The organism is Micromonospora sp. RTP1Z1 (assembly GCF_033804685.1).
In the GTDB taxonomy this organism is placed as follows: domain Bacteria; phylum Actinomycetota; class Actinomycetes; order Mycobacteriales; family Micromonosporaceae; genus Micromonospora.
This window is the reverse complement of sequence record NZ_JAPFQV010000058.1, coordinates 1-43,387: the sequence shown is the minus strand read 5'-3', so window position 1 is coordinate 43,387 and position 43,387 is coordinate 1. Positions and strand designations below refer to the sequence as shown.

The 43,387-nt window shown below is 73.0% G+C and carries 51 protein-coding genes and 1 riboswitch; of the genes, 31 read left to right on the top strand and 20 right to left on the bottom strand.

Annotation, left to right across the window (positions count from 1 at the left end; genetic code table 11):
- The first annotated feature begins 187 nt into the window (after nucleotides 1-187).
- Genes SLP03_RS24590 through SLP03_RS24580 form a run of 3 tightly spaced genes read left to right on the top strand, consistent with a single transcriptional unit; the run spans nucleotide 188 to nucleotide 3,290 of the window.
- Nucleotides 188-1,480: a sugar ABC transporter substrate-binding protein gene (locus SLP03_RS24590; RefSeq protein WP_319462992.1), complete on the top strand. Its 1,293-nt coding sequence runs from the start codon at nucleotides 188-190 to the stop codon at nucleotides 1,478-1,480.
- A complete protein-coding gene (locus SLP03_RS24585; protein ID WP_319462991.1) occupies nucleotides 1,477-2,463 on the top strand; it encodes a sugar ABC transporter permease in 987 nt (328 codons plus the stop codon). Before SLP03_RS24590 ends, SLP03_RS24585 begins: the two co-directional genes overlap by 4 nt.
- Nucleotides 2,460-3,290, top strand: coding sequence for a carbohydrate ABC transporter permease (locus tag SLP03_RS24580; RefSeq protein ID WP_319462990.1), 831 nt, complete (start codon nucleotides 2,460-2,462; stop codon nucleotides 3,288-3,290). The genes SLP03_RS24585 and SLP03_RS24580 overlap by 4 nt, the downstream gene beginning before the upstream one ends.
- 22 nt (nucleotides 3,291-3,312) lie before the next feature.
- Here SLP03_RS24580 and SLP03_RS24575 read toward each other — a convergent pair whose 3' ends face one another.
- Entirely contained in the window at nucleotides 3,313-3,627 is a 315-nt protein-coding gene (locus SLP03_RS24575) for a transcriptional regulator (RefSeq protein WP_319462989.1), read from the bottom strand.
- A complete protein-coding gene (locus tag SLP03_RS24570) occupies nucleotides 3,624-4,103 on the bottom strand; it encodes a hypothetical protein (RefSeq protein WP_319462988.1) in 480 nt (159 codons plus the stop codon). Before SLP03_RS24570 ends, SLP03_RS24575 begins: the two co-directional genes overlap by 4 nt.
- A gap of 121 nt (nucleotides 4,104-4,224) precedes the next feature.
- Between SLP03_RS24570 and SLP03_RS24565 the strand changes: the two genes are divergently transcribed.
- Entirely contained in the window at nucleotides 4,225-4,869 is a 645-nt protein-coding gene (locus tag SLP03_RS24565; protein ID WP_413644742.1) for an MOSC domain-containing protein, read from the top strand.
- Between the two features lie 16 nt (nucleotides 4,870-4,885).
- Here SLP03_RS24565 and SLP03_RS24560 read toward each other — a convergent pair whose 3' ends face one another.
- A complete protein-coding gene (locus SLP03_RS24560) occupies nucleotides 4,886-5,752 on the bottom strand; it encodes a hypothetical protein (RefSeq protein WP_319462987.1) in 867 nt (288 codons plus the stop codon).
- A gap of 117 nt (nucleotides 5,753-5,869) precedes the next feature.
- A complete protein-coding gene (locus SLP03_RS24555; RefSeq protein WP_319462986.1) occupies nucleotides 5,870-6,679 on the bottom strand; it encodes an enoyl-CoA hydratase-related protein in 810 nt (269 codons plus the stop codon).
- A gap of 19 nt (nucleotides 6,680-6,698) precedes the next feature.
- Here SLP03_RS24555 and hemW point away from each other — a divergent pair, with 19 nt between their 5' ends.
- Entirely contained in the window at nucleotides 6,699-7,922 is a 1,224-nt protein-coding gene (gene hemW / locus SLP03_RS24550) for a radical SAM family heme chaperone HemW (protein ID WP_319462985.1), read from the top strand.
- 43 nt (nucleotides 7,923-7,965) lie between these two features.
- On the opposite strand, the gene SLP03_RS24545 is transcribed toward hemW, so the two are convergent.
- Entirely contained in the window at nucleotides 7,966-8,544 is a 579-nt protein-coding gene (locus tag SLP03_RS24545; protein ID WP_319462984.1) for a DUF4870 domain-containing protein, read from the bottom strand.
- A 230-nt stretch (nucleotides 8,545-8,774) separates the two neighbouring features.
- On the opposite strand from SLP03_RS24545, the gene hrcA reads away from it, so the two are divergent.
- The 3 genes from hrcA to SLP03_RS24530 all read left to right on the top strand — a co-directional run bounded on the left by hrcA (nucleotide 8,775) and on the right by SLP03_RS24530 (nucleotide 11,752).
- The gene (gene hrcA, locus SLP03_RS24540) at nucleotides 8,775-9,797 is read left to right on the top strand and encodes a heat-inducible transcriptional repressor HrcA (protein WP_319462983.1); all 1,023 of its coding nucleotides are present in this window, start codon (nucleotides 8,775-8,777) and stop codon (nucleotides 9,795-9,797) included.
- A gap of 73 nt (nucleotides 9,798-9,870) precedes the next feature.
- Nucleotides 9,871-11,016: a molecular chaperone DnaJ gene (gene dnaJ, locus SLP03_RS24535; RefSeq protein WP_319462996.1), complete on the top strand. Its 1,146-nt coding sequence runs from the start codon at nucleotides 9,871-9,873 to the stop codon at nucleotides 11,014-11,016.
- 1 nt (nucleotide 11,017) lies between these two features.
- Nucleotides 11,018-11,752, top strand: a complete 735-nt coding sequence (locus SLP03_RS24530; RefSeq protein ID WP_319462982.1) for a 16S rRNA (uracil(1498)-N(3))-methyltransferase — start codon at nucleotides 11,018-11,020, stop codon at nucleotides 11,750-11,752.
- Between the two features lie 33 nt (nucleotides 11,753-11,785).
- Here the strand turns inward: SLP03_RS24530 and SLP03_RS24525 are convergent, their stop codons facing one another.
- Complete coding sequence (locus tag SLP03_RS24525; protein ID WP_319462981.1) at nucleotides 11,786-12,547, bottom strand: SDR family oxidoreductase; 762 nt, start codon at nucleotides 12,545-12,547, stop codon at nucleotides 11,786-11,788.
- Between the two features lie 68 nt (nucleotides 12,548-12,615).
- Between SLP03_RS24525 and SLP03_RS24520 the strand changes: the two genes are divergently transcribed.
- The 8 genes from SLP03_RS24520 to SLP03_RS24485 all read left to right on the top strand — a co-directional run bounded on the left by SLP03_RS24520 (nucleotide 12,616) and on the right by SLP03_RS24485 (nucleotide 20,151).
- Entirely contained in the window at nucleotides 12,616-12,966 is a 351-nt protein-coding gene (locus SLP03_RS24520; protein ID WP_319462980.1) for a histidine triad nucleotide-binding protein, read from the top strand.
- Between the two features lie 35 nt (nucleotides 12,967-13,001).
- Nucleotides 13,002-14,378 carry a serine hydrolase domain-containing protein gene (locus tag SLP03_RS24515; protein ID WP_319462979.1) on the top strand — a complete coding sequence of 459 codons (1,377 nt, stop codon included), beginning with the start codon at nucleotides 13,002-13,004 and terminating at the stop codon, nucleotides 14,376-14,378.
- 135 nt (nucleotides 14,379-14,513) lie between these two features.
- Nucleotides 14,514-15,569 (top strand): PhoH family protein, encoded by a 1,056-nt coding sequence (locus tag SLP03_RS24510; RefSeq protein ID WP_319462978.1) that lies wholly within the window; start codon nucleotides 14,514-14,516, stop codon nucleotides 15,567-15,569.
- 18 nt (nucleotides 15,570-15,587) lie between these two features.
- Nucleotides 15,588-16,061, top strand: coding sequence for an rRNA maturation RNase YbeY (ybeY, locus tag SLP03_RS24505; protein ID WP_319462977.1), 474 nt, complete (start codon nucleotides 15,588-15,590; stop codon nucleotides 16,059-16,061).
- A complete protein-coding gene (locus SLP03_RS24500) occupies nucleotides 16,037-17,446 on the top strand; it encodes a hemolysin family protein (protein WP_319462995.1) in 1,410 nt (469 codons plus the stop codon). Before ybeY ends, SLP03_RS24500 begins: the two co-directional genes overlap by 25 nt.
- Complete coding sequence (locus SLP03_RS24495) at nucleotides 17,439-17,825, top strand: cytidine deaminase (protein WP_319462976.1); 387 nt, start codon at nucleotides 17,439-17,441, stop codon at nucleotides 17,823-17,825. Before SLP03_RS24500 ends, SLP03_RS24495 begins: the two co-directional genes overlap by 8 nt.
- Nucleotides 17,822-18,730 (top strand): GTPase Era, encoded by a 909-nt coding sequence (era, locus tag SLP03_RS24490; RefSeq protein ID WP_319462975.1) that lies wholly within the window; start codon nucleotides 17,822-17,824, stop codon nucleotides 18,728-18,730. The genes SLP03_RS24495 and era overlap by 4 nt, the downstream gene beginning before the upstream one ends.
- Before the next feature lie 182 nt (nucleotides 18,731-18,912).
- Nucleotides 18,913-20,151, top strand: a complete 1,239-nt coding sequence (locus SLP03_RS24485) for an acyltransferase (protein WP_319462974.1) — start codon at nucleotides 18,913-18,915, stop codon at nucleotides 20,149-20,151.
- Here SLP03_RS24485 and SLP03_RS24480 read toward each other — a convergent pair.
- Nucleotides 20,138-20,935, bottom strand: a complete 798-nt coding sequence (locus SLP03_RS24480) for a DUF4097 family beta strand repeat-containing protein (protein WP_319462973.1) — start codon at nucleotides 20,933-20,935, stop codon at nucleotides 20,138-20,140. The genes SLP03_RS24485 and SLP03_RS24480 overlap by 14 nt on opposite strands.
- 101 nt (nucleotides 20,936-21,036) lie before the next feature.
- On the opposite strand from SLP03_RS24480, the gene recO reads away from it, so the two are divergent.
- From recO to SLP03_RS24455, 5 genes are all read left to right on the top strand, one after another.
- Nucleotides 21,037-21,879 carry a DNA repair protein RecO gene (gene recO, locus SLP03_RS24475; protein ID WP_319462972.1) on the top strand — a complete coding sequence of 281 codons (843 nt, stop codon included), beginning with the start codon at nucleotides 21,037-21,039 and terminating at the stop codon, nucleotides 21,877-21,879.
- A gap of 8 nt (nucleotides 21,880-21,887) precedes the next feature.
- Nucleotides 21,888-22,688 (top strand): isoprenyl transferase, encoded by an 801-nt coding sequence (locus SLP03_RS24470; RefSeq protein ID WP_319462994.1) that lies wholly within the window; start codon nucleotides 21,888-21,890, stop codon nucleotides 22,686-22,688.
- 68 nt (nucleotides 22,689-22,756) lie between these two features.
- On the top strand, nucleotides 22,757-22,942 hold the full coding sequence (locus SLP03_RS24465; protein WP_319462971.1) for a hypothetical protein: 186 nt from the start codon (nucleotides 22,757-22,759) through the stop codon (nucleotides 22,940-22,942).
- A 138-nt stretch (nucleotides 22,943-23,080) separates the two neighbouring features.
- Nucleotides 23,081-23,302, top strand: a complete 222-nt coding sequence (locus tag SLP03_RS24460) for a thioredoxin reductase (RefSeq protein ID WP_319462970.1) — start codon at nucleotides 23,081-23,083, stop codon at nucleotides 23,300-23,302.
- Nucleotides 23,299-24,066: a pirin family protein gene (locus SLP03_RS24455; RefSeq protein ID WP_319462969.1), complete on the top strand. Its 768-nt coding sequence runs from the start codon at nucleotides 23,299-23,301 to the stop codon at nucleotides 24,064-24,066. The genes SLP03_RS24460 and SLP03_RS24455 overlap by 4 nt, the downstream gene beginning before the upstream one ends.
- A gap of 3 nt (nucleotides 24,067-24,069) precedes the next feature.
- On the opposite strand, the gene gndA is transcribed toward SLP03_RS24455, so the two are convergent.
- On the bottom strand, nucleotides 24,070-25,512 hold the full coding sequence (gene gndA / locus SLP03_RS24450) for an NADP-dependent phosphogluconate dehydrogenase (RefSeq protein ID WP_319462968.1): 1,443 nt from the start codon (nucleotides 25,510-25,512) through the stop codon (nucleotides 24,070-24,072).
- Between the two features lie 108 nt (nucleotides 25,513-25,620).
- Complete coding sequence (locus SLP03_RS24445; RefSeq protein ID WP_319462967.1) at nucleotides 25,621-25,917, bottom strand: MTH1187 family thiamine-binding protein; 297 nt, start codon at nucleotides 25,915-25,917, stop codon at nucleotides 25,621-25,623.
- Nucleotides 25,918-26,157: 240 nt separating this feature from the next.
- On the opposite strand from SLP03_RS24445, the gene SLP03_RS24440 reads away from it, so the two are divergent.
- The gene (locus SLP03_RS24440; protein ID WP_319462966.1) at nucleotides 26,158-26,406 is read left to right on the top strand and encodes a hypothetical protein; all 249 of its coding nucleotides are present in this window, start codon (nucleotides 26,158-26,160) and stop codon (nucleotides 26,404-26,406) included.
- 174 nt (nucleotides 26,407-26,580) lie between these two features.
- Here SLP03_RS24440 and SLP03_RS24435 read toward each other — a convergent pair whose 3' ends face one another.
- The 3 genes from SLP03_RS24435 to SLP03_RS24425 form a co-directional block, all read right to left on the bottom strand.
- Entirely contained in the window at nucleotides 26,581-27,381 is an 801-nt protein-coding gene (locus SLP03_RS24435) for an energy-coupling factor transporter transmembrane component T (protein WP_319462965.1), read from the bottom strand.
- 49 nt (nucleotides 27,382-27,430) lie between these two features.
- Complete coding sequence (locus SLP03_RS24430; RefSeq protein WP_319462964.1) at nucleotides 27,431-28,846, bottom strand: ABC transporter ATP-binding protein; 1,416 nt, start codon at nucleotides 28,844-28,846, stop codon at nucleotides 27,431-27,433.
- A 115-nt stretch (nucleotides 28,847-28,961) separates the two neighbouring features.
- Nucleotides 28,962-29,552 carry an ECF transporter S component gene (locus SLP03_RS24425; protein ID WP_319462963.1) on the bottom strand — a complete coding sequence of 197 codons (591 nt, stop codon included), beginning with the start codon at nucleotides 29,550-29,552 and terminating at the stop codon, nucleotides 28,962-28,964.
- A 73-nt stretch (nucleotides 29,553-29,625) separates the two neighbouring features.
- Nucleotides 29,626-29,731: riboswitch (TPP riboswitch) on the bottom strand.
- A gap of 86 nt (nucleotides 29,732-29,817) precedes the next feature.
- On the opposite strand from SLP03_RS24425, the gene SLP03_RS24420 reads away from it, so the two are divergent.
- From SLP03_RS24420 to SLP03_RS24400, 5 genes are all read left to right on the top strand, one after another.
- Nucleotides 29,818-30,642, top strand: a complete 825-nt coding sequence (locus tag SLP03_RS24420) for an alpha/beta hydrolase (protein WP_319462962.1) — start codon at nucleotides 29,818-29,820, stop codon at nucleotides 30,640-30,642.
- A complete protein-coding gene (locus SLP03_RS24415; RefSeq protein ID WP_319462961.1) occupies nucleotides 30,639-31,451 on the top strand; it encodes an AAC(3) family N-acetyltransferase in 813 nt (270 codons plus the stop codon). The genes SLP03_RS24420 and SLP03_RS24415 overlap by 4 nt, the downstream gene beginning before the upstream one ends.
- Nucleotides 31,448-32,197, top strand: a complete 750-nt coding sequence (locus tag SLP03_RS24410; RefSeq protein WP_319462960.1) for an SIS domain-containing protein — start codon at nucleotides 31,448-31,450, stop codon at nucleotides 32,195-32,197. The genes SLP03_RS24415 and SLP03_RS24410 overlap by 4 nt, the downstream gene beginning before the upstream one ends.
- Before the next feature lie 137 nt (nucleotides 32,198-32,334).
- Entirely contained in the window at nucleotides 32,335-32,838 is a 504-nt protein-coding gene (locus tag SLP03_RS24405; protein WP_319462959.1) for a DUF6328 family protein, read from the top strand.
- A 218-nt stretch (nucleotides 32,839-33,056) separates the two neighbouring features.
- Nucleotides 33,057-35,042 carry an acyl-CoA dehydrogenase family protein gene (locus SLP03_RS24400; protein WP_413644743.1) on the top strand — a complete coding sequence of 662 codons (1,986 nt, stop codon included), beginning with the start codon at nucleotides 33,057-33,059 and terminating at the stop codon, nucleotides 35,040-35,042.
- 44 nt (nucleotides 35,043-35,086) lie between these two features.
- Here the strand turns inward: SLP03_RS24400 and SLP03_RS24395 are convergent, their stop codons facing one another.
- Genes SLP03_RS24395 through SLP03_RS24360 form a run of 8 tightly spaced genes read right to left on the bottom strand, consistent with a single transcriptional unit; the run spans nucleotide 35,087 to nucleotide 39,525 of the window.
- A complete protein-coding gene (locus tag SLP03_RS24395) occupies nucleotides 35,087-35,254 on the bottom strand; it encodes a hypothetical protein (RefSeq protein ID WP_319462958.1) in 168 nt (55 codons plus the stop codon).
- A gap of 9 nt (nucleotides 35,255-35,263) precedes the next feature.
- On the bottom strand, nucleotides 35,264-35,869 hold the full coding sequence (locus SLP03_RS24390; protein ID WP_319462957.1) for a hypothetical protein: 606 nt from the start codon (nucleotides 35,867-35,869) through the stop codon (nucleotides 35,264-35,266).
- 47 nt (nucleotides 35,870-35,916) lie between these two features.
- Nucleotides 35,917-36,309 (bottom strand): Fur family transcriptional regulator, encoded by a 393-nt coding sequence (locus tag SLP03_RS24385; RefSeq protein WP_319462956.1) that lies wholly within the window; start codon nucleotides 36,307-36,309, stop codon nucleotides 35,917-35,919.
- Nucleotides 36,309-36,608, bottom strand: a complete 300-nt coding sequence (locus SLP03_RS24380) for an ArsR/SmtB family transcription factor (RefSeq protein WP_109803252.1) — start codon at nucleotides 36,606-36,608, stop codon at nucleotides 36,309-36,311. The genes SLP03_RS24385 and SLP03_RS24380 overlap by 1 nt, the downstream gene beginning before the upstream one ends.
- 43 nt (nucleotides 36,609-36,651) lie before the next feature.
- A complete protein-coding gene (locus tag SLP03_RS24375) occupies nucleotides 36,652-37,518 on the bottom strand; it encodes a metal ABC transporter permease (RefSeq protein WP_319462955.1) in 867 nt (288 codons plus the stop codon).
- A 1-nt stretch (nucleotide 37,519) separates the two neighbouring features.
- A complete protein-coding gene (locus SLP03_RS24370) occupies nucleotides 37,520-38,281 on the bottom strand; it encodes a metal ABC transporter ATP-binding protein (protein WP_319462954.1) in 762 nt (253 codons plus the stop codon).
- Nucleotides 38,278-39,213: a metal ABC transporter substrate-binding protein gene (locus SLP03_RS24365; protein WP_319462953.1), complete on the bottom strand. Its 936-nt coding sequence runs from the start codon at nucleotides 39,211-39,213 to the stop codon at nucleotides 38,278-38,280. The genes SLP03_RS24370 and SLP03_RS24365 overlap by 4 nt, the downstream gene beginning before the upstream one ends.
- A 54-nt stretch (nucleotides 39,214-39,267) precedes the next feature.
- Complete coding sequence (locus SLP03_RS24360) at nucleotides 39,268-39,525, bottom strand: DUF6703 family protein (RefSeq protein ID WP_319462952.1); 258 nt, start codon at nucleotides 39,523-39,525, stop codon at nucleotides 39,268-39,270.
- A gap of 27 nt (nucleotides 39,526-39,552) precedes the next feature.
- Here SLP03_RS24360 and SLP03_RS24355 point away from each other — a divergent pair, with 27 nt between their 5' ends.
- From SLP03_RS24355 to dusB, 4 genes are all read left to right on the top strand, one after another.
- A complete protein-coding gene (locus SLP03_RS24355; RefSeq protein ID WP_319462951.1) occupies nucleotides 39,553-39,894 on the top strand; it encodes an antibiotic biosynthesis monooxygenase family protein in 342 nt (113 codons plus the stop codon).
- 24 nt (nucleotides 39,895-39,918) lie between these two features.
- On the top strand, nucleotides 39,919-40,479 hold the full coding sequence (locus SLP03_RS24350; RefSeq protein ID WP_319462950.1) for a hypothetical protein: 561 nt from the start codon (nucleotides 39,919-39,921) through the stop codon (nucleotides 40,477-40,479).
- Nucleotides 40,480-40,592: 113 nt separating this feature from the next.
- Nucleotides 40,593-41,972, top strand: coding sequence for a glycine--tRNA ligase (locus tag SLP03_RS24345; RefSeq protein WP_319462949.1), 1,380 nt, complete (start codon nucleotides 40,593-40,595; stop codon nucleotides 41,970-41,972).
- 62 nt (nucleotides 41,973-42,034) lie between these two features.
- The gene (gene dusB, locus SLP03_RS24340) at nucleotides 42,035-43,207 is read left to right on the top strand and encodes a tRNA dihydrouridine synthase DusB (protein WP_319462948.1); all 1,173 of its coding nucleotides are present in this window, start codon (nucleotides 42,035-42,037) and stop codon (nucleotides 43,205-43,207) included.
- The last annotated feature ends 180 nt before the right edge of the window (nucleotides 43,208-43,387 follow it).

Here is a 43,387-nt window from a genome sequence, read left to right as displayed (position 1 = left end):
ACCTTCCGGTCGGGCGCCCGCTCGCGTACGTGGGTACCGCCCGCACGCCGGCCTTGCCGTCGACCCCGCCACCTGCGATACGGTCGCCTCGCCCGACCTTCGTGGCCACCCCCTGTCGTAAAGGATTTTTTCCTACTAAGGTGCGGCGGAGAAGGTAAGTGCCAAGCGGCGCGAGGGAGATATGGGCGTGAACAAATGGAAGAGGCTGGCACCGGTCACCGCCATCGTGGCCTCGGCCGCGATGGTGCTCGCGGGTTGCGGTGGCTCGGGTGACGACGACAAGGCCGCGGACAACAGCAAGCTGACGGTCTGGATGATGGGTGAGGGCGGCGACGCCCAGACCACGTTCCTCGACGGCGTCGAGGCCGAGTTCAAGAAGAAGCATCCCGAGACCGACGTGGTCGTCCAGTACATTCCCTGGCTCGAGGCGCCGAAGAAGTTCCAGGCGGCGCTCGCCGGTGGCGAGGGACCGGACGTCACCGAACTCGGCAACACCGAGACCCAGGGCTGGGCCGCGCAGGAGGCCCTCGCCGACGTCTCCGACAAGTTCGGCGGCTGGTCCGAGGGCAAGGACATCCTTCCCGGCCTGGTCAAGAACGCCCAGCTCGACGGCAAGCAGTACGGCGTGCCGTGGTACGCCGGCGTGCGGGCCATCTACTACCGCACCGACTGGTTCGCCGAGGCCGGCGTGAAGCCGCCGACCACCTGGGACGAGCTGATCGCCGCCGCGAAGACCATCCAGGCCAAGAAGCCGGGCACCTACGGCATCGCCCTGCCGGGCAACTCCGAGCTGCCGTTCTACTCCTTCCTCTGGGCCGCCGGCGGCGAGATCGCCACCAAGCAGGGCGACACCTGGAAGTCCGGCTACAACACGCCGGAGGCGCAGAAGGCGGTCAAGTTCTGGACCGACCTGGTGACCGTGCACAAGGTCGCCCCGCCGGCCGCCGCCGGCTGGAACGAGGTCGACGCGCGGACCCAGTTCGCCACCGGCAAGGCGGCGATGGCCTTCGCCGGCAGCTGGCAGGGCGGCGCGATGAAGAAGGACAACCCGGAGATCGAGAAGGTGTGGGGCACGTTCCCCATCCCCGGCCCGGACGGCAAGCCGGCCCCGGCCTTCGCGGGCGGCTCCGACATCGCCCTGTGGAAGGACAGCAAGCGGCAGGCCCTGGCCTGGGACTACCTGACCGTGCTGCTGAGCAAGCAGAAGGACCAGGAGTTCGCCAGCAGCCTCAACTTCTTCCCGGTCTACCAGGACCTGGTCGGCGGCGGTAACTACGCCAACGACAAGGTGATGGCCGCGTTCGCCACCACCATGCAGAACACCAAGCTGACCCCGCTCACCCCGAAGTGGGTCGAGGTCAGCCGGACCAAGACGGTGACCCAGGCGATGAACAGCTCGGTCATCAAGGGTCAGAAGACGGTCGAGAAGGCCACCGCCGACGCGGCCACCGAGATGGAAGGCATTTTGAACAGCAAGTGAGCTTACTGACCAAGAGCACCGGGACGGCCGCCGCGCGGGAGACCCCCGCGCGGCGGCGGCCCCGCGTCGACCGCCTGCCGTACCTGCTCCTGCTGCCCTGCCTGGTGATCATCGGGGTGCTGCTGCTCTGGCCGCTGGGCCAGGTGGTGGGCATGTCGTTCTACAAGCTGGACAGCGTCCGGCAGTTGCGCGGCGACCGCGAGTGGCCGTGGGTGGGGTTCGCCAACTACGCCCAGATCCTCGGCGACCCGTTCTTCCGTACGGTGCTGCGCAACACGGTGCTCTTCGCCGCGGCCAACGTGGTGCTCACGATGATCCTCGGCACCCTGGTCGGCCTGCTGCTCAACCGGCTCGGCAGGCGGATGGCAACCTTCGTCGCCAGTTGCGTGATGCTGGCCTGGGCCACCCCGGCGCTGACCGGCACCATCGTCTGGAAGTGGATCTTCGACGACACCAGCGGCCTGGTCACCTGGCTGTTCAACAAGCTCCCCGACGGGCTCTCCACCACGCTCTTCGGGCGCAGCGACTGGACCGGCTACGGCTGGTTCAACGACCCGCTGTTGTTCTTCTCGATCCTGACCCTGGTGGTGGTCTGGCACTCGTTCCCGTTCATCGCGGTCAGCGTGCTGGCCGGCCTGAAGAGCGTGCCGAGCGAGCTGCAGGAGGCCGCCCGGGTGGACGGGGCCGGACCGTGGCGGGTCTTCTGGTCGGTCACCTTCCCGACCCTGCGACCGGTCTTCGGCATCCTGGTGGTGCTCTCCACGATCTGGGACTTCAAGGTCTTCACCCAACAGTTCGTGCTGGCCGGCGGCACCCAGGACCGCTCCACGTTCATGCTCTCCATCTACTCGTACGCAGAGGCGTTCTCACCGCCGCCCAAGTACGGCCTCGGGGCGGCGATCGCGGTCATCCTCACCCTGATCCTGCTCGTGGTGACCGGTGTCTACGTCCGCATGGTGCTGCGGCAGGAGGACGAGTCGTGAAGAAGTTCGCCCTCAACGGCGCCGGCCTGCTGGTCGCGCTCTTCGCGGCCTTCCCGGTCTACTGGATGATCGCCACCTCGCTGAAGCCGAACCGGGAGATCTTCTCGGCCACGCCGCGTCCGGTGCCCGCGGAGCCCACCCTGGAGCACTACCGGGAGATCCTCACCGGCAACCTGATCCCGGGCGTGACGTTCGCCGACTTCTTCCTCAACAGCGCCCTGGTCGCGCTGGCGACGGTGCTGCTCAGCGGCCTGGTCGCGCTGCTCGCGGCGACCGCGGTGGCCCGGTTCCGGTTCCGGCTGCGCACCACCTTCCTGATCCTGCTGCTGGTGGTGCAGATGATCCCGCTGGAGGCGCTGGTCATCCCGCTCTTCCTGATGATCCAGCGGCTCGGGCTCTACAACACGCTGCCCAGCCTGATCCTGACCTACCTGGGCTTCTCGCTGCCGTTCGCCGTGTGGATGCTGCGCGGCTTCGTGGCGGCGGTGCCCAAGGAGCTGGAGGAGGCGGCGGCCATCGACGGCGCGAGCCGGGCCCAGACCTTCCGGCGGATCCTCTTCCCGCTGGTCGCGCCGGGGCTGGTCGCCACCAGCATCTTCTCCTTCATCACCGCCTGGAACGAGCTGATCTTCGCGCTGACCTTCATCAACGACCAGGACAAGTACACCCTCCCGGTGGCGATGACCTTCTTCTTCGGGCGGGACGACACCGCCTGGGGATCGGTGATGGCCGCCTCGACGCTCTTCACCCTGCCGGTGATCGTCTTCTTCCTGCTGGTGCAGCGCCGGATGGTCTCCGGCCTGGTGGCCGGCGCGGTCAAGGGCTGAGCCCGGACGCCCGCGGCCCCCGTCAGGCGCCGGGCAGGACGCTCGTGCCGGCCCGCGCCACGATCTGCTGCAACGCCGCGACGTGCCCGTCGAAGGCGCCGCGCCCGTGCCGGCTCAGCTTGACCGAGGTACGCGGCCGCTTGCCCACGAAGCTCTTGCGCACCTCGACGTATCCGGCCTGCTCCAAGGTGGACAGCTGCTTGGACAGCGCCGAGTCGGAGAGCCCGAGCTGGTCGCGCAGGTAGCGGAACTCGGCCCAGTCGGTGGCGGCGAGCAGGCTCACCAGGGAGAGCCGGGTGGGCGCGTGGATCAGCTCGTCGAACCGGGGTGCGCTCACCGGCCGCCGCCGATCGGCCGGGCGGTCATCACGCCGCGAAGGTACCCCATCAGCGACTGCCCGGTGGCGGTCATCGCCCCCGCCGTGGCCGCCGCGCCGACTGTCGCCGGCCAGGCCAGCCCCGCCGACTCCGCTGTGAACCCGGTGACCAGGCCGAGGGCGACCAGGCCGAGCGCGTAGCCCACGATGGCGACCGTCCCGTGAACCCCGATCAGGGAGCTGCGCACCTGGGCTCGGTGTCGCAGCGCGACCCGGGCGACCAGGGTGCCGAGGCCCAGGGCGCACCCGACGGATCCGACCGCGACCACCCACGGCCGGTGGGTCTCGACGGCGGCGGTGAAGGCGGCCATGAGGCCGCCCAGTGCGGGCCAGTACCAGCCGGGGACGAGGGCGGCGGTGACCGCCTGGTCGCGCCGGGCGTGGATCTCGACCAGCGCGTCGGCGGCCGCGGAGGGGCTGATTCTCGGCTCGGACATGGCGTCCCCCTTGCTGGTGGGGCGAGTACTTGCCTATAAGGAAAGTAAACGCCTCACTTTCCTTATAGGCAAGTACTTTCCGGGAGGACAGCCCGCTGGCCCGGCGACTAGGCTGACCGCCATGACGGGCAGGCTGGCGGCGGTGAACCTCGGCATGGCCACCGAGGCGGAATGGGCGGGCGACCCGAGCGGGCGTAGCGGCATCGACAAGCGGCCGGTCGACGGGCCGGTGCTGGTGCGGGTGGACGGGGTGGCCGGCGACTTCATCGGCGAGCGGGCTCACCACGGCGGCCCCGACCAGGCCGTGTACGCCTACGCCGAGGAGGACGCCCACTGGTGGGCGGCGGAGCTGGGCCGAGGCATCCGGCCCGGCGGCTTCGGCGAGAACCTGACCACGTACGCGGTGGACGTCACCGGGGCGGTCATCGGCGAGCAGTGGGCGATCGGCGACGTGCTGCTTCAGGTGACCAAGCCGCGCACGCCGTGCACCACCTTCGCCGGCTTCTGGGGGATGCCCGACCTGATCAAGCGGTTCACCGCGCGGGCCGCGCCCGGGGCGTACCTGCGGGTGGTGCGGGAGGGTGAGATCGGTGCCGGCGACCCGGTCGAGGTGGTCGAGCGCCCGGCGCACGGGGTGACCATCGGCGAGGTGTTCCGGGCGACGAGCCTGGAGCCGGAGCTGCTGCCCCGGCTGCTGGACGCCCCGGAGCTGCCCGAGCCGATCCGGGAGAAAATCCGCCGCCGGCTCTCCGGCAGCCGCCCCTGACCCCTCCCGCGCCGGCCTACGTGTCGGCGAAGACCTCCGCCAGCACCTGCGTCGGGGCCGCCCGCCCGTCGTCCACCCTGGCCCAGGTGCCCTGCTCAGCGGTCCACTCCAGGTCGCCGAAGCGGACCCGCTTCACGCCGTGGTCGTCGGCATGCGACACCAGCCAGTGGGCGTACCGCCAGCCGTTGCGGCTGTCCGTCGCCGACACCGCCAGCCCGGTCAGGTCGGTCGGCGAGGCGACCCCCGGCAACCCCCAGTCGAGGGTCAGGCCCTGGATCAGTGCGGCCGCGGCGGCCGGGCCGCGCATCGTCGGGTTCGGGCCGACCGTGCAGGCCACTGCGCCGGTCGCGTGGCCGAGCAGCGCCCGGGTCAGGACCTGGGACTGATCCGCCCACTTCTCGTACGCCTCGGGGTAGGCCGACCGCTGCACCCGCTGGGCGGCCTCGGTGACCCGCATCTCCTCCCAGCCCCTGACCTTCTTCAGAGCGGTGTAGAAGCGGGTCGCCGCGTAGCGCGGGTCCTGGATCTTCTCGGGCGTGCCCCAGCCCTGGCTCGGCCGCTGCTGGAACAGGCCGAGCGAGTCCCGGTCGCCGTGGGCGATGTTGCGCAGGTGCGACTCCTGGTACGCGGTCGCCAGCGCCACCACCACGGCCCGCTCGGGCATCTGCTGCTGTGCGCCGATCGCCGCGATGGTGGCCGCGTTGGCCATCTGGTCCGCGCCGAGCACGACCCGCCCGTCGGCCTGCACCGTGCAGGTGCGGCTGGCCACCGGGAGCTGGAGCCGGTGCCCGAACTGCTTCGCGACGAACCACACGCCGAGCAGGGCCACGACCGCCACCACCACACCGGCTGCCACGATTGCCGCCCGAGTTCGCACCCGCACCTCCTGTCCCGACAGTCCGCCAAGCGTACGTCCCGACTCGCGCCGTGCGGGTCGGCCGACCGGTTGCCTCCCGTTCCGTCACCACCCGACCACCCTGCGCACCGGTTGACGCCGCTCCTAGCCCGCGCTCTCTCCCCGACCACCGTCCAGCGCGGCCACCCATCCGGCCAATCTCTTCTCGCGGAAGGCGAGCACGCCCTCCCGCCCCTCGTCGGAGAGGAAGTACCCGGTGGAGAGCACGGCCAACTCGGCGATCTCGGCGCGCAGGTCGGTGGCGGCCGGCCGGCGCAGCAGCTCCTTGGCGCCGGCCAGGGCCCGGGGCGCGCCCCGGACCAGCGAGTCGCAGTACCGCGCCACTGCCGCGTCCAGCCCGTCCGCCGGCACCGCCGCGGTGACCAGTCCGATCTCGGCGGCCCGGCGGCCGTCGAAGGTGTCCCCGGTCAGGTACAGCTCGGCGGCGGCCCGGGGGTGCAGCCGGGGCAGCACGGTCGCCGAGATGACCGCCGGGATAACCCCGATCCGCACCTCGGTGAAGGCGAAGGTCGCCTCCTCTGCGCAGACCGCCAGGTCGGCCGCGGCGATCAGCCCCAGCCCGCCGGCCCGGGCCGGCCCGGCGACCCTCGCCAGCACCGGCTTGGGGCACTCCCGGACAGCGACCAGGACGTCGCCCAGCATCCCGGCCGGCACCGTCCCGCTGGCGTACGCGGCGGCGGTCTCCTTCAGGTCCGCGCCGGAGCAGAAGACCGGCCCGGTGTGGTCCAGCACGATCGCCCGGACCGCGTCGTCGGCGACCGCCGCGGCCAGCCCGGCCAGCAGCTCGGTCATCAGCGGGGTGGAGAGTGCGTTGCGGTTGTGCGGGCTGTCCAGGGTGAGGGTGGTCACCCCACGGGCCGTGGCGACCCGCACGAGGCGGTCGGGAGAGGTCATGCCGGGCACACTAGTGGCCATGCCCGGCGCTCTTCCAGAAGGTGAATCCGTCCCGCGCGACGGGTCGCTGCCCGCTGCCGCCACCCGCGCGGTCGGCGCGCGCGGTTTCGGCGTGTACGTCCACGTCCCGTTCTGCGCCAGCCGCTGCGGCTACTGCGACTTCAACACGTACACGGCGGCCGAGCTGGGGGGCGGGGCCGGCCGCGAGTCGTACGCCGACACGGTGCTGGCCGAGCTGGCGCTGGCCGGGCGGGTGCTGGGCGACGGTCCGCCGCCGCGGGTGGACACCGTCTTCGTCGGCGGCGGCACGCCCACCCTGCTCCCCGCCGACGACCTGGCCCGCATCCTGGAGGGGATCGACCGCACCTGGGGGCTGGCCGCCGACGCCGAAGTGAGCACCGAGGCCAACCCCGAGTCGGTCACGCCGGAGTCGTTGAAGACGCTGCGGGCCGCCGGCTACACCCGGATCTCGCTGGGCATGCAGTCCGCCGCGCCGGGGGTGCTGGCGATCCTCGACCGAAAGCACAGCGCCGGCCGGGCCACCGCCGCCGCCCTGGAAGCGCGCGACGCCGGGTTCGAGCACGTCAACCTCGACCTGATCTACGGCACGCCGGGGGAGCGCGCCGAGGACTTCGCCGCCTCGCTGGACCAGGTGGTCGCGGCCGGGGTCGACCACGTCAGCGCGTACGCCCTGATCGTGGAGGACGGCACCCGGCTGGCCGCGCGGATGCGGCGCGGCGAGCTGCCGTACCCCAGCGACGACGTGGCGGCGGACCGCTACCTGGCCGCGGAGGCCGCCCTCGACGCGGCCGGTTTCTCCTGGTACGAGGTCTCCAACTGGGCCCGCTCGGAGGCGGCCCGATGCCGGCACAACCTGCTCTACTGGACCGGCGCGGACTGGTGGGGTCTCGGCCCGGGCGCGCACAGTCACGTCGGCGGGGTGCGCTGGTGGAACGTCAAGCACCCGACGACGTACGCCGAGCGGCTGGCCGCCGGGGAGTCGCCCGGCCTGGCCCGGGAGCTCCTCACACCGGACGAGGCGCACATGGAGGACGTGATGCTGCGGCTGCGGCTCGCTTCCGGCCTGCCGCTCGCGGTGCTGGACGACGCCGGGCGGGCCGGGGCCGAGCGGGCCCTGGCCGACGGGCTGCTGGCCGCGCCCGAGTACGCGGCCGGCCGGGCGGTGCTCACCCTGCGCGGCCGGCTGCTGGCCGACGCGGTGGTCCGCGACCTGCTGCCCTGACCGCCCGGGGACCCGGCCGACCCGTGGGCCGGCCGGGCCGGTGTCACTTGATGAAGCTGGCCGACATCGGGTAGCGGTAGGGCTGACCCTCGTTGGCCTTCATGCCGGCGATGATCCCGAACAGGATCTGGATCACCACCACCGCGATGCTGGGCAGGAAGAACAGGCACCAGCTCACGAAGAGCAGCACGAACGCGATGATCGACCAGAGGATCTGGAAGTTCAGCGCGGCCAAGGCGTGCGCCCGGACGGTCGGCGACTGCTGACCACGGGCCAGGTAAGCGACGAGCGGGGCGACGAAGCCCAGCGGCCCGAAGCTGATCAGCGCGCCGGCGGCACCGCCGAAGTGCGCGATCAGCGCCCAGGTCTTGTCCTCGTTGTTGGCCCAGCCGCCGCTCGGGGCGCCGTACGCGCCGCCGGTCGGATAGCCGGTGCCGGGGGGCGGGTAGCCGCCCGGGGGCGGGTAGCCGCCGGGCGGGGGATAGCCGCCCCCTCCGGTCGCCCCGGACATTGGTGCGGTGGGGGGCTCGTCGCCCGACGAGCCGAACGGTGCCGACGGCGGGGTCGGGTCCGGCTGGGCGCCGGGATCCCCCGCGCCGGGAGGGCGAGGTGGTTCAGTCATGGACGTCACGGTAGGTGCTGCCCGCAACGTCGCACCAGAGCGAGATCGCCCGGGATGTCCGGCTGAACGGCTCTGGCGCGATGCCCCCGTGGCGAGGCGCGCCGGTGGTGCGTCGCTGATCATCGCGTCCGTGGGGCCGCCGACGTAGACTGGCACTCGCTACAGTCGAGTGCCAGACGCCCGGCCGCTGCCGCGGGCCGGTGGGTCGACGTGCGTCAGGAGGTGGGGAGATGGGTCTCGACGACCGCAAGCTCGCCGTGCTGCGCGCGATCGTCGAGGACTACGTCGCCACGCAGGAGCCGGTGGGGAGCAAGGCCCTGGTCGAGCGCCACCAGCTGGGCGTCTCCCCGGCGACGGTGCGCAACGACATGGCGGTGCTGGAGGAAGAGGGCTACATCCGGCAGCCGCACACCAGCGCGGGCCGGGTGCCCACCGACCGTGGGTACCGGCTCTTCGTCGACCGCCTCTCCCGGGTCAAGCCGCTCAGCCCGGCCGAGCGCCGGGCCATCGAGCGCTTCCTGGTCGGCGCGGTGGACCTGGACGACGTGGTGCACCGCACGGTCCGGCTGCTGGCCCAGCTCACCCGGCAGGTCGCCGTGGTGCAGTACCCGAGCCTGGCCCGCTCCTCCGTCCGGCACCTGGAGCTGGTGCCGATCTCCACCACCCGGCTGATGCTGGTCATGATCGCCGACACCGGGCGGGTCGAGCAGCGGCTGGTGGAGCTGCCCGCGCCGATCCCCGCCGACGACGTCATGGACCTGCGCCGGCTGGTCAACGACAAGCTGGGCGGCAGTCGGCTCTCGGAGACCCCGCCGCTGGTCCAGGCGCTGGTCGAGGAGTCGGCCCCGCACCTGCGTGGCGCCATGACCACGCTCTCCACCGTGCTGTTGGAGACGTTGGTGGAGCGGCACGAGGAGCGGATCGCGCTGGCCGGCACGGCCAACCTGACCCGCGGCGGACTGCTCGATTTCCAGGGCTCGCTGCGCCCCATCCTCGAGGCGCTCGAGGAGGAGGTCGTCCTGCTCAAGCTGATCGGCGAGGCCGAACCGAGCACCACCCGGGTGCTGATCGGCGATGAGAACGAGTTCGACAACCTGCGCGCCGCCTCGGTGGTGAGCACCGGGTACGGCCCGGGCGCGACGATCGTCGGCGGCCTCGGCGTGCTCGGGCCGACCCGGATGGACTACCCCGGCACCATCGCCACGGTGAGGGCCGTGGCACGCTACGTGGGCGAGCTGCTGGCCCAGAATTGACCAGTCAGGGCCGACGGCCGGCTGCGGCCGCCGACCGGCGCAACGCGAGACGAACATGAGGACACGGAACGCAGTGGCCAGGGACTACTACGGCATTCTCGGCGTGAGCCGGGAGGCCTCCGACGACGAGATCAAGCGCGCCTACCGCAAGCTGGCGCGGCAGTTCCACCCGGACGTCAATCCGGACCCGGAGGCACAGGAGAAGTTCAAGGACATCAACGCCGCGTACGAGGTCCTCTCGGACGACCGGAAACGGCAGATCGTCGACCTGGGCGGCGACCCGCTCGCCCCGGGCGGCGGGGGCGCCGGCGGCCCGGGTGGTCCCGGCGGGGCCGGCCCGTTCGTCGGCTTCCAGGACATCATGGACGCCTTCTTCGGCGGCGCAGCGGGCGGCGCCCGGGGGCCGCGCCCGCGGACCCGGCCGGGCGCCGACGCGATCCTGCGGCTGGAGCTGGACCTGCACGAGACGGCGTTCGGCACCGAGGCGCCGATCACCGTCGACACCGCGGTGCTCTGCACCACCTGCTCGGGCGCGGGCACGGCGGCCGGCACCCACCTGGCCACCTGCGAGGCGTGCGGCGGCCGGGGCGAGGTGCAGTCGGTGCAGCGGACCTTCCTCGGCCAGGTGGTCTCCGCCCGGCCGTGCACCGTCTGCCAGGGCTACGGCACCACCATCCCGCACCCCTGCCCGACCTGCGCCGGCGACGGCCGGGTGCGGACCCGCCGCTCGCTGACCGTCAAGATCCCGGCCGGGGTCGAGGACGGCATGCGGATCCGGCTGGCCCAGCAGGGCGAGGTCGGCCCGGGCGGCGGCACCGCCGGCGACCTCTACGTGGAGATCCACGAGCGGCCGCACGACGTCTACTCCCGCAAGGGCGACGACCTGCACTGCCGGGTCACCGTGCCGATGACCGCCGCCGCGCTCGGCACCCGGCTGACCATCAAGACCCTGGACAGCGAGGAAGCGGTCGACGTCAAGACCGGCACCCAGCCCGGCAGCACGCTGCGGCTGCGCGCCCGGGGCGTGCCGCACCTGCGTGGCACCGGCCGGGGCGACCTCTACGTCCACCTGGACGTGCGGACCCCGACCAAGCTCGACGCCGACCAGGAGCGGATGTTGCGCGACTTCGCCAAGACCCGGGGCGAGGAGGTCGCCGAGCTGACCAAGCAGGGCGGCTTCTTCTCCCGGATGCGCGACGCCTTCAACGGGCACGCCTGAGGTGTCCGCGCCGCTGTTCCTGGTGGAGGCGCTGCCCACCGGTGACGCGCTGACGCTGGACGGTCCCGAGGGGCACCACGCCGCGAACGTGCAGCGGCTGCGGGTCGGCGAGGAGCTGCTGCTCGCCGACGGCCACGGTGGCACGGCCGCCGCCGTGGTCGCCGCCGTCGGCCGGGGCACCCTCGACCTCCGGGTCACCGCCCGGGGGTACGTCGACGCGTCCGTCCCGCGGCTGGTGGTGGTGCAGGGCATCGCCAAGGGTGACCGGGGCGAGCTGGCCGTGCAGGCGATGACCGAGGTCGGGGTGGACGAGATCGTCCCCTGGGCGGCGTCCCGCTCGGTGGCGCAGTGGCGCGGTGACCGGGGCGTACGGGCGCGGGAGAAGTGGGTGGCGACCGCCCGGGAGGCGGCCAAGCAGGCCCGCCGGGCCTGGCTGCCGGTGGTGGCCGGTACGCCCGACGAGTCCACGCCCACCGTGGTCCGGCGGATCGCCGGCGCCGCCGCCGCGTTCGTGCTGCACGAGGAGGCCGAGGAGCGGCTGACCACCGTCGACCTGCCCGCCGCGGGCGAGATCGTGCTGGTGGTCGGTCCGGAGGGTGGCATCGCCCCCGCCGAGCTGTCGGCGTTCCGCGAGGCCGGCGCGCGGCCGGTCCGGCTGGGATCGTCCGTGCTCCGGACCTCCACGGCCGGCGTGGCGGCCCTGGCCGTCCTCGCCACCCGCCTCGGGCACTGGTAACCAGCCCTTCCGCAGCCGGCGCGAGCGCAGGGGTCAGGTGCGCAGGTAGGAGGCGCCGTTGAGGTCGACGATGGTGCCCGAGGCCCATTCCGCCTCGGGGCTGGCCAGCCAGTGGACGGCGGCCGCGATCTCCTCGGGGCGGGCGACCCGGTTGAACGGGCTCTGGGCGCGGATCGCGTCGCCGCCCTCGCCGGTGAGGTGTTCGGTGGTCATGTCGGTCTCCACGAAGCCGGGCGCGACCGTCGCCACCGCGATGCCGTACGGGGCGAGGGCCAGCGCCAGCGACTGCCCGAGCGCGTTCAACCCCGCCTTGCTCGCCCCGTACGCGGGCTGCTGCGGCTCGCCCCGGAACGCGCCCCGGGAGGAGACGTTGACGATCCGGCCGCCCCGCTCCCGCATGTGCTGGGCGGCGCACCAGGTCACGTTGGCGGCGCCGGTCAGGTTGGTCTCCAGCACCAGCCGCCACTGCTGTCGCCACTGCTCGTAGGTGTTGCCGAAGACCGGGTGGGGCAGGTCCCGCGGTCCGTACACGCCGGCGTTGTTGACCAGCACGTCCAGCCCGCCGAGGCGCGCCGCGGCCTCGTCCACCATCGCCCGGACCGCGTCCGGGTCGGCCAGGTCGGCGCGGACCACCAGGTGGCCGTCGCCGGGCAGCTCGTCGCGGAGCCGTTCGGCCAGTTCCGCCGAGTCCCGGTGGTGGATCGCCACCCGGTCCCCGCCCGCCGCGAAAGCCCGGGCCACCGCGCGTCCGATGCCGCGCGAGGCCCCCGTCACCAGTACCGCCCGAGAAGTCACGCCGGACATCATGCCCGGCCCGGCCGGTGGCGGCGCGGCCGGTCCGGCGCAGCGCTTAACATGCCCGGATGGGAACCGACTGCCTGTTCTGCCGGATCGTCGCCGGGGAGATCCCGGCCACCATCGTGCGGGAGACCGCCACCACCCTCGCCTTCCGGGACATCGACCCCAAGGCGCCCGTCCACGTGCTGATCATCCCGAAGGAGCACTACGCGGACGTGGCCACGCTCGCAGAGGGCGACCCGGGCCTGGCCGGTGAGGTGCTGACCACGGCCGCCGTCGTGGCCGAGGAGGAGGGGTTGCTCGCCGACGGCTTCCGGCTGATGTTCAACACCGGGCCGTACGCCGGCCAGGAGGTCTTCCACGTGCACGCGCACCTGTTCGGCGGCGCCCCGCTCGGTCCGATGCTCGCCCGCTGAGTGCGGCCCCCCGGCCCGCTCCTTACACTGCCTGCATGATCACGGTGAACGACCGGCTGGGTCGGATGGTGCGGCAGGCGCAGGCAGGGGGCCGCGTGCCGGCGATCTCGGCCGCCCTGCACCGGGCCGACCGCCCGCTCTGGACCTGCGCGGTGGGCGACACGGGCAACGACACCCCGCTCGGCCCGGAGTCCGTGTTCCGGATCGGCTCGGTCACCAAGACCTTCACCTCGGTCCTGGTGCTGCAGTGCCGGGACGAGGGCCTGCTGGACCTGGACGACCCGATCGGCCGGCACCTCGACCTGCCGGCGCACGGCGAGCTGACCGTACGCCGGCTGCTGTCGCACACCGCGGGCCTGCAGCGCGAGCCGCACGGCGACGTCTGGGACTCGCTGCGCGCGCCCGGCGTGGACGAGCTGCTCGCCGACCTGGCGGGGGTCGAGCGGGTGCTCCCGACCGGCCGGCGCTACCACTACTCCAACCTCGGCATGGCGCTCCTCGGCGAGCTGGTCGCCCGGCTGCGCGGCGGCACCTGGGCGGAGGTGCTGGCCGAGCGGGTGCTCGCCCCGCTGGGGTTGACCGCTACCGGCCCGACCCCCGGCGCGGGGGCGGCGACCGGGTTCCTGGTCGACGCGTACTCCGACGAGGCCCACCCCGAGCCGCCGACCGACTTCGGCGCCGTGGCCCCGGCCGCCCAGCTGTGGAGCACGGCGCCGGACATGGCCCGCTGGGCGGCCTTCCTCGCCGACCCGGCGGCGCTCGACCCGGCCGGCGCGGTGCTCGCCCCGGCCACCCTCGACGAGATGCGCTGGCCGCTCACCACCACCGACGAGACGCTCTGGGCGGCCGGCTTCGGGCTCGGCCTGATCCTGGTGCCGCAGCCGCAGCGGGTGTTGCACGTGGGGCACGACGGCGCGATGCCCGGTTTCCTGGCCGCCGTCTACGGCCGGCGCGGCGGCGACGGCACCGCGGGTGCGATGGGCTGCGCCGTGCTCGGTTCCTCCGGCAGCGGCGTGACGGTCTTCGACCTGCCGCACCAGCTGCTCGCCGCCGCGGCCGAGCACGACCCGGCCGAGGTCGAGCCGTGGCGGCCCGGCCCGCCCGCCCCCGACCACCTGCGCGGGGTGCTCGGCCGCTGGTGGGGTGAGGGTTTCGAGTACGTCTTCTCCTGGCACGACGGCGCGCTGCGGGCCCGGGGCGCGGATGACCCGGTCGGCAGACCCCCGGCCGTCTTCGCGCCGCTGCCGGACCGGCCGGACGTGTTCCGGACGGTCGCCGGCCGGGAGGTGGGCGAGCTGCTCCGGCTGACCAGGGACGAGTGCGGGGTGGTGGTCCGGATGCACTGGGCCACCTACCGCTTCACCCGGGCCCAGGAGACCTTCGAGGGGTACGACTTCCGCGCGGGGAGATGATCACGGCCCACCCGAAATGGGCGGGGTGCGTCCGGTGTTGACCAGATACGATGGGTGGAACGTCCGCACGCCGCGCCAGCAGGGCCCGGCGCCGAGATCGGAAGCAGGTGGCGCAGGGCCCGACGGGCCCGATCTATGACCGGCACCCCACCTCCCGGCCTGCCCCGGGTGCAGACCAGGATCACGGTCCCCGACCCGAAGATCATGGTGAACCTGCTCGGCGCGGGCGACGAGATCCTGCGACTCGTCGAACGCTCGGTCAACAGCGACGTCCACGTGCGTGGCAACGAGATCACCATCACCGGCGCCCCCGCGGACAACGCCCTCGCCGAGCGCCTCTTCAGCGAGCTCCTCGAACTCATCGAGAAAGGCGAGACCCTGACCACTGACGCCGTCCGGCGTACCGTCGGCATGCTCGAGCAGGGCAGCGCGGAGCGGCCCGCCGAGGTCCTGACGCTCAACATCCTCTCCCGACGCGGTCGCACCATCCGACCCAAGACCCTCGGGCAGAAGAAGTACGTCGACGCGATCGACGCGAACACCATCGTCTTCGGCATCGGCCCGGCCGGCACCGGCAAGACCTACCTGGCCATGGCCAAGGCGGTCCAGGCGCTGCAGGCCAAGCAGGTCAACCGGATCATCCTGACCCGGCCGGCCGTCGAGGCGGGGGAGCGGCTGGGCTTCCTGCCTGGCACGCTCAACGAGAAGATCGACCCGTACCTGCGTCCGCTCTACGACGCGTTGCACGACATGCTCGACCCGGAGACCATCCCGAAGCTGATGGCGGCCGGCACCATCGAGGTGGCGCCGCTGGCCTACATGCGGGGCCGTACGCTGAACGAGGCGTTCATCATCCTGGACGAGGCGCAGAACACCACGCCCGAGCAGATGAAGATGTTCCTCACCCGGCTCGGCTTCGGTTCCAAGATCGTGGTCACCGGTGACGTCACCCAGGTGGACCTTCCCGGCGGGACGACCAGCGGCCTGCGAGTGGTCCGGGAGATCCTGGAGAACGTCGAGGACGTGCACTTCGCCCAGCTCTCCAGCTCGGACGTGGTCCGCCACCAGTTGGTGGGGGAGATCGTCGACGCGTACGCCCGCTGGGACGAGCGGGAGAACCAGCAGGCGCAGAGCGTGCACGCCGTACCGGGGCGGACCGCCCAGGGCGGTCGGGCCGGCCGGCGCCGCTAACCCACCAGAGGAAGACAGTTGTCCATCGAGATCGCCAACGAGTCCGGTGTCGAGGTCGACACCGACGCCGTGCTCGCCGTCGCCCGGCACGCCCTCGACGAGATGGGGGTCAACCCCCTCGCCGAGCTCTCCGTGCTGCTGGTCGACGTCGACTACATGACCGAGCTGAACCATCGCTGGATGGGCGGCGACGGCCCGACCGACGTGCTCGCCTTCCCCATGGATGAGGGCAGCGTCGACCACGGCCCGGGCGAGACCGCCGCGTCCGGCGGCGAGCCGGCCCTGCTCGGCGACATCGTGCTCTGCCCGGAGGTGGCGGCCAAGCAGGCGGCCACCGCCGGCCACTCCGCCGCCGACGAGCTGCACCTGCTCACCGTGCACGGCGTGCTGCACCTGCTCGGGTACGACCACGCCGAGCCGGAGGAGGAGCGGGAGATGTTCGCGCTCCAGGCCCGACTGCTGGCCAGCTGGCGGTCGACCCGATCCCGGTGATGACCACCCTGGCGGCGGGCCCCACCGCAGGCCTGCCCGACGTCCAGCTCATCGTGTTCGCGGCGGGGCTGGTGGTGCTCGCCGGCCTCATCGCGATGACCGAGGCGGCGCTGGCCGCCGTCTCCCCGGCCCGGGCCGCCGAGCTGGCCCGGGACGGGGCGCGCGGCGCCCGCGCCCTCCAGGCGGTCGCCGGGGACGTGGTCCGCCACCTCAACCTGCTGCTCCTGCTGCGACTGCTGGCCGAGCTGACCGCCACCACCCTGGTGGCGCTGGTCGCGGTGGACAGCTTCGGCGCCGGCTGGCGGGCCGCCCTGGTCACCGCCGGCGCGATGACCGTGGTCAGCTTCGTGGTGGTCGGCGTCGCCCCGCGCACGATCGGCCGGCAGCACGCGTACGCGGTGGGCCGAGCGGTCGCGCCGCTGGTGCGCTGGCTGGGCCGGGCGCTGAACCCGCTCGCCTCGTTGCTGATCCTGATCGGCAACGCGGTCACTCCGGGGCGCGGTTTCCGGGAGGGGCCGTTCGCCACCCAGGTGGAGCTGCGTGAGCTGGTCGACCTGGCCGAGCAGCGCGGTGTCGTGGAGCACGGCGAGCGGCAGATGATCCACTCGGTCTTCGCCCTCGGTGACACCATCGCCCGCGAGGTGATGGTGCCGCGTACCGAGATGGTGTGGATAGAGGAGGGCAAGACGCTCTCCCAGGCGCTGGCGCTCTTCCTGCGCTCCGGCTTCTCCCGCATCCCGGTGATCGGGGAGAGCGTCGACGACGTGCTCGGCGTGCTCTACCTGAAGGACCTGATCCGGCGTACCCAGGGCGGGGAGCCGGAGGCCGACGAGCTGCCGGTGTCGGAACTGATGCGTCCGGCGACCTTCGTGCCGGAGTCCAAGCCGGTCGACGACCTGTTGTCGGAGATGCAGGCGGCCCGCAACCACCTGGTCATCGTCGTCGACGAGTACGGCGGCACCGGCGGCCTGGTCACCATCGAGGACATCCTCGAGGAGATCGTCGGCGAGATCACCGACGAGTACGATGTCGAACGCCCGCCGGTCGAGCGCCTGGCGGACGGGGCCGTCCGGGTCGCCGCCCGCCTCCCGGTGGAGAATCTGGGCGAGCTGTTCGACACCGAACTCCCCACCGACGAGGTGGAGACGGTCGGCGGTCTGCTCGCCCAGTCGCTCGGCCGGGTCCCGATCCCCGGGGCCGCGGCCGAGGTGGCCGGGCTCCGGCTGATCGCCGAGGGCACCACCGGTCGGCGCAACCGGATCGACACCGTGCTGGTGAGCCGGATCGAGCCGAGCGACGCACAGGACAGCGCGGGGCGCGGCGAGCACGCCGAGTCCCGCGGCAACCAGAACCGATCCGAGGAGAGGCAACCCGCCGATGCCTGATTCACCCGCCGTGCCGGCGGCCCGGCCCACCCCGTCCGACCCGGCCGAGCTGAGCGCCGAGGACGGCAAGCTGGTCATCCTGGCCAGGGGCGCGCGCGGTCGGGTCGGCGCCGTTGAGGGCGCGGCGGTCCGCGACCAGGACGGCCGGACGTACGCCGCGGCCAGCGTCTCGCTGCCGTCGCTGACGCTGACCGCGTTGCAGCTCGCGGTGGCCTCGGCGGTGGCCGCCGGCGCCAGCCGGCTGGAGGCCGCCGTGGTGGTGACCGAGGCGTCGACGCTGGACGGCGCCGGGCACGCCGCGGTCCGCGACCTCTCCGCCGACGCGCCGGTCCACGTGGCCGCGCCGGACGGCACCGTCCTCGGCACGGTGGTCGAATGACCGGCGTGCGGGATCCGGAGGAGCCCCGTCCCTACCGGGCCGGGTTCGCCTGTTTCGTCGGCCGGCCGAACGCCGGGAAGTCGACGCTCACGAACGCGATCGTCGGTACGAAGATCGCGATCACCTCGAGCAAGCCGCAGACCACCCGGCACATCATCCGGGCGGTGCTGCACCGCCCCGACTCGCAGCTCGTACTGGTCGACACCCCCGGTCTGCACCGTCCCCGGACGCTGCTCGGCGAGCGCTTGAACGACCTGGTCCGCTCCACCTGGAGCGAGGTCGACGTGATCGGCCTCTGCGTCCCGGCGAACGAGCCGGTCGGCCGGGGTGACCGGTTCATCACCGGTGAGCTGGCCGAGCTGAAGCCCACTGTGCTGGCGGTGGTGACGAAGACCGACCTGGTGGACAAGAAGCGGCTGGCCGAGCAGTTGCTCGCGGTCAGCGAGATGGGCGACTTCGCCGCCGTGGTGCCGGTCAGCGCGGTCTCCGGGCACCAGGTGGACACCCTGGTCGACGTGATGACCGATTACCTGCCGCCCTCCCCGCAGCTCTATCCGGACGACATGCTCACCGACGACCCGGAGCAGGTGCTGGTCGCCGAGCTGATCCGGGAGGCCGCCCTGGAGGGGGTCCGCGACGAGCTGCCGCACTCCATCGCCGTGGTGGTGGAGGAGATGATCCCCGAGGGCCAGGTCATGAAGATCTACGCCGACCTCTACGTCGAGCGGCCCAGTCAGAAGGCGATCGTGCTCGGCCACCAGGCCAGCCGGCTCAAGGACGTCGGCACCCGCGCCCGCCAGCAGATCGAGGAGCTGCTCGGCAGCCGGGTCTACCTCGACCTGCACGTCCGGGTGGCGAAGGACTGGCAGCGGGACCCGAAGCAGCTGCGCAAGCTCGGCTTCTGACCGTTCATCGGACCGCCGGCTCTCGGGTGGGGGCCGGCGGTTCGGCGTTCCGGGCGGCGATCGCCCGAATCGGTCGGAGATATGGCAAGTTTCACTTTTCACCCCACCCGCGCGCCGTTTCGTCCGGCCGGGTCGGAGGGTAGGGGAGGTTTACCCCCTGCCCCCGACATAGATGTAGGCTGATGCGCAATCGATACCTCGATCTGCTCCGCTCCCTGGCCATCGTCCGAGTCGTCGTCTACCACGTCACCGGTTGGGCGGCGCTGACGCTGATCTTCCCGGCGATGTCGGTGATGTTCGCGCTCGCCGGCTCGCTGATGGCCGCCTCCCTCGACCGGACCGGCCCGCCGGCCGTCCTGCGACGGCTACGCCGACTGCTGCCGTCGCTCTGGGTCCTGGCGGCGGTCTTCGTCCCGGCCATGCTGCTCACCGGGCTGCCGCTGACGGCGAAGGTGCTGCTCTGGCTCCTCCCGGTCAGCGACCCGCCGGCCAACGGCTGGGGAGCGGTGGCGCTGAGCGTGATCTGGTATCTCCGGGACTACCTGTGGTTCGTGCTCGCCTCGCCGCTCGCCCTGTGGCTGTTCCGCCGGGCGCCGCTGCCCACCCTCCTCGCCCCGTACGCCCTGCTCGCGGTGATCGAATTCGGCGTCCTGCCGGCCGCGCCCACCGTGCTGCGCGAGTTCGGCCTCTACTTCGGCGCCTGGCTGCTCGGCTTCGCCCACCACGACGGCCTGCTGCGCCGCCTGGGCAACCGGGTGCTGGTGCCGGCCGCGCTGGCCCTCGGCGCCGCCGGGCTGACCTGGATCCTCACCCACCCCGGCCCGCGGGGCTACGACCTCAACGACATCCACCTCGGCAACGCCCTCTGGTCGGCGGCGTTCGTCCTGGTGGCGATCGGCCGGGCGCCGACCGGCGTGACCTGGGTGGACCGCAACGCCCTCCTCGGCCGGGCGGTCACCGTGCTGAACAGCCGGGCGCTCACCATCTACCTCTGGCACATGCCCCTCGTGGTGGCGCTCACCCCGCTCGTCGACGTGGTGGGCTGGTCCCACCAGGACCCGGTCGGGCTGGCGGTCCGGGTGGTGCTGGTCTTCGCCCTGGTGGGCCTGGTGGCCGGGCTGGTCGGCTGGGTCGAGGACGTGGCCGCCCGGCGCGCGCCGGAACTGCTGCCCGGCGGATTCCGCTCGACGCCCGCCGGCCGCGCTGCCACCGCACCGGCCGGTCCCGCACCGGCCCGAGCCGAGTCCGAGCTGGTGGCGGCCGGAGTGGGCGCGACGGGCCCGGTTGCCCACGGGCCCGCCCCGACGACCGTGCCTCGACCGCCGGACCCGCGGGCACCCCGGGGCGGTGCGGCCCGCGGCCCGGCCCCCGCCCAACGGGGCACCCGGGAGAGGGCCGGCGCGGAGATCAGCGCTGGCTGACCGTCACGTTCCCGCTGCCGGCGCCCACGTCGAGCACCAGGGACGCGGTCGGGTCGTCGGCGACCCCCAGGTCGGCGTCCCCGGAGCCGGTGTTGGACCGGACCCGGTACCGGCCGGCCGGCACCGTCAGCTCGACGTCGCCGCTGCCGGCGTGGGCCCGGGCGGAGGCCGGCCGGTCCAGCTCCACGGTGACGTTGCCGGAGCTGGTCTCCGCGTCCACCTGACCGCCGAGCCGGCGCGCGCTGATGTCGCCCGAGGAGGCGCGCAGGTCGATCCGGCCGGCCACGTCGACCACCTGGATGTTGCCGGAGCCGGTCTCGGCGCGTACCGGGCCGGTGGCGCCGGTCACCGTGATGTCGCCGGAGCCGAGCTTGATGTCCACCGGGCCGACCCGGGTCAGCTCCACGTTGCCGGAGCCGGTCTCGCCCCGGACCGTCACGCCCTCCGGGGCGGTCACCTCGTACGAGATGCTGCACCGGTCGCCGCACTCGGTGTCCAGCACGAGCTCATCACCCTTGATCTCGTACCGCGCGTCGGGCTGGCCGCCCTGGTAGCGCAGCATCCGCTTGATCCGTACCTCGTGGGCGGTGCCGGAGGCGCGGACAGTCACATCACCGGAGCCCGGCAGCACGGTGATCCGGCTGATCTTCACCGCCTCGGTGTTGTCGAAGTCCAGCCGGCGGAACGAGAGGGTGTCACACCCGGCGAGGACGATCAGGGCGGCGGCCGCCGCGGCGGCGACCCCCGTCCGAGCGGCGACGACAGCGGTCCGGTGCAGAGCCATGGCAGCACGCTACGGCCGACCCCGGACGGCGCACATCGGGGTTCCGCCGCCCGTGCACCCCGAACCGACCCTGAGATCGCACCCCGAGGGAGAATGACCGGATGGCCGGGTACCGCCGACAGCTCTACCGCGACGACGCGGTGGTCCTGCGTGTGCAGAAGCTCGGCGAGTCCGACCGGATCATCACTCTGCTCACCCGCCGGCACGGGCGGCTGCGCGCGGTGGCCCGGGGCGTCCGGCGCACCACCAGCAAGTTCGGCGCCCGGCTGGAGCCGTTCGGCCACGTCGACGTCCAGCTGGCCGGCGATCCGAAGGGCGAACACGGCAGCTCGCTGCACACCGTCAGCCAGGTCGAGGGGATCGACCTGTACGGCAAGCGGTTCCTCGGCGACTACCCCCGCTACACGACGGCCAGCGCGATCGCGGAGACCGCCGAGCGGCTCACCCCGGTCGAGCGGGAGCCGTCGCTGCGGCTCTTCCAGCTCACCCTCGGCGCGATCAAGTCTCTGGCCCGGGGCGAGCACGCCACCACGCTGGTGCTCGACGCGTACCTGCTGCGCGGGATGGCGCTGGCCGGCTGGGCGCCGGCGCTGATCGCCTGTGCGGTCTGCGGCACGCCGGGGCGGCACCGGGCGTTCTCCGTACCGGCCGGGGGAGCGGTCTGCCCCGACTGCCGGCCGCCCGGCGCGGCCCACCCCGCCCCAGCCACCATCGACCTGATGTCCGCGCTCACCACCGGCGACTGGGTGCTCGCCGACGCCACCGAGACGGGCGTACGCCGGGAGTGCAGCGGACTGGTCGCGGCGCACCTGCAGTGGCACCTGGAACGCGCGCTACGCTCGCTGCCGCTGGTCGACCGGGGTGCCCCGGCGGCCATCGCCGTCCCGCCGCCGGTCGGCGGGATCGCGGGAGCGGACGGTGTGAACAGGGAGAAGACCGAGTGATCCGATCGATGAGGGCCGGCCGGCGTGAGCCGGTGCCACCGACTCCGCACCCATCGGGTGCCCGGCCCCCGGCACTGCCCGCCGACGCGGTGCCGAAGCACGTCGCCGTGGTGATGGACGGCAACGGCCGGTGGGCCAAGGAGCGTGGCCTGTCCCGCACCAAGGGTCACGAGCAGGGGGAGCACTCCCTCTTCGACACCATCGAGGGCGCGATCGAGCTGGGCATCCCCTACCTGTCGGCGTACGCCTTCTCCACCGAGAACTGGCGGCGCTCGCCGGACGAGGTCCGCTTCCTGATGGGCTTCAACCGGGACGTCATCCGGCGGCGCCGCGACCAGCTGGTCGACCTGGGCGTCCGGGTGGTCTGGTCGGGGCGGGCCGGCCGGCTCTGGAAGAGCGTCATCTCCGAGTTGCAGACCGCCGAGGAGATGTCCCGGGGCAACTCGACGCTGACCCTGCAGTTCTGCGTCAACTACGGCGGCCAGGCGGAGATCGCCGATGCCGCCGCCGCGATCGCCCGCGACGTGGCGGACGGGAAGCTCGACCCGGGCAAGGTCACCGAGAAGACCATCGCCAGGTACCTCTACCACCCCGAGATCCCCGAGGTGGACCTCTTCCTGCGCCCCTCCGGCGAGCAGCGCACCTCCAACTTCCTGCTCTGGCAGAGCGCGTACGCCGAGCTGATCTTCCTCGACACGCTCTGGCCGGACTTCGACCGCCGTCACCTCTGGTACGCCTGCGAGCTGTACGCCCAGCGGGACCGCCGATTCGGTGGCGCGCTGCCCAACCCGGTCGCGCCGCGGATCTGAGTCACGCTTAGCGACGCGCTGGTGTGGGTACCACTCCGGACAGCAGCCAATAGCGGAGGTGGACTCACATGATTCAGAAGCGGATTGCTCAATGGGCGGTCATGGCGGTCGCGGTGCCGCTGGCGGCAGCCGGCGCCCGCCGGCTCAGCAACACCCTGGAGGCCCGGCGCGGTCCGTCCGGGGTGAGCCGAGTGCTCAGCAAGGGCGCCGACATGCTGCGGCCGAAGCAGGCCAAGCGTCGTCGGTTCTGGTGACGTCGACGGTCGGCGTCGCAGCGTCGCGGCGCTGACCCGGCCCGTGGACCGCGCCCCGCATCCGGCTTTCCGGCCGGAGTGCGGGGCGCCCGCGCGTACGATCGGCGCAGGGCGCGCCGTCCGGACACGGGGGTGGGGATGCGGGATCTCCGGTACAAGATGATCATGGCGTTGAACGCGGCGGACCTGGGCAGCCCGATCTGCGAGCAGGTCGCCGAGATCTGCGCGGAGATCGCCGAGCAGCACTGCGCCGAGTTCGGCCACACGCCGACCGTGCGCTCCGGCGAGATCGCCGAGCTGGCCACCGGCGAGCCGGCGCTGACCTGGGCGCCCACCGAGACCGGGCAGCGTGCCTGGTGACCGCCGTCGCACCGGCCCCGGCCGTGGACGTCCGCCGGGCCGCCGACCGGTTCGCCACCCGGCTGTCCTGGCTCGACTCGAAGCACTCGTTCTCGTTCTCCCGGCACTACGACCCGGCGAACACCCATCACGGCCTGCTGCTGGTCAACAACGACGACGTGGTGCACCCGGGCACCGGCTTCGAGACGCACCCCCACGAGGACATGGAGATCGTGACCTGGGTGCTGCGCGGCTCGCTGGTGCACCAGGACTCCACCGGCCACTCCGGCGTCATCTACCCCGGCCTGGCCCAGCGGATGAGCGCCGGCACCGGCATCCTGCACTCGGAGAAGAACGACGCCTGGCGGCTGGCCGGCACCACCCCGCACACCGACCCCGTGCACTTCGTCCAGATGTGGGTGCTCCCGGACACCGAGGGCGTCGACCCTGGCTACGAGCAGCTGGAGATCGGCGACGAACTGCTCCGCGGCGGCCTGGTCCCGGTCGCCTCCGGCATGGACCGGTACGACGGGGCGTCGGCGATCCGGATCCGCAACCGGTACGCCACCCTGCACGCCGCCCGGCTCGCCCCCGGTGACGAGGTGACCCTCCCGGACGCGCCCTTCCTGCACCTGTACGTGCCGACCGGCGCGGTGACCCTGGAGGGCGCCGGACGGCTCGGCGAGGGCGACGCCGCCCGGATCACCATGACCGGCGGCCAGCGGGTGGCCGCCACCGAGCCGGCCGAGATCCTGGTCTGGGAGATGCACGCCGCCCTCGCCTGAGGGTCACGCCTCCACTTCGGAGCGGTCGCCGGCCCACAGGGTGTGGAACGAGCCCTTCCGATCGACCCGGTGGTAGGTGTGCGCGCCGAAGTTGTCCCGCAGCCCCTGGATGAGCGCGGCCGGCAGCCGCTCGGCGCGCAGCCCGTCGAAGTAGGCCAGCGACGACGAGAACGCCGGGGTCGGCACGCCGGCCCGGGCCGCGTCGGCGACCACCCGCCGCCAGCCCGGCACCCCGGCGCTGACCCGGTCGGCGAACCACGGGGCCACCAGCAGCGTCGACAGTTTCGGCTCGGCGTCGTACGCCTCCCGGATCCGGTCCAGGAAGCGGGCCCGGATGATGCAGCCGCCCCGCCAGATGGTGGCGGTGCCGCCCAGGTCGATGTCCCAGTCGTACTCCTGGCTGCCGGCCCGGATGTGGTCGAAGCCCTGCGCGTACGCGACGATCTTGCTGGCCAGCAGCGCGCGCCGGACGTCCTCGATGAAGGTCTCCCGGTCCTCGACCTGCCACTTCTCGCCCGCGTCGCCGAAGGCGCGGCGGGCGGCCTCGCGCTGGTCGGCGTGGCCGGACAGCGACCGGGCGAAGGTCGCCTCGGCGATGCCGGTGATCGGGATGCCCAGGTCGAGGGCGCTCTGCACGGTCCAGCGGCCGGTGCCTTTCTGCTCGGCCTGGTCGAGCACCACGTCGACGAAGGGCTTGCCGGTCGCGGCGTCGGTGTGCGCCAGCACCTCCGCGGTGATCTCGATGAGGAACGACTCCAGCTCGCCGCCGTTCCAGTCCCGGAAGATCTCCGCGATCTCCGCCGGGGTCGCCGACAGGCCGTACCGCAACAGGTCGTACGCCTCGGCGATGAGCTGCATGTCGGCGTACTCGATGCCGTTGTGGACCATCTTCACGAAGTGGCCGGCGCCGTCCGGGCCGATGTGCCGGCAGCACGGGGTGCCGTCGACGTGTGCGGCGATCTTCTCGAACATCGGGCCGAGCTTCTGATAGGACTCCGCCGAGCCGCCGGGCATGATGCTCGGGCCGCGCAGCGCGCCCTCCTCGCCGCCGGAGACGCCGGCTCCGACGAAGTGCAGCCCGTGCCCGCGCAGCGCCTCCTCCCGGCGGCGGGTGTCGGCGAAGTGCGCGTTGCCGCAGTCGACGACGATGTCCCCCTCTTCGAGGAGGGGGACCAGTTCGTCGATCACCGCGTCGGTGGGCGCGCCCGCCTTCACCATCACGATCACCGCGCGGGGGCGCTCGAGCGAGGCGACGAAGTCCCCGAGGGACTCGGACGGGACGAAGGTGCCCTCGTCGCCGTGCTCGGCGACCAGGCTGCGGGTGCGTTCCGGCGAGCGGTTGTGCACCGCCACGGTGAAGCCGTTGCGGGCCAGGTTCCGGGCCAGGTTGCGGCCCATCACGGCCAGCCCGGTCACGCCGATCTGCGCCGTCGCCCGCTGAGCCATCCGTACCGCCACCTCTCGTCGGCCTGCCCGTCCTGCGACCGTATCGCGGTCGGCGACGGGCCGGGCCCGGACATCGACGGCGGGTGAGCGGTCGGTGGCGGTCGGTCCTCAGCCCTCGGCGAGGCGGGCCTCGACGTGGGCGACCTTCGCGGTCATCGCGTCGGTGACTCCGGGCCGGATGTCCGCCTTGAGCACCAGGCTGACCCGGGGCGCCTGGGCGGCGACGGTGTCGACGGCCCGCTTCACCACCGCCATCACCTCGTCCCACTCACCCTCCACCGTGGTGAACATGGCGTCGGTCCGGTTCGGCAGCCCGGACTCCCGGACCACCCGGACGGCGTCGGCGACCAGGTCACCGACGGACTCACCCACGCCGAGCGGGGTGATTGAGAACGCGATCAGCATGTCGTCGATCGTGCCAGCAATTCGGGTGCGGTGCGCCGGGGCGGTCGGTTAGCGTGCAGGTATGCGTATCTGACGCCCTCTTTTCGGAAGCTGGCCCGTCGCCGTCCTCGTGCCGCGGGCTCCCGCTGCGGGCGTCCGCATCCCGTCCGCCGCCGTCTTCGCGGCGCCTTTCGTGATCGGGCCCGCCGGGGCATCCCATGCTCGTCGCGCCACTGGCGCCCCAAGTTCAGGAGGCAACGTATGCCCGCCAAGCGCAGTTCGAAGAAGTCCCGCCGGCCCAGGCCGGGGCCGTCCCTGGTGGACGTGACCCCGACGGACCTCGACACCCTCGCGGTGGCGCCGTCGACGCCGGTGGTCCTGCCGCCGTCCTCACAGGCGGAGGTCCCGCCGGCGCCGAAGGCCGGCCCGCCGCCCGGCCGCGACGCCCGGTTCGTCGGCCGCAGCCAGCGCGCCGGCCAGACCCGCCGGTACGCCTTCCGCCGCAGCTGATCCGCGGCCTGAGGGCGGTCTCCTGGTGAGCGATATACCTGAGAGGCATATTTATGACTCTCAGGTATATCGCTTTCCGCGACCATGGTCGCCGGTCGGCGACCCGCCCCGTCGGTGCTGGCGGCCCGGCCACGACCGCCTGGCGGCGATCCGGCCACCACCGCCGCCACCGGCTCAGCCGATCAGTGGGCGGAAGGTGCCCAGCAGGACGCTGACCGTCAGCGCCGCGCCGGCCAGCACCGCCGCCGCCACGATCAGCAGCCCGTCGGCGATGCTGAAGCATTGCCGTCGGGCGACCGTCCGTGGGGTGCCGGCGTCGAAACCGCGGGCGTCCATCGCCACCGCCAGCCGGGTGGCCCGGCGGATCGCCCCGACGAGCAGCGCGAACGCGGTCGAGACGAAGAGCCGTAGCTTGGCCAGCGGGTTCCGGCCGGCGTCCACGCCCCGGGCGCGGCGGGCCATGCTGATCATCTGCCACTCCTGACCGAGCAGCGGTACGAGCCGGAACGCGGCCAGCGCGCCGATGGCGAAGCGGGCCGGCGCCTTCGTGTTCTGGATCAGCGCGTCGGCCAGGTCGGTCGGGTCGGTGGTGGCGAAGACGATCACCCCGGGCAGCGCCACGGCCAGCAGCCGGAGCACCAGGCCGAGCGCGGTGACCAGCACCCCGGAGGTGACCAGGACCGGGCCGGCGTCGAGCAGCACCCGGCCGGACCGGTCCGCGGCGAAGAGCACCAGGGTGACCAGGATGCCGGCGGCGCTGGCCAGCAGCGGCCAGGCCCGGCGGGCCAGCAGCCGGTAGCGGATGCCGAAGAGCGGCAGCACCGCCAGCTCGACGGCGATGGCCAGCGCCGGGGCCACCGGGTCCAGGGTGGCGACCAGGGTGAACGAGAAGACCAGCGCGGCGGCCAGCTTCGCCACCGGGTTCCGCCGGGCCAGCGGCGCGCCGGACACGGCGACCGGCTCGATGGTGATCACAGATGCCCCCGGGCGCTCGCCAGGGCGGTGGCCGCCGGGTCGATGGGGGTCACGGGCGCTCCAGGGTGACGGTCCGGTCAGCGAGCGCCGCGACGAAGTCCGGGTCGTGGGTGACCGTGACGACGCCGTGTCCGGCGTCGCGCAGCTCGGCGAGGAGGTCGACCAGCTCCCGCCAGGTCCGTCGGTCCTGGCCGAAGGTGGGTTCGTCGCAGATCAACAGGCGGGGCGCGGTGGCCAGGGCGGTCGCCACGCTCAGCCGGCGCGCCTCGCCGCCGGAGAGGGTGTACGGGTTGGCGCCGGCCAGCGGCGCCAGCCGGAGCCGCTCCAGCAGGGCGTCCACCGTGGCCTTCACCGTCGCCTCCGGCTGGCCGGTCCGGCGCGGACCGAGCGCCAACTCGTCGAAGACGTTCCCGGTGACGAACTGGTGCTCCGGGTCCTGGAAGACCGAGCCGATCCGCCGGGCGAGCGCGGGCGCCCGCCAACGGTGCGGGGGAGTGCGCGCGTCGCGGCCGGCCAGCGCGGCGGTGGCGGTGGCCGTACCGGTGCCGGGGCGGAGCAGCCCGCCGAGGAGCAGGGCCAGGGTGGACTTGCCGGCGCCGTTGGGGCCGAGCACGGCGAGCGCCTCGCCGGCGCGTACCGAAAGATCGGTGGGGGCCAGCCGGGGCGGCAGGCCGAGCCGGTCGGCGGTGATCAGCGGCTTGCCGGCCGGCGCGGTCGCGTGCCGGGGCGACACGATCCGACCCGGCACCCAGACGCCGGCGGCGGCGAGCGCGTCGCCGTGCGCGGCGAACACCGCCTCCGGCGGTCCGTCGACCCGGACCCCGCCGCCGGGTTCGAGGACGACCACCCGGTCGACCAGCGGCAGCGCCTCGGCGACCCGATGCTCGACCAGGATCAGCGTGGTGTCGGCGTCGACAGCGTCCGCGACCGCCCCCCGGATCAGCGTCGCGCCGGCCGGGTCGAGGTTGGCGGTCGGCTCGTCGAGCAGCAGCAGCGTCGGCCGCAGGGCCAGCGCCCCGGCCAGGGCGAGCCGCTGCTGCTCGCCGCCGGAAAGAGCGGCGGTGGGCCGGTCCCGGCGGTACGGGAAGCCGACCCGGTGCAGCGCCTCGTCGACCCGGGGCCAGATCTCGTCTGCCGGTACACCCCGGTTCTCCAGCCCGAAGGCGACGTCGTCGCCGCACCGGGCCATCACCAGCTGGGTATCCGGATCCTGGAAGACGATGCCGACCTGTTCCCGGGCCTTGCGCGGGTCCAGCCCGTCGATCTCGACGGTGCCCTCCTGCTCACCGGAGTCCTCCGGCAGCAGCCCGGCCAGCGCCGCGAGCAGCGTGCTCTTCCCGGCGCCCGACGGTCCGAGCAGCAGCACCCGCTCCCCCCGTGCGACGCGGAGATCGACCCCCCGCACCGCCCACCGCTTCCGCCCGGCATGCCGCCACCCGAACCCTCGCAGCTCCACCCCGCTCACCCGCGCCCCACCTCCGTCCCCGCTCTGCGCCCAGCTTCCGTGATCAAGAGGTTCGCGTCCGGGAAACACGGTTCCGCCGACGCGAACCTCTTGATCAACCCGAACTGCCGGTGGATCAGATCGCGGCGCGTTCGCGGCCGGCGGGGAAGCGGTCCAGGACACCGGTGCCGGCCAGGGCGCGGGTGAGGAACCAGGAGCCGGCGCCAGCGATGATCGTGGCGCTGACGATCGTGAGCAGGGCGTAGGGGAGGCGGTAGCTGACCAGGTCGTAGGTCTTGTTCCAGTAGACGAAGTCGAAGATCGCCGCGCTCAGACCGGTCAGCGCGCCGGCCAGCAGGGCGGTCGGCAGCCGGAACGACCGGTAGCGGAACGCGGCAAACGCCAGCTCGGCGCCGACGCCCTGCATCAGGCCCTGCACGATGACGATGCCGCCCCACTGGCTGCCCAGCAGCGCGGAGACGATCGCGGCCACCAGCTCGCAGTACAGCGAGGCGCCGGGCTTGCGGACGACCAGGCCCCCGAGTACCGCCGGGATCAGCCAGACCCCGTAGATCAACGTCTGCGCCGGAGGGAAGAAGGCGAACGCCGCGTCCGTGGCGCTCCAGACCAGGCCCCAGGCCCAGAAGATGACGCCGAAGGCGACCGCGATCACCGAGGCGACCACGATGTCGACGGTGCGCCAGCGGTTGCTGTCCGTGTGGTTCATGGCATGGCTCCCAGTCCTGAAGCGAGCCAGGAGAAGACGCACGCCGCGCCCGGTGTCACCGGACGGCGGCGCGGCTGGAGGTCGACCGAACTCCCTGCGCTGGCATTACCCAGATCAGGTTCGAGGGTCTGCGGGCGATGCCCGCACTCTCAGCGCTGTGCGCTCCCCTGTCGGATGTGAAGTTGTCTCGGCAGACGCTAGCACCACCCAGGCCCCCGGCCCAGCAGGGCGGTCGCGATCCCGGCGGCTGGGTAGGCTGCCGATCATGCGGGTCGACGCGCGAGGTCTGACGTTCGAGGTACGCACCGGCGGTCCTGAGGACGGCGTACCCGTCCTGCTGCTGCACGGCTTCCCGCAGCACGGCGGCGAGTGGGACTACGTGGTGCCCGCCCTGCACGCCGCCGGGCTGCGCACGTACGCGCTGGACCAGCGGGGCTACGCGCCGGGCGCGCGGCCGGACGCGGTCGAGGCGTACCGGATTCCGGAGCTGGTGGCCGACGCGGCCGGCGTGCTCGACGCGCTCGGGGTGGAGTCCGCGCACGTGGTGGGGCACGACTGGGGTGCGATCGTGGCGTGGGGCCTCGCGGCGGCGCACCCCGAGCGGGTCCGCACCCTCACCGCCGTCTCGGTGCCGCACCCGGCCGCGATGGCGCACGCGCTCGCCACCGACCCGCAGCAGAAGGCCCGCTCCGCGTACATCGCGCTGTTCCGCAAGCCGGGCAAGGCCGAGAAGGTGCTACTCGCCCTCAACGCCACCGCGCTGCGCAGGCTGCTCGGCGGGGTGGGTGACGCGGCGCGGGTCGCCCGCTACGCCGATCCGATGCGCCGGCCGGGCGCGCTGACCGCCGCGCTGAACTGGTACCGGGCGATGTCGGGGACCGACATGAAGGCCGTCGGTCCGGTGACCGTGCCGACCACCTTCGTCTGGAGCGACAAGGACATCGCGATCGGCCGGACCGCCGCCGAGGCCTGCGCGACGCACGTGACCGGCGACTACCGCTTCGTCGCGCTCCCCGGCGTCACCCACTGGATCCCCGACGAGGCGCCCGGCCCGCTGGCCGAGGCGATCCTCGCCCGGGTCGCCGCGTGATCGCGACGCCCGGGGCGGCCCGGCCGCACACCCGCGCGTCGCTCGCCGCGCAGTTCCACGACCTCGGCGTACGCCCCGGCGGTGTCCTCCTGGTGCACGCGGCGATGCGCCCGTTCGGCTTCGTCTGCGGCGGCCCGCAGGCCGTGGTGCTGGCCCTGCGCGACGTGCTTGGGCCGGACGGCACCCTCGTCGTGCCCACCCACACCCCGGAGAACAGCGACCCGGCCGGGTGGTGCAACCCGCCCGTGCCGGCGGACTGGTGGCCGGTGATCCGGGCGGAGCTGCCCGGCTTCGATCCGGCGCTGACGCCGAGCCGGTTCATGGGCGCGCTCGCGGAGCAGGTGCGTACCTGGCCGGGCGCGCTGCGCAGCGACCACCCGCACGTCTCCTTCGCCGCGTTCGGCCCGGCCGCCGGGCGGATCGTCGCCGAGCACGCCCTGACCGACATGCTGGGCGAGAGTTCCCCGCTGGCCCGGCTCCACGACCTCGATGCCGACGTGCTGCTGCTCGGCGTCGACCACGGCTCGAACACCTCGCTGCACCTGGCGGAGTACCGCTGGCCGGCGGCGCCGAGGGCGCGGGTGGGGGCCGCCGTGCGCACCGGCGACGGCGGCCGGGAGTGGGTGTGGTGGGAGGACGTGGACCTCGACGAGAGCGACTTCGCCCGGCTCGGCGCCGACTTCGAGGCCACCGGCGCGGTGCGGGTGGGCGCGGTCGGGGACGGGACGGGCCGGTTGATGAGGCAGCGGGCGGCGGTCGACTTCGCGGTGGAGTGGCTGGCCCGCAACCGACGGACGGAGGAGGCATGACGGTGAGCGCCGAGTCGTACCTGACGGTGGTGACCGAGACGATGGGTCGGGTGGCCGCCGGTCAGCGTGACGCGGTGGGTCGGGCCGCCGACCTGATCGCCGAGGCGTTGCGTGCCGAGGGGGTGGTGCACGCGTTCGGCACCGGCCACTCCGAGGCGCTCGCCATGGAGATCGCCGGCCGGGCTGGCGGGCTGGTGCCCACCAACCGGATCGCGCTGCGCGACCTGGTGCTCTACGGCGGTGAGCCGGTCGACGTCCTCGGTCCCAAGCTGGAACGCGACCCGGCGGTGGCGCACCGGCTCTACGAGCTGGCCCCGGTACGCCCGCAGGACGTCTTCGTGCTCGCCTCCAACTCGGGCGTCAACGGGGCCATGGTCGAGTTCGCGTCGCTGGTGAAGGAGCGCGGGCACGCGCTGGTGGCGATCACCTCGGCCGAGCACTCGGGACGGATGACGTCCCGCCACCCGTCGGGCCGCAAGCTCGCCGACTTCGCCGACGTGGTGCTCGACAACGGCGCCCCGTACGGCGATGCCACCCTGCCGCTGCCCGGCGGCGGCGCGGTCGGCGCGGTCTCCTCGATCACCGCGGCGCTGCTGGCCCAGCAGATCGTGGCGGAGGTGGTGGCCCGGCTGCTGGCGGCGGGGGTACGGCCCCCGGTCTACCTGTCGGCCAACATCACCGGCGGCGACGAGCACAACGCCGAGCTGGAGGCCCGGTACGCCGGTCGGATCCGCCGCGGGGCGTGACCGGTCCGCCGGCGGCCCGGCCGGCGGGCGTCGGCGCGGTGACCGCGAGGCGGTTTCGCGAAACGCCCGACGGGGCAAAGGCTCTGCCGCCGACGGGGTGCTCCCCGCCGGCAGTACCGTCTTCCCGGAGGTAGCCCGTGTCCAAGGAGACCGAGAAGCAGCGCTGGCAGCGCAACTTCGCCGACCTGCTGCAGGAACTGCGGGTGGCGCAGACCGGGGTGCAGATCCTCTTCGCGTTCCTGCTCACCCTGCCGTTCAGCAATGGTTTCACCCGGACCACCGAGTTCCAGCGGGACGTCTACATCGTCGCGTTGCTGGCCGCTGCGGCGGCCACCGCGATGATCATCTCGCCGGTCGCGTTCCACCGGGCGCTGTTCCGGCAGGGGCGCAAGCCGGAGCTGGTGCGGTTCGCCCACCGGATGGCCAGTGGCGGCCTGGCCTTCATGCTGATCTCCATGGTCAGCGCGGTGCTGCTGATCACCGACTTCGTGCTCACTCGGCCGGTCGCCTTCCTGCTCAGCGGGGTCACCGCGCTCTGGTTCTTGGCCTTCTGGGTGGTCCTGCCCTTCGCCCGGCGTGGCTGGGGGGACGGCGAGATCGACGACGATGACGACGACCCGCAGGTGCTCGCCGGCGACTGAGCCCCGCTGGAGTCCCGCCAAATCGGACGTGCCAAGAACGCTACCCCTGGGTAACACCCAGGGGTAGCGTCGTTTTTGTCGAGCACGTTGACGCAGCCGGACCGAGGTTCGAGGGGGCAGCCGTGACCACGACACAGAACAGCCGACCGGACGGAACGCCGGGCGCGGGCGGCCCCACCGGGCGGGTGGCGCCGATCGACGACCCCGACACCGGTCCCGTGGCGCCGGCCGGCGAGGCGGCCGACGCCGTCGCGATCGATGAGGCCGGCGGCGCGGGGCCGCTGCCCGCCGAGGCGGGGCAGGTCTCCGAAAAGGAGGCCCGCCAGGTCGCCGAGGCGGCCCGGGAGTCGGCCTGGGACCGGCCCAGCTTCGGCAAGGAGCTCTTCCTCGGCCGGTTCCGGCTCGACCTGATCAACCCCTGGCCGCGGTCCGATCCGGACGACGTCGCGCGGGCCGAGGAGTTCCTCGGCGCGTTCGGGGCGTACCTGGACTCCGAGGTGGACGGCGCGGCCATCGAGCGGGACGCGTTCATCCCGGACGAGGTCTTCCACGGCCTGGGCCGGCTCGGCGCCTTCGGCATGAAAATCGACCGGAAGTACGGCGGGCTCGGGCTGAGCAACCTGCACTACTGCCGGGCGCTGATGCGGGCCGGTTCGATCAACCCGGCGATCGGGGCGCTGCTCTCGGCGCACCAGTCGATCGGGGTGCCGCAGCCGCTGAAGATGTTCGGCACCGCGGAGCAGAAGCAACGGTTCCTGCCGCGGCTCGCGGCCGGTGAGGTCTCCGCGTTCCTGCTCACCGAGCCGGACGTCGGATCCGACCCGGCCCGGCTGGCCACCACCGCGGAACCGACCCCGGACGGCAAGGGGTACCGGCTCAACGGGGTGAAGCTCTGGGCCACCAACGGCACGGTCGCCACCCTGCTGGTGGTGATGGCCCGGGTGCCGGCGGCCGAGGGCCGGCGCGGCGGGATCACCGCCTTCGTGGTCGAGGGCGACAGCGAGGGCATCACCGTGGAACGCCGCAACGCCTTCGTCGGACTGCGCGGCCTGGAGAACAGCCTCACCCGCTTCCACGACGTTGTCGTACCGACGGAGAACGTGATCGGCGGTGAGGGCAAGGGGCTGAAGATCGCCCTGACCACGCTGAACACCGGACGTCTCTCGCTGCCGGCGATGTGCGTGGGGGCGGGCAAGTGGTCGCTCAACGTGGCCCGGGAGTGGGCCGCCGACCGGGTCCAGTGGGGCCGGCCGGTCGGCGAGCACGAGGCGGTCGCCAAGAAGCTGTCCTTCATCGCCGCCACCACGTACGGCATGGAGAGCATGCTGGACCTCTGCTGCCTGCTCGCCGACGACGACCGCAACGACATCCGGATCGAGGCGGCGCTGGTCAAGCTCTACGCCAGCGAGATGGCCTGGAAGATCGCCGACGAGCTGATCCAGATCAGGGGCGGCCGCGGCTACGAGACCGCCGACTCCCTCGCCGCCCGGGGCGAGCGCCCCGCCGCGGCCGAGCAGATCCTGCGCGACCTGCGGATCAACCGGATCTTCGAGGGCTCCACGGAGATCATGCACCTGCTGATCGCCCGGGAGGCGGTGGACGCGCACCTCTCGGTGGCCGGCGACATCATCGACCCGGACGCCGGTCTCGCCCGCAAGGCGAAGGCCGGCGCGCGGGCCGGCGTCTTCTACGCGAAGTGGCTGCCCACCCTCGCCGTCGGCAAGGGCCAGACCCCCGGGGCGTACGCCGAGTTCGGCCCGCTCGCCGGTCACCTGCGGCACGTGGAGCGCACCTCCCGCAAGCTGGCCCGGTCCACGTTCTACGCGATGTCCCGCTGGCAGGGAAAGCTGGAGCGCAAGCAGGCGTTCCTCGGCCGGGTGGTGGACATCGGCGCGGAGCTGTTCGCGATGTCCGCGGTCTGCGTCCGGGCGTACGCCGAGCGGGACACCCGTCCGGAGAACGTCGAGCTGGCCGACCTGTTCTGCCGGCAGGCGCGGCTGCGGATCGAGGAGCTGTTCACCGGGCTCTGGTCCAACACCGACTCGCTGGACGTGGCGGCGGCGAAGCGCATCCTCGCCGGCCGGTACGCCGCCCTGGAGGAGGGCGTGGCGACGCCACCGGCGGACGCCCCCTGGGTGGCCAACTGGACCCCCGGCCCGTCCACGGCCCAGGACGTCCGCCGCCGGATCCCTCCGGCGCACTGACCCGGTTCACTCCCGACGACGGCGCGGCCGGGAGCCGGGAGCCGTCAGCGGGCGACCGCCCAGGCGAGGATGGCAGCCAGGATGAGTCCGTTGAGCAGCGCCAGCACCAGGTACGCCTGCGGCGGAATCTTGCGACCCTTACGGACGAAGCTCACCAGGACGCCCGCGTACGCCAGCAGCAGCACGGCGACGACGATCAGGAAGTACAGCACCGCCACACCTTAGCGGCCCGCCCGCAACCCGAGTCCGCGCAGCTCCAGCGCGGCGAGCGCGTCGACGGTGGCGTCGTCGCCGCGGCGCCACGCCTCGGCCACGTCGGGCCCGATCCGGGTCAGCTTGCCGAGCGGCTGACCGGCGAGGGCCCGCAGCGCCAGCAGATCGCGGCCGGCGGGGGCGGTCGCGAGGGCCTTCGCCGCGCCGGCCCGGCGCATCCAGCGCACCCGCAGCGGCAGCCAGCCGAAGAGCACCAGGCCGAGCGGGAAGACCAGCACCGCGATGCTGAGCGCGAGGGCCAACTGGCCGACCAGTTCCTGCTGGTCGCGGCCGGCGTCGGCGAGTGACCGGGCGGCGTCCGCGGCCCTGGTGAAGGGGGCGGTCAGCTCGTCGCCGACCAGCGGCATGCGGCCGACCTTGCCGCCGGCCTCGGCCAGGTTGTCGGCGAGGCCACCGCCGGCCCCCTCCAGCTTCTGTCCGGGTACGGCGAGCTTCTCGACGAGGTCGTGCAGCCAGAGCGCGAAGCGGATCGCCGCGTACACCCAGACGACCACGAGCAGATCGGTGAGGAGTTGGCGGAGGGCGGTCGGAAAACGGTCGGCGTAGATCTTCACGCCGGACAGCGTGCCACGCTCCGGCCGCCGGGGCACGCGCTGAGTTCTCAGCCGGCGCAGGCCGGGCAGGTCCCGAAGATCTCCAGGGTGTGGCTGACCTCGGCGTACCCGTGCTGCGCGGCGACCCGCTCCGCCCAGCTCTCCACCGCCGGCCCGGCCACCTCCACGGTCCGCCCGCAGGCCCGGCAGACCAGGTGGTGGTGGTGACCCTCGCTGCACCGCCGGTAGAGGTGCTCGCCGCCGGGCGGACGCATCACGTCGATCTCGCCGGCGTCGGCCAGGCCCTGCAACGTCCGGTAGACGGTGGTCAGGCCGACCCGCTCGCCCCGCTGGCGCAGCATCGCGTACAGGTCCTGCGCGCTGTGGAAGCCCTCCACCTCGGCCAGCAGCATGCTGACCGCCGTGCGCTGCCGCGTGTTCCGCAGAGTCCCCTCGCTCATCACGGTCCCTCCCCGGCGTGGCTCACCGCGTCCGCCACGATGTGTGCGACGTGCTCGTCCACCAGGGCGTACGCGATCTCCCGACCGCGCCGGGAGCCACGGACCACGCCGGCGCCGCGGAGCACCCGCAGGTGCTGGGAGACCAGCGGTTGCGGGGCGCCCAGCTTCTCCACCAGCTCGTGCACGCACCGTTCACCCTGCGCCAGCTCCGTCACGATCGCCAGTCGGATCGGCGCGGACAGCGCACGCAGCAGGTCACCCGCGCCCTCGAAGGCGTCGTAACCGTTCGTGCCCGTCATCCCGTAACGGTAACCAATACCAGCAGGACCTGCCGGGGGCGGCTCACCTGAGCACGACCTCGTGCGGCTCGGCGGCCGGCACGGCCGCCGGGCCGGACCGCCGGCGCATCGCCCGCCGGCCCGCCGCGGCGAGCGCGACCGCAAGGAACGAGGCGATGGCCACCAGCACCACCGAGGCGCCCGGCGCGGTGTCGGCGGTGGCCGCCACCCAGATGCCCGCCCCGGCGGCGAACACACCGAGCGTCATCGCGGCCGCCATGGTGCTGCGGAAGCCCCGGGTGACCTGCTGGGCGGTCGCCACCGGCACCACCATCAGCGCGCTGATCAGCAGCACGCCGACCGCCCGCATGGCGATCGTCACGGTCACCGCGGTGGTCACCGCCAGCAGCAGGTTGAGCGCCCGGACCGGCAGCCCGGAGACCCGGGCGTACTCCTCGTCGTGGCAGACCGCGAAGAGTGCCGGGCGTAGCGCCAGCATGATCGCCAGGATGGCTACGCCGAGCACCAGGATCGTGGCCAGGTCGGCCGGCGACGTGGTGGTCAGCGACCCGAACAGGTACGAGTTGAGCGCGGAGCTGCTGGCGTCGGAGAGCCCGACCAGCATCACGCCGCCGGCGATGCCGCCGTAGAAGAGCAGCGCCAGGGCCAGGTCGCCGGAGGTGCGGCCGCGGGAGCGGACCAGCTCGATGGCGATCGCGCCGAGGGTGGCCGCGATCACCGCCACCAGCACCGGGGAACGGTTGAGCAGCAGCCCGGCGCCGACGCCGGTGAGCGCCACGTGGCCGATCCCGTCGCCGATCAGCGCCAGCCGCCGCTGCACCAGATAGATGCCGAGTGCCGGCGCGGCCAGCCCGATGACCAGCGCGCCGACCAGGGCGCGCAGCATGAAGTCGTACTGGAGAAGGTCCATGTCAGATGCTCCACAGCCCGGCGGGCTCCTCGTCGCAGTGCGGGTGCACGTGGTCGTGGCCGGGCTCCGCGTGGTGCCCGGCCGGTTCCGGCACCGCGCCGTCGTGGCAGATGCCACCCTCGTGCACGACGACCGCCCGGCTGATCAGCGGCCGCAGCGGGCCCAGCTCGTGGGCGACCAGCAGCACCGTGCCGCCGCCGTCGAGGAAGCCGCGCAGCGCCCCGGCGAACGCCTCCTGGCTGGCCGCGTCGACCCCGGCGGTCGGCTCGTCCAGGACCAGCAGCTCGGGCTCGCCGGCCAGGGCCCGGGCGATCAGGGTGCGCTGCTGCTGCCCGCCGGAGAGGGTGGCGACCGGGTCGCCGGCCCGGTCGGCGAGCCCGACGGCCCGCAGCGCGGCGGCCACCGCCGCGCGGTCGGCGCGTCCCGCCGGCCGCAGTACGCCTCGACGGGCCAGCCGCCCCGAGGCCACCACCTCGCCCACCGTGGCCGGTACGCCGCTGCCGGCGCCGAGGCGCTGGGGGACGTACCCGATTCGGCGCCACTGTCGGAAGCGGCGCTGCGGGGCACCGAAGAGGGTGACCGACCCGGAGCTGAGCGGGACCAGCCCGAGCACGGCGCGGATCAGGGTCGACTTGCCGGAGCCGTTGGCGCCGAGCACGGCCACCACCTCACCGGCGGTGACGGTCAGCGAGACGTCCCGCAGCACGGGGCGGCCGTCGTAGCCGACGGCGGCGTGCGTGACCTGGATGACGGGTGCATTCATGAGCAGTCCAAGGCGGTCCGCAGGGTCTGGAGGTTGGCGCGCATCGCCGAGAGGTAGTCGCCGTCGGCGGGTGGGCCCTCGATCGGGTCGAGCACGGCGGTCCTCGCCCCGACCTCGCGGGCCACGGTCTCGGCGACCTTCGGGCTGACCAGGGTCTCGAAGAAGATCGTGGTGGCCCGGTGCTCCCGGGCTTCCTTCGCCACTGCGGCGAGGCGCTGCGGGGAGGGCTCGCTGTCCGGGGTGAGCCCGGTGATGCCGACCTGTTCGAGCTGGTAGCGCGCGGCGAGATAGCCGAACGCGGTGTGGCTGGCCACGATCTCCCGGCGCTGGCAGGTCTTCAGTCCCTGCGCGTACGCGGTGTCGAGAGCCGTCATGTCGGCGCGGAGCGACCTCGCCCGGGCGGTGTAGTCGGCGGCATGGTCGGGGTCGGTCCTGCCCAGCCGCTCGGCGAGCCGGTCGCCGATGGTGGCCAGCCGGGTCGGGTCGAGCCAGACGTGCGGGTCCTTGCCCCCGGTCTCCTCGTGCCCGGCCTCGCCGTCGTGCTCGTGCCCGCCGGCCGCCGCGTCGCGCAGCGGCTCCACCGTGGCCACGTCGAACGCCCGGTCGCCGCCGTTCTGCGCGACCGCCTCGTCGACGGCTGGCTGGAAGCCGGCGAGGTAGACGATCAGCTCCGCGTCGACGACCTGCCCGACCTGGCGCGGGTTCAGTTCCAGGTCGTGCGGCTCGGCGCCGGGCTTGGCCAGGTTGCTGACCTTGACCGCGTCGCCGCCGATCCGCTCGGCGAGGAACTGCAGCGGGTAGAAGGCGGCCACCACGTCGACCCGCCCCGATCCGGCGCCCGCCCCGCCGTCGGAACAGGCGGCGACGCCGCCCAGGGCGAGCAGGGCGGTGGTGGCTGCGGCCAGAGCGCGCGGAGCGGAGCGGACGGTCATGCCCTCAACTGTCCGCGATAACGAAATTGATTGTCAAAAACGCATGAGTGCATGTCAGAGCAGCTTGGCCAGGGCCACCGCGATCAGCAGGGTCAGCATCACCAGGCGGATCACCCGGGTCGCCGGCCCCTGCACCGGCCAGGTGACGACCATCAGCCACACCAGCCCCGCGGCCAGCGCCAGCAACAGCAGGCCGCCCACCGGACCGGGCGCGAGGAGCGCCACCAGCACCAGGGCCAGCGTGGCCAGGAACACCGTCGTCGGGTTGACCCGGGCCAGTCGGGCCAGCAGGAGACTCTGCGTACGCTGCATTCCACAGACTCTACGAGGAGGACGCCGGTGCTGGTCACCAACCGGTTCGTGGTGGACGCCGATGTCGCGCCCGATTTCACCGAGCGGGCCCACGCCGCCCTCGCGGCGCTCGCCGCCCGCCCCGGCTACCTGCGCGGGGAACTGCTGCGCGCGCTGGACGACCCGACCCACTGGTGTCTGCTCACCGAGTGGGAGTCGGTCGGGGCGTACCGGCGGGCGCTGGGCGGCTTCGACGTCAAGATCACGGCGGTGCCGCTGCTCGCCCAGTCGATCGACGAGCCGTCGGCGTACGAGACGCTCGCCAGCGCTGCGTCGGACGGGGAGATCGTCGTCGTCGCCAGCGATCGGGCCGCAGGTCCTTACCGCTGACCCCGGGGGCACTACCCTCGGCGTATGACCGCTCCCGGACCGGCAGTCCCGCCCCCTCACTCCGTGCTGTCCGGCGCGGGCGGCGCGCCGCCGGTCCCGGGGCCGCCGTCCGAGCCGGGTGTCCCCGCCGGCCCCGGGGTGGCCCCGCCGTTCGCCGCCCCGCCCACCGAGGGCGGCCGCTCCCGGCTCTGGCTCGGTCTCGGCGTCGGCGCGCTCGCCGTGCTGCTCTGCTGCGGCGGGGGCGGCGCGGCCATCGTCGGACTCGCGGTGAGCAACGTCCAGGCGATCGAGGAGCAGGGCCGTACGGTGACCAACACCTACTACCGGGCCCTGGTGGAGAAGGACTGGTCCAAGGCGTACGACACGCTCTGCGACGACGCCCAGCGGCGCGACTCCCGGCCGGAGTTCGAGCAGCGGGTCGCCACCGAGCCACCGATCTCCGGCTACCGGGTGGGCAAGGTCGACGCGCAGACCCTCACCGTGCCGGTCGACGTGACCCTCGGCGGCGGTAAGCGGGAGGCCCAGCAGGTGACTCTGGCGGCGGACCCGCAGACGGGTGGCATGGAGGTCTGCGGGGTGAGCTGACCCCGCCCCCGGTATTCTGCTGGGCTCGGGACCCGGGCAGTCGTACCGTTGTCCCGAACTGACCGCTCCATCCACCTCACCCCCGCCGACCGCCAGCCGGCGTAGGAGGAAACATGCCAGCCGACCGTATCGACGCCGTCGTCAGCCTCGCCAAGCGCCGAGGCTTCGTCTTCCCCTCCAGTGAGATCTACGGGGGCACCCGATCGGCGTGGGACTACGGTCCGCTCGGCGTGGAGCTCAAGGAGAACGTCCGCCGGCAGTGGTGGAAGACCATGGTCCAGCAGCGCGACGACGTCGTCGGCCTGGACTCGGCGGTCATCCTGGCCCGCCAGGTCTGGGAGGCTTCCGGCCACATCGCCGAGTTCGTCGACCCGCTGACCGAGTGCCAGTCCTGCCACAAGCGGTTCCGCGCCGACCACCTGGAAGAGGCGTTCGAGGCCAAGCACGGCCGTCCGCCGGTCTCGCTGTCCGAGATCAACTGCCCGAACTGCGGCAACAAGGGCACCTTCACCGAGCCGAAGATGTTCAACGGCCTGATGAAGACCTACCTCGGCCCGGTGGAGAGCGAAGAGGGCATGCACTACCTGCGGCCCGAGACCGCCCAGGGCATCTTCGTCAACTACAAGAACGTGGAGACCGCCGCGCGCAAGAAGCCGCCGTTCGGCATCGCGCAGACCGGCAAGTCGTTCCGCAACGAGATCACCCCGGGCAACTTCATCTTCCGGACCCGCGAGTTCGAGCAGATGGAGATGGAGTTCTTCGTCGAGCCGGGCTCCGACGAGCAGTGGCACGATTACTGGCTCCAGGAGCGCTGGAACTGGTACCTCGACCTGGGCCTCTCGGCGGAGAACCTGCGCCTCTACGAGCACCCCAAGGAGAAGCTCTCCCACTACTCGAAGCGCACCGTCGACATCGAGTACCGGTTCCAGTTCGGCGGCAGCGAGTTCGCCGAGCTGGAGGGCATCGCCAACCGCACCGACTTCGACCTCTCCACGCACAGCAAGCACTCCGGCGTCGACCTGTCCTACTTCGACCAGACGAAGAACGAGCGCTGGATCCCGTACGTGATCGAGCCGGCCGCCGGCCTGACCCGCGCGGTGCTCGCGTTCCTGCTCGAGGCGTACGACGAGGACGAGGCCCCGAACACCAAGGGCGGCGTTGACAAGCGCACCGTGATGCGCTTCGACCCGCGGCTGGCGCCGGTGAAGGTGGCGGTGCTGCCGCTGTCCCGCAACGAGGCGCTCTCGCCGAAGGCGAAGGGGCTCGCGGCGGATCTGCGCAAGCGCTGGGTGGTGGAGTTCGACGACTCGCAGGCCATCGGCCGCCGCTACCGCCGGCAGGACGAGATCGGCACGCCGTTCTGCGTGACGGTCGACTTCGACACCCTGGACGACGACGCGGTGACCGTGCGGAACCGGGACACCATGGCCCAGGAGCGGGTCTCCCTGGACCAGGTCGAGCGCTACCTGATCGAGCGCCTGCCCGGCTGCTGAGCTGTTCACGGGGTCCCGGCCGGCGCGGAAAGGCGCCGGTCGGGGCCCCGTACACTTGTCCGGTGACCGCCCCTACCCTGCCCGCGCTGCGCCCGTTGACCCTCGGGCCGCACCAGGTGTGGCCGCCGGTGGTGCTGGCGCCGATGGCGGGCATCACCAACGTCGGCTTCCGGCGGCTCTGCCGGGAGCAGGGCGGCGGCATCTACGTCTGCGAGATGATCACCACGCGGGCGCTGGTCGAGCGGAACCCGAAGACCCTCCGCATGATCGCCTTCGGCGCGGACGAGCAGCCGCGCAGCCTCCAGCTCTACGGCACCGACCCGGAGATCACCGCCGCCGCGGTGCGAATCGTGGTGGAGCGCGACCTCGCCGACCACATCGACCTCAACTTCGGCTGCCCGGTGCCCAAGGTCACCCGACGCGGTGGCGGTTCGGCGCTGCCGTGGCGGCGCCGGCTCTTCGCCCGGCTGGTCAGGGCCGCGGTGGACGCCGCGTCGCCCGCCGGGGTGCCGGTCACGGTGAAGATGCGCAAGGGCATCGACGACGACCATCTGACGTACGTCGAGGCCGGGCTCGCCGCGCAGGACGCGGGCGTCGCGGCGGTCGCCCTGCACGGGCGTACGGCGGCGCAGCGTTACTCGGGCACCGCCGACTGGGATGCGATCGCCACCCTCAAGCAGGCCCTCGACGTGCCGGTGCTCGGCAACGGCGACATCTGGGAGGCCGAGGACGCGCTGCGGATGGTCGCGCACACCGGGGTGGACGGCGTGGTGATCGGGCGGGGCTGCCTGGGCCGCCCGTGGCTCTTCGCCGATCTGGAGGCCGCGTTCCACGGCCGGCCGGAGCGGCGGCTGCCCACCCTCGGCGAGGTGGCGGTGACCATGCGCCGGCACGCCGAGCTGCTGGTCGACCAGTTCGTCGTGGGCGCGCGCAACCCGGCGCGGGGCGAGCGGGACGCCTGCACCGACTTCCGCAAGCATGTCGCCTGGTACCTCAAGGGCTTCCCGGTCGGCAGCGAACTGCGCCGCTCGCTCGCGATGATCGAAAGCCTGGCCCAGCTCGACGATCTGCTCGGCAAGCTCGATCCGGCCGAGCCGTTCCCGGTGGCCACGCTGGGTCAGCCGCGCGGCCGGACCAACTCCCCGGGCAAGGTCTTCCTGCCCGACGGCTGGCTGGCCTGCCGGGACGACGACAGCGTGCCCGACGGTGCCGAGCTGGACGACTCCGGCGGCTGACCGCGCCACGCCCGGTCCGGTCCGCGGTTCACGGCCGATCCGGGTGGGGACGAGACGACGACAGGGCCGGCCCCCGGTTGGGGGTCGGCCCTGTCGTGGTTGGTGCTGTGGGGTGGGTCAGGAGGTGGTGTAGCCGCGGGTGGCGATCCAGTCGGCGAGGTTGTCGACGCTGATGCGGTA

Coding starts and splice junctions, on each gene's coding strand:
- SLP03_RS24570 (WP_319462988.1), bottom strand. CDS start 4,103: ATGTCCGAGCCGAGAATCAGCCCCTCCGCGGCCGCCGACGCGCTGGTC.
- SLP03_RS24565 (WP_413644742.1), top strand. CDS start 4,225: ATGACGGGCAGGCTGGCGGCGGTGAACCTCGGCATGGCCACCGAGGCG.
- SLP03_RS24555 (WP_319462986.1), bottom strand. CDS start 6,679: ATGACCTCTCCCGACCGCCTCGTGCGGGTCGCCACGGCCCGTGGGGTG.
- hemW (WP_319462985.1), top strand. CDS start 6,699: ATGCCCGGCGCTCTTCCAGAAGGTGAATCCGTCCCGCGCGACGGGTCG.
- SLP03_RS24545 (WP_319462984.1), bottom strand. CDS start 8,544: ATGACTGAACCACCTCGCCCTCCCGGCGCGGGGGATCCCGGCGCCCAG.
- hrcA (WP_319462983.1), top strand. CDS start 8,775: ATGGGTCTCGACGACCGCAAGCTCGCCGTGCTGCGCGCGATCGTCGAG.
- SLP03_RS24520 (WP_319462980.1), top strand. CDS start 12,616: ATGGGAACCGACTGCCTGTTCTGCCGGATCGTCGCCGGGGAGATCCCG.
- SLP03_RS24515 (WP_319462979.1), top strand. CDS start 13,002: ATGATCACGGTGAACGACCGGCTGGGTCGGATGGTGCGGCAGGCGCAG.
- SLP03_RS24510 (WP_319462978.1), top strand. CDS start 14,514: ATGACCGGCACCCCACCTCCCGGCCTGCCCCGGGTGCAGACCAGGATC.
- SLP03_RS24495 (WP_319462976.1), top strand. CDS start 17,439: ATGCCTGATTCACCCGCCGTGCCGGCGGCCCGGCCCACCCCGTCCGAC.
- era (WP_319462975.1), top strand. CDS start 17,822: ATGACCGGCGTGCGGGATCCGGAGGAGCCCCGTCCCTACCGGGCCGGG.
- SLP03_RS24485 (WP_319462974.1), top strand. CDS start 18,913: ATGCGCAATCGATACCTCGATCTGCTCCGCTCCCTGGCCATCGTCCGA.
- SLP03_RS24480 (WP_319462973.1), bottom strand. CDS start 20,935: ATGGCTCTGCACCGGACCGCTGTCGTCGCCGCTCGGACGGGGGTCGCC.
- recO (WP_319462972.1), top strand. CDS start 21,037: ATGGCCGGGTACCGCCGACAGCTCTACCGCGACGACGCGGTGGTCCTG.
- SLP03_RS24470 (WP_319462994.1), top strand. CDS start 21,888: ATGAGGGCCGGCCGGCGTGAGCCGGTGCCACCGACTCCGCACCCATCG.
- SLP03_RS24465 (WP_319462971.1), top strand. CDS start 22,757: ATGATTCAGAAGCGGATTGCTCAATGGGCGGTCATGGCGGTCGCGGTG.
- SLP03_RS24460 (WP_319462970.1), top strand. CDS start 23,081: ATGCGGGATCTCCGGTACAAGATGATCATGGCGTTGAACGCGGCGGAC.
- gndA (WP_319462968.1), bottom strand. CDS start 25,512: ATGGCTCAGCGGGCGACGGCGCAGATCGGCGTGACCGGGCTGGCCGTG.
- SLP03_RS24445 (WP_319462967.1), bottom strand. CDS start 25,917: ATGCTGATCGCGTTCTCAATCACCCCGCTCGGCGTGGGTGAGTCCGTC.
- SLP03_RS24440 (WP_319462966.1), top strand. CDS start 26,158: ATGCCCGCCAAGCGCAGTTCGAAGAAGTCCCGCCGGCCCAGGCCGGGG.
- SLP03_RS24425 (WP_319462963.1), bottom strand. CDS start 29,552: ATGAACCACACGGACAGCAACCGCTGGCGCACCGTCGACATCGTGGTC.
- SLP03_RS24420 (WP_319462962.1), top strand. CDS start 29,818: ATGCGGGTCGACGCGCGAGGTCTGACGTTCGAGGTACGCACCGGCGGT.
- SLP03_RS24410 (WP_319462960.1), top strand. CDS start 31,448: ATGACGGTGAGCGCCGAGTCGTACCTGACGGTGGTGACCGAGACGATG.
- SLP03_RS24385 (WP_319462956.1), bottom strand. CDS start 36,309: ATGAGCGAGGGGACTCTGCGGAACACGCGGCAGCGCACGGCGGTCAGC.
- SLP03_RS24380 (WP_109803252.1), bottom strand. CDS start 36,608: ATGACGGGCACGAACGGTTACGACGCCTTCGAGGGCGCGGGTGACCTG.
- SLP03_RS24375 (WP_319462955.1), bottom strand. CDS start 37,518: ATGGACCTTCTCCAGTACGACTTCATGCTGCGCGCCCTGGTCGGCGCG.
- SLP03_RS24370 (WP_319462954.1), bottom strand. CDS start 38,281: ATGAATGCACCCGTCATCCAGGTCACGCACGCCGCCGTCGGCTACGAC.
- SLP03_RS24365 (WP_319462953.1), bottom strand. CDS start 39,213: ATGACCGTCCGCTCCGCTCCGCGCGCTCTGGCCGCAGCCACCACCGCC.
- SLP03_RS24360 (WP_319462952.1), bottom strand. CDS start 39,525: ATGCAGCGTACGCAGAGTCTCCTGCTGGCCCGACTGGCCCGGGTCAAC.
- SLP03_RS24350 (WP_319462950.1), top strand. CDS start 39,919: ATGACCGCTCCCGGACCGGCAGTCCCGCCCCCTCACTCCGTGCTGTCC.
- SLP03_RS24345 (WP_319462949.1), top strand. CDS start 40,593: ATGCCAGCCGACCGTATCGACGCCGTCGTCAGCCTCGCCAAGCGCCGA.